57 protein-coding genes and 3 pseudogenes (1 of these 60 only partly in view) are annotated in these 56,055 nt (G+C 60.5%); 44 read left to right on the top strand and 16 right to left on the bottom strand.

Annotated features, from left to right (window positions below):
- The 3 genes in view from U0C82_RS17345 to U0C82_RS17335 are tightly spaced (at most 60 nt apart) and all read left to right on the top strand, a layout consistent with a single transcriptional unit that may run on beyond the window.
- Positions 1-170, top strand: the final stretch of a protein-coding gene (locus U0C82_RS17345; protein WP_322188923.1) for a nucleotide-binding protein. It extends 526 nt beyond the left edge of the window; 170 of the gene's 696 nt are visible here — the last part of the coding sequence; the start codon falls outside the window, past its left edge; it ends in the stop codon at positions 168-170.
- Positions 170-925: a hypothetical protein gene (locus tag U0C82_RS17340; RefSeq protein WP_322188921.1), complete on the top strand. Its 756-nt coding sequence runs from the start codon at positions 170-172 to the stop codon at positions 923-925. The genes U0C82_RS17345 and U0C82_RS17340 overlap by 1 nt, the downstream gene beginning before the upstream one ends.
- A gap of 60 nt (positions 926-985) precedes the next feature.
- Positions 986-1,189 carry a hypothetical protein gene (locus U0C82_RS17335; RefSeq protein WP_322188919.1) on the top strand — a complete coding sequence of 68 codons (204 nt, stop codon included), beginning with the start codon at positions 986-988 and terminating at the stop codon, positions 1,187-1,189.
- 70 nt (positions 1,190-1,259) lie between these two features.
- On the opposite strand, the gene U0C82_RS17330 is transcribed toward U0C82_RS17335, so the two are convergent.
- The gene (locus tag U0C82_RS17330) at positions 1,260-1,583 is read right to left on the bottom strand and encodes a single-stranded DNA-binding protein (RefSeq protein ID WP_322188917.1); all 324 of its coding nucleotides are present in this window, start codon (positions 1,581-1,583) and stop codon (positions 1,260-1,262) included.
- Between the two features lie 365 nt (positions 1,584-1,948).
- On the opposite strand from U0C82_RS17330, the gene U0C82_RS17325 reads away from it, so the two are divergent.
- Positions 1,949-2,299 (top strand): antitoxin, encoded by a 351-nt coding sequence (locus U0C82_RS17325; RefSeq protein WP_322188915.1) that lies wholly within the window; start codon positions 1,949-1,951, stop codon positions 2,297-2,299.
- 119 nt (positions 2,300-2,418) lie between these two features.
- Here the strand turns inward: U0C82_RS17325 and U0C82_RS17320 are convergent, their stop codons facing one another.
- The 4 genes from U0C82_RS17320 to U0C82_RS17305 form a co-directional block, all read right to left on the bottom strand.
- Positions 2,419-2,811, bottom strand: coding sequence for a hypothetical protein (locus U0C82_RS17320; protein WP_322188913.1), 393 nt, complete (start codon positions 2,809-2,811; stop codon positions 2,419-2,421).
- Positions 2,804-3,055, bottom strand: a complete 252-nt coding sequence (locus U0C82_RS17315; protein WP_322188911.1) for a type II toxin-antitoxin system Phd/YefM family antitoxin — start codon at positions 3,053-3,055, stop codon at positions 2,804-2,806. The genes U0C82_RS17320 and U0C82_RS17315 overlap by 8 nt, the downstream gene beginning before the upstream one ends.
- A gap of 157 nt (positions 3,056-3,212) precedes the next feature.
- On the bottom strand, positions 3,213-4,148 hold the full coding sequence (locus tag U0C82_RS17310; protein WP_322188909.1) for a DUF2493 domain-containing protein: 936 nt from the start codon (positions 4,146-4,148) through the stop codon (positions 3,213-3,215).
- 351 nt (positions 4,149-4,499) lie between these two features.
- On the bottom strand, positions 4,500-5,312 hold the full coding sequence (locus U0C82_RS17305) for a DUF7146 domain-containing protein (RefSeq protein WP_419095921.1): 813 nt from the start codon (positions 5,310-5,312) through the stop codon (positions 4,500-4,502).
- Positions 5,313-5,330: 18 nt separating this feature from the next.
- Here U0C82_RS17305 and U0C82_RS17300 point away from each other — a divergent pair, with 18 nt between their 5' ends.
- Positions 5,331-5,588 carry a hypothetical protein gene (locus U0C82_RS17300; protein WP_322188906.1) on the top strand — a complete coding sequence of 86 codons (258 nt, stop codon included), beginning with the start codon at positions 5,331-5,333 and terminating at the stop codon, positions 5,586-5,588.
- Positions 5,589-5,678: 90 nt separating this feature from the next.
- Here U0C82_RS17300 and U0C82_RS17295 read toward each other — a convergent pair whose 3' ends face one another.
- The gene (locus U0C82_RS17295; protein ID WP_322188904.1) at positions 5,679-10,220 is read right to left on the bottom strand and encodes a strawberry notch-like NTP hydrolase domain-containing protein; all 4,542 of its coding nucleotides are present in this window, start codon (positions 10,218-10,220) and stop codon (positions 5,679-5,681) included.
- A gap of 603 nt (positions 10,221-10,823) precedes the next feature.
- Positions 10,824-12,440, bottom strand: coding sequence for a hypothetical protein (locus tag U0C82_RS17290; RefSeq protein WP_322188902.1), 1,617 nt, complete (start codon positions 12,438-12,440; stop codon positions 10,824-10,826).
- A 102-nt stretch (positions 12,441-12,542) separates the two neighbouring features.
- Here U0C82_RS17290 and U0C82_RS17285 point away from each other — a divergent pair, with 102 nt between their 5' ends.
- Positions 12,543-12,917, top strand: coding sequence for a hypothetical protein (locus U0C82_RS17285; RefSeq protein ID WP_322188901.1), 375 nt, complete (start codon positions 12,543-12,545; stop codon positions 12,915-12,917).
- 63 nt (positions 12,918-12,980) lie between these two features.
- Here the strand turns inward: U0C82_RS17285 and U0C82_RS18970 are convergent.
- Positions 12,981-13,277: pseudogene (locus tag U0C82_RS18970) on the bottom strand (ParB/Srx family N-terminal domain-containing protein); the annotation flags it as partial.
- Positions 13,278-13,491: 214 nt separating this feature from the next.
- Positions 13,492-13,857 (bottom strand): transposase, encoded by a 366-nt coding sequence (locus tag U0C82_RS17280; protein ID WP_322188899.1) that lies wholly within the window; start codon positions 13,855-13,857, stop codon positions 13,492-13,494.
- Between the two features lie 26 nt (positions 13,858-13,883).
- Here U0C82_RS17280 and U0C82_RS17275 point away from each other — a divergent pair.
- The 3 genes and pseudogenes from U0C82_RS17275 to U0C82_RS17265 form a co-directional block, all read left to right on the top strand.
- A pseudogene (locus tag U0C82_RS17275) lies at positions 13,884-14,471 on the top strand (hypothetical protein); the annotation flags it as partial.
- A gap of 435 nt (positions 14,472-14,906) precedes the next feature.
- A complete protein-coding gene (locus tag U0C82_RS17270) occupies positions 14,907-15,740 on the top strand; it encodes an IS5 family transposase (protein WP_322189011.1) in 834 nt (277 codons plus the stop codon).
- A 75-nt stretch (positions 15,741-15,815) separates the two neighbouring features.
- A complete protein-coding gene (locus tag U0C82_RS17265) occupies positions 15,816-16,235 on the top strand; it encodes a hypothetical protein (protein WP_322188897.1) in 420 nt (139 codons plus the stop codon).
- 95 nt (positions 16,236-16,330) lie between these two features.
- Here U0C82_RS17265 and U0C82_RS17260 read toward each other — a convergent pair whose 3' ends face one another.
- Complete coding sequence (locus U0C82_RS17260) at positions 16,331-17,101, bottom strand: helix-turn-helix domain-containing protein (RefSeq protein WP_322188895.1); 771 nt, start codon at positions 17,099-17,101, stop codon at positions 16,331-16,333.
- A gap of 802 nt (positions 17,102-17,903) precedes the next feature.
- On the opposite strand from U0C82_RS17260, the gene U0C82_RS17255 reads away from it, so the two are divergent.
- The gene (locus U0C82_RS17255; RefSeq protein ID WP_322188893.1) at positions 17,904-18,584 is read left to right on the top strand and encodes a ParA family protein; all 681 of its coding nucleotides are present in this window, start codon (positions 17,904-17,906) and stop codon (positions 18,582-18,584) included.
- Entirely contained in the window at positions 18,584-18,901 is a 318-nt protein-coding gene (locus U0C82_RS17250; protein WP_322188891.1) for a hypothetical protein, read from the top strand. Before U0C82_RS17255 ends, U0C82_RS17250 begins: the two co-directional genes overlap by 1 nt.
- A 192-nt stretch (positions 18,902-19,093) precedes the next feature.
- Here U0C82_RS17250 and U0C82_RS17245 read toward each other — a convergent pair whose 3' ends face one another.
- Entirely contained in the window at positions 19,094-19,651 is a 558-nt protein-coding gene (locus U0C82_RS17245) for a hypothetical protein (RefSeq protein WP_322188889.1), read from the bottom strand.
- Positions 19,652-20,781: 1,130 nt separating this feature from the next.
- Between U0C82_RS17245 and U0C82_RS17240 the strand changes: the two genes are divergently transcribed.
- From U0C82_RS17240 to U0C82_RS17150, 19 genes are all read left to right on the top strand, one after another.
- Positions 20,782-22,236: a TolC family protein gene (locus U0C82_RS17240; protein WP_322188887.1), complete on the top strand. Its 1,455-nt coding sequence runs from the start codon at positions 20,782-20,784 to the stop codon at positions 22,234-22,236.
- A gap of 89 nt (positions 22,237-22,325) precedes the next feature.
- Entirely contained in the window at positions 22,326-23,714 is a 1,389-nt protein-coding gene (locus U0C82_RS17235) for a multicopper oxidase family protein (RefSeq protein ID WP_322188885.1), read from the top strand.
- A 48-nt stretch (positions 23,715-23,762) separates the two neighbouring features.
- A complete protein-coding gene (locus tag U0C82_RS17230) occupies positions 23,763-24,251 on the top strand; it encodes a cupredoxin domain-containing protein (RefSeq protein ID WP_322188883.1) in 489 nt (162 codons plus the stop codon).
- A 36-nt stretch (positions 24,252-24,287) separates the two neighbouring features.
- Positions 24,288-24,674, top strand: coding sequence for a hypothetical protein (locus U0C82_RS17225; RefSeq protein ID WP_322188881.1), 387 nt, complete (start codon positions 24,288-24,290; stop codon positions 24,672-24,674).
- A 34-nt stretch (positions 24,675-24,708) separates the two neighbouring features.
- Positions 24,709-24,993 carry a copper-binding protein gene (locus U0C82_RS17220; protein ID WP_322188879.1) on the top strand — a complete coding sequence of 95 codons (285 nt, stop codon included), beginning with the start codon at positions 24,709-24,711 and terminating at the stop codon, positions 24,991-24,993.
- 79 nt (positions 24,994-25,072) lie between these two features.
- Entirely contained in the window at positions 25,073-25,777 is a 705-nt protein-coding gene (locus tag U0C82_RS17215; RefSeq protein WP_322188878.1) for a L,D-transpeptidase, read from the top strand.
- Positions 25,774-27,180 (top strand): multicopper oxidase family protein, encoded by a 1,407-nt coding sequence (locus U0C82_RS17210; RefSeq protein ID WP_322188876.1) that lies wholly within the window; start codon positions 25,774-25,776, stop codon positions 27,178-27,180. The genes U0C82_RS17215 and U0C82_RS17210 overlap by 4 nt, the downstream gene beginning before the upstream one ends.
- Positions 27,181-27,191: 11 nt before the next feature.
- On the top strand, positions 27,192-27,605 hold the full coding sequence (locus U0C82_RS17205; protein WP_322188874.1) for a c-type cytochrome: 414 nt from the start codon (positions 27,192-27,194) through the stop codon (positions 27,603-27,605).
- Between the two features lie 24 nt (positions 27,606-27,629).
- Positions 27,630-28,283 (top strand): hypothetical protein, encoded by a 654-nt coding sequence (locus U0C82_RS17200; RefSeq protein WP_322188872.1) that lies wholly within the window; start codon positions 27,630-27,632, stop codon positions 28,281-28,283.
- Between the two features lie 186 nt (positions 28,284-28,469).
- Positions 28,470-28,808, top strand: coding sequence for an NADH-quinone oxidoreductase subunit A (locus U0C82_RS17195; protein WP_322188870.1), 339 nt, complete (start codon positions 28,470-28,472; stop codon positions 28,806-28,808).
- Positions 28,799-30,037 carry a hypothetical protein gene (locus U0C82_RS17190; protein WP_322188869.1) on the top strand — a complete coding sequence of 413 codons (1,239 nt, stop codon included), beginning with the start codon at positions 28,799-28,801 and terminating at the stop codon, positions 30,035-30,037. The genes U0C82_RS17195 and U0C82_RS17190 overlap by 10 nt, the downstream gene beginning before the upstream one ends.
- Positions 30,034-30,954, top strand: coding sequence for a complex I subunit 1 family protein (locus U0C82_RS17185; RefSeq protein ID WP_322188867.1), 921 nt, complete (start codon positions 30,034-30,036; stop codon positions 30,952-30,954). The genes U0C82_RS17190 and U0C82_RS17185 overlap by 4 nt, the downstream gene beginning before the upstream one ends.
- Positions 30,945-31,547, top strand: a complete 603-nt coding sequence (locus U0C82_RS17180; protein WP_322188865.1) for an NADH-quinone oxidoreductase subunit J family protein — start codon at positions 30,945-30,947, stop codon at positions 31,545-31,547. The genes U0C82_RS17185 and U0C82_RS17180 overlap by 10 nt, the downstream gene beginning before the upstream one ends.
- Before the next feature lie 12 nt (positions 31,548-31,559).
- Positions 31,560-31,865: an NADH-quinone oxidoreductase subunit NuoK gene (gene nuoK / locus U0C82_RS17175; RefSeq protein ID WP_007068914.1), complete on the top strand. Its 306-nt coding sequence runs from the start codon at positions 31,560-31,562 to the stop codon at positions 31,863-31,865.
- A 3-nt stretch (positions 31,866-31,868) separates the two neighbouring features.
- Entirely contained in the window at positions 31,869-33,824 is a 1,956-nt protein-coding gene (locus U0C82_RS17170) for an NADH-quinone oxidoreductase subunit 5 family protein (protein ID WP_322188861.1), read from the top strand.
- Positions 33,825-33,827: 3 nt separating this feature from the next.
- Entirely contained in the window at positions 33,828-35,327 is a 1,500-nt protein-coding gene (locus U0C82_RS17165; protein WP_322188859.1) for a complex I subunit 4 family protein, read from the top strand.
- A 2-nt stretch (positions 35,328-35,329) separates the two neighbouring features.
- Complete coding sequence (locus tag U0C82_RS17160) at positions 35,330-36,745, top strand: NADH-quinone oxidoreductase subunit N (RefSeq protein ID WP_322188857.1); 1,416 nt, start codon at positions 35,330-35,332, stop codon at positions 36,743-36,745.
- A gap of 185 nt (positions 36,746-36,930) precedes the next feature.
- Positions 36,931-37,800 (top strand): DUF305 domain-containing protein, encoded by an 870-nt coding sequence (locus U0C82_RS17155; protein ID WP_322188855.1) that lies wholly within the window; start codon positions 36,931-36,933, stop codon positions 37,798-37,800.
- A gap of 548 nt (positions 37,801-38,348) precedes the next feature.
- Entirely contained in the window at positions 38,349-38,780 is a 432-nt protein-coding gene (locus U0C82_RS17150) for an ion channel (RefSeq protein ID WP_322188853.1), read from the top strand.
- A 49-nt stretch (positions 38,781-38,829) separates the two neighbouring features.
- Here U0C82_RS17150 and U0C82_RS17145 read toward each other — a convergent pair whose 3' ends face one another.
- Together U0C82_RS17145 and U0C82_RS17140 are read right to left on the bottom strand one after the other, a co-directional pair.
- Entirely contained in the window at positions 38,830-39,312 is a 483-nt protein-coding gene (locus U0C82_RS17145; protein WP_322188851.1) for a hypothetical protein, read from the bottom strand.
- A 150-nt stretch (positions 39,313-39,462) separates the two neighbouring features.
- A complete protein-coding gene (locus tag U0C82_RS17140) occupies positions 39,463-41,001 on the bottom strand; it encodes a multicopper oxidase family protein (RefSeq protein WP_322188849.1) in 1,539 nt (512 codons plus the stop codon).
- Positions 41,002-41,823: 822 nt separating this feature from the next.
- Between U0C82_RS17140 and U0C82_RS17135 the strand changes: the two genes are divergently transcribed.
- The 6 genes and pseudogenes from U0C82_RS17135 (at position 41,824) to U0C82_RS17110 (ending at position 47,190) form a co-directional block, all read left to right on the top strand.
- Positions 41,824-42,426, top strand: coding sequence for a fused DSP-PTPase phosphatase/NAD kinase-like protein (locus tag U0C82_RS17135; RefSeq protein ID WP_322188848.1), 603 nt, complete (start codon positions 41,824-41,826; stop codon positions 42,424-42,426).
- The gene (locus U0C82_RS17130) at positions 42,423-43,100 is read left to right on the top strand and encodes a response regulator transcription factor (protein WP_322188846.1); all 678 of its coding nucleotides are present in this window, start codon (positions 42,423-42,425) and stop codon (positions 43,098-43,100) included. Before U0C82_RS17135 ends, U0C82_RS17130 begins: the two co-directional genes overlap by 4 nt.
- Positions 43,087-44,517: a sensor histidine kinase gene (locus U0C82_RS17125; protein ID WP_322188844.1), complete on the top strand. Its 1,431-nt coding sequence runs from the start codon at positions 43,087-43,089 to the stop codon at positions 44,515-44,517. Before U0C82_RS17130 ends, U0C82_RS17125 begins: the two co-directional genes overlap by 14 nt.
- An 83-nt stretch (positions 44,518-44,600) precedes the next feature.
- Positions 44,601-45,395 (top strand): COG4705 family protein, encoded by a 795-nt coding sequence (locus U0C82_RS17120; protein WP_322188842.1) that lies wholly within the window; start codon positions 44,601-44,603, stop codon positions 45,393-45,395.
- A gap of 93 nt (positions 45,396-45,488) precedes the next feature.
- The gene (locus U0C82_RS17115) at positions 45,489-46,730 is read left to right on the top strand and encodes an adenylate/guanylate cyclase domain-containing protein (protein ID WP_322188840.1); all 1,242 of its coding nucleotides are present in this window, start codon (positions 45,489-45,491) and stop codon (positions 46,728-46,730) included.
- Between the two features lie 25 nt (positions 46,731-46,755).
- Positions 46,756-47,190 (top strand): annotated as a pseudogene (locus U0C82_RS17110) (EamA family transporter).
- Here U0C82_RS17110 and U0C82_RS17105 read toward each other — a convergent pair.
- Positions 47,177-47,590, bottom strand: a complete 414-nt coding sequence (locus U0C82_RS17105; protein WP_322188838.1) for a YkvA family protein — start codon at positions 47,588-47,590, stop codon at positions 47,177-47,179. The pseudogene U0C82_RS17110 and the gene U0C82_RS17105 overlap by 14 nt on opposite strands.
- Positions 47,591-47,701: 111 nt before the next feature.
- Between U0C82_RS17105 and U0C82_RS17100 the strand changes: the two genes are divergently transcribed.
- The 5 genes from U0C82_RS17100 to U0C82_RS17080 all read left to right on the top strand — a co-directional run bounded on the left by U0C82_RS17100 (position 47,702) and on the right by U0C82_RS17080 (position 52,255).
- Complete coding sequence (locus tag U0C82_RS17100) at positions 47,702-48,001, top strand: hypothetical protein (RefSeq protein WP_322188836.1); 300 nt, start codon at positions 47,702-47,704, stop codon at positions 47,999-48,001.
- 185 nt (positions 48,002-48,186) lie between these two features.
- Positions 48,187-48,564 carry a PepSY domain-containing protein gene (locus U0C82_RS17095; RefSeq protein ID WP_322188834.1) on the top strand — a complete coding sequence of 126 codons (378 nt, stop codon included), beginning with the start codon at positions 48,187-48,189 and terminating at the stop codon, positions 48,562-48,564.
- A gap of 195 nt (positions 48,565-48,759) precedes the next feature.
- Positions 48,760-49,566, top strand: coding sequence for a COG4705 family protein (locus U0C82_RS17090; RefSeq protein WP_322188832.1), 807 nt, complete (start codon positions 48,760-48,762; stop codon positions 49,564-49,566).
- 182 nt (positions 49,567-49,748) lie between these two features.
- Complete coding sequence (locus U0C82_RS17085) at positions 49,749-51,719, top strand: bifunctional DedA family/phosphatase PAP2 family protein (RefSeq protein ID WP_322188830.1); 1,971 nt, start codon at positions 49,749-49,751, stop codon at positions 51,717-51,719.
- 134 nt (positions 51,720-51,853) lie between these two features.
- Positions 51,854-52,255 (top strand): cytochrome b, encoded by a 402-nt coding sequence (locus tag U0C82_RS17080; RefSeq protein WP_322188828.1) that lies wholly within the window; start codon positions 51,854-51,856, stop codon positions 52,253-52,255.
- A gap of 33 nt (positions 52,256-52,288) precedes the next feature.
- Here the strand turns inward: U0C82_RS17080 and U0C82_RS17075 are convergent, their stop codons facing one another.
- Positions 52,289-52,477: a hypothetical protein gene (locus tag U0C82_RS17075; RefSeq protein ID WP_322188826.1), complete on the bottom strand. Its 189-nt coding sequence runs from the start codon at positions 52,475-52,477 to the stop codon at positions 52,289-52,291.
- Here U0C82_RS17075 and U0C82_RS17070 point away from each other — a divergent pair.
- The 3 genes from U0C82_RS17070 to U0C82_RS17060 all read left to right on the top strand — a co-directional run bounded on the left by U0C82_RS17070 (position 52,476) and on the right by U0C82_RS17060 (position 55,119).
- A complete protein-coding gene (locus tag U0C82_RS17070; RefSeq protein ID WP_322188824.1) occupies positions 52,476-54,128 on the top strand; it encodes a phosphoethanolamine transferase in 1,653 nt (550 codons plus the stop codon). The genes U0C82_RS17075 and U0C82_RS17070 overlap by 2 nt on opposite strands.
- A 47-nt stretch (positions 54,129-54,175) precedes the next feature.
- Complete coding sequence (locus U0C82_RS17065; RefSeq protein ID WP_322188822.1) at positions 54,176-54,517, top strand: diacylglycerol kinase; 342 nt, start codon at positions 54,176-54,178, stop codon at positions 54,515-54,517.
- A 254-nt stretch (positions 54,518-54,771) separates the two neighbouring features.
- Positions 54,772-55,119: a hypothetical protein gene (locus U0C82_RS17060; protein ID WP_322188820.1), complete on the top strand. Its 348-nt coding sequence runs from the start codon at positions 54,772-54,774 to the stop codon at positions 55,117-55,119.
- Between the two features lie 50 nt (positions 55,120-55,169).
- Here U0C82_RS17060 and istB read toward each other — a convergent pair whose 3' ends face one another.
- Positions 55,170-55,964, bottom strand: a complete 795-nt coding sequence (istB, locus tag U0C82_RS17055) for an IS21-like element helper ATPase IstB (RefSeq protein WP_322189009.1) — start codon at positions 55,962-55,964, stop codon at positions 55,170-55,172.
- Positions 55,965-56,055 lie beyond the last annotated feature (91 nt).

Genomic DNA, 56,055 nt, shown 5'->3' with positions numbered 1-56,055 from the left:
TGTTCCTCGAGCGTTCGCAACACTGGGATGTCGATCGCGAAGGCCTACTGCATGACCTCGCTAAAACACGTGAGACAAGCCCAAATCCGCTGATGCGGCCCCATGCCCGTCTTTACCGCGACGCTCTTCACGAGGCGCAGACGATCCTGAAACAGCTGGAGGCCGCCTGATGACAGCCGAGCCGGAGAAGAGGGTTCACGCAAAGACCGGTGTCCGCTCGGACGAGAAACAGCAATCGGGACGCCGAAAGCGACCGCGGCTTGGCGCTCTGAAACCGGAGGGCGTCAGCTTCGGCGGCGGCTACGAACCGGTCCCGACCCACGTGCCTCGGTCGCACGCCGGTGACGGTTCGAAAAAGCACGCGGAAGGGGTTGATCAGCCTTCCGAACGATTGTTAGCACGCCCGGCATCGGACGACGGCTCGGCGGACGCAACGAGAGCGAATCGGGCAGTGGATGCACCGAAGGAGCCCGCGCTCTCTAACCCGAAATCCGCCGCGGCGAGCGAACCGTCGCCGATGCAGAATACGACAAGAGGAACGACTGCGAGTGACGACTCAAATGAGACCCGCTTCGTGTGGCTCCGAGCCGTTCCTCGCGTCGATCAGCTGCCGCAGCTTAAGGACCTCGATGAGCGAGGATTTGCGATGAAGGACATTCTAAAGCTCGCCGGCAAACGCGCCTCGGCCGCGTTCGAACCGGCAGAGGATTTCGCTGCAATGCCGGAGACGGAGCGCCTTCCGCTCGCCTACGCCTTCAGGACCTCGAAGCGGGTCTCGGTCGATCTGCTCGAAAGCCTGCACGATCAGGCCGATCGGCTCCGGGTCCGGTCCGACGACGCCATGCTGCGCGGCCAGTTCGAACCGATCTTCTGGCGCGAGATCGACCGGGTCGTCGGCGACCTGAAGAATTACGCTTCAGCCTGAACGACAGGCAATAGCGAGAGCGCCGCGCTCTTCAACGAAACGAAAGACAACGAGGACCCCATGGCTGACGACCTGGGAGATTTGCTGAACAGCAGCAAGAAGATGATCGGAACCGCCGTCGGGCGGATCGTCTCCAATGATAGCGGCCGCCATGTCGGCTTCGTCTACGAGTGGAACACTGGCGAGATCGAGAACGCCTGGTTCGACGAAACGGAGGACGATGTCGCCTACGAGATCTTCGCGGACGATCAGAACGCCGCCTGACCACTGGTCCCGCGCCGACGAGAGCCGGACGGCGATCCGAAGGTGGCCGCCCGGCTGATTGGTCGCTGGCTCAGGCGGCTTCCCGCCCGGCCATGACGTTGAAGGTCGTGGCGATGATGTCGATGGTGAACTTGCGGGTTTCGCCTTCGCCGTAGGATGTTTCTCCAACCCTCGCTTCGGCGTAGACGCGGTCGCCCTTCGATGCGTTCTCGGCGACCCATCTGGCCTGCGCTTCGTCGAGAATGGTGACCGGCACCCAGTCGCAGCGTTCCTGCTTCCTACCCTTCGCGTCGGTCCAGCTGCGGTTGGTGGCGACCGAGACCTTGGTGACCTTACCGAAGGTTTTGACGTTGCCGACGTGGCCGAGGATGGTGAGGCGGTTGATCGAGCGCATGAGGATCTCCTGTCGTTCGCGTTTCGATGCCCCCGACAGAGCTGCGAATGGGCGCGCGGTCACACCTCGATTGCGGAGGGTCCGGCGCAGCCGGAAACCGTCATCGTGGTTGACCGCAAAGCGTCCCGAGCGGCCAGGGACAGGCATCGTCAAGAAACGGGAAACGACAGGAGAGGCCTGATTTCGCATTGGAAGGCGAACCCGCGCTCGACGAAGAAAAGGCTCTTTTAACCCGACTGGCTGGTGTTCGAGACAGGGTCGATCAGTCGAATACCGCGACCGATTGGGGTGAAAGGTGTTGCGACCTGCGACCGAGTGCAGACACCGTCGAGACCTCGAACGGGTAGGGACGACACTGTCGCAAAATGGGCGTGACGGCAATGAGAAGCGCTTGCGAGGCAGGCGAAGCGTATATATCCGTGGAAAGACCCGGATCAGGACGGTTGGCGAGTATGAGCGAGATACGGCGCGCAAAACTGTTCAAGAATGGTGCCAGCCAAGCCGTTCGGCTGCCTGCGGAGTTTCGGTTCGATTCAGACGAGGTGTTCATTCGACGTGACGATGCGACCGGCGATGTCGTCCTGTCCTCGAAACCCGGTGCGCGAGCCTGGGCCGACTTCTTCGAACTGATGGCCACGATCGGCGTTCCGGACGACTTCATGGCGGAACGCCCTATGAACCGGACCCCAGAAGCCGTTCTTTGCCGATCTCGATAAATGGGTCCGCCCCTTTAAGATAGAGCGATTCCGGGCATGAATCGTTACGATTTGCCGATCTTGGTTGCCCATTTTCGAGCTTATGGATTCGACGTCCCAAAGGGGTCCGGTCAGTTTCGTCAGCGATTGATTGCGCTCAGACGTCGCACCGCAGCCGCTTCCTTCACAGTCCGCGCAATCGCCTGGAGAAACGCCGGGCTGAAACGACCGATCGGATGCGGACTTTCGAAATCGAAGGCCTGGTCATCCACTGTCCGGTTGTATTCATCGAGGATAATCCAGGACGGATGTGCGAGCGCCGCTCGCCTGCATTCCATCTGAGGGATCGCAAGGCTCAGGCGGTTTCCGTCGGGCTTCTGAGACGTGATAGCGAAGAGATACAAGGCGGACGGGCTTGTCGGCGTTCGCACGACAACACAGGACGGTCGAGACTTCCGCCCACTTTCCTCGCCTTTGTCCGCCTGCCATTTCCAGAGGTAGTTGAACCGAACGACGTCGCCCGGCTCAAACATCGTCAGATCTCCTGGTTAGAAGCTCGTCGAGGCCGGCCATCAGTTCATCGTGGACAGGTTGCGGCGCATCGCTCAAGCCGTAAGCAGTGGTCTGCGATTGGCCAATCAGTTGGCCGTATTTCTCCGCCGTCATGATCACGAGCTTTTCCTTGCCGCGCTTCGTCAGCGAGACTGGCTCGATCAATGCCGCCTCGAGGATTTCGCCCGAAACCCGGTTCATGTCGGAAAAGGTGAACTGCTTCATCGCTCATATCCGTACTAGCCCATACCTAAAATAGGTAGTTCATGTAGTCTGCCTAAGCAAGAAGGAGGTCGGAACAGCAGCGGGAAATGGAGCGCGATCGATCGCTATCTGCGCCCTCGTGTTCCCAATCTTTTGCGACCTCGAAGGAAAGGCGCCCTCAGGCGCCGATCCTCATGACGGCGATGCCGAGCGTCTTCGCCTTGTCGACGAGGTTCTCGGTAATACCGTTCCCGGGGGCGGCGATGACGCCCTGTGGCATGATTTCGAGCATCTGATCGTTGCGCTTGAACGGTGCGGCCTTGCCGTGGCGGTTCCAGTCCGGCTTGAAGGCGACGGCTGTCACGCCGCGCGTCGCGGCCCACTTGGCGGCGATCAACTCGGCGCCCTTGGCGGTTCCACCATGGACGAGAACCATATCCGGGTACTTCGCGCGGGCCTTGTCGAGAGCCGACCAGATCGGGCCGACCTCTGTCACGTCGTGCCCGCCGGCAAAGGCGATCTTCGTGCCTTCCGGACAGTTGGCCTCGGTCTCCTTGCGGCGCTTGGCGGACAAATAGTCCCGGCTGTCGATGACCGCAGCAGTCACTGCCTTGTGCGATGTCTTCGACCCCGTGCGCGGCAGCCAGGGCGAGCCGGTCTGGACGTGGTAGCTTTCGGCGGCCCACTCGCGCATCGCCTCGAAGGCGTCGCGGGTCTGGGAGAGGCTACGGCCCTCGTCGACGAGGCGCTCCAGCTCGACACTGCGGATTTCCGAACCGTCCTGTTCACGCTGCGACTGGCGCTGCTTCAGTTCGACGTCGTCGAGGCGCTTTTCGATATGGACGATCCGGCGGTGGAAGGTGTTGACGAGACTCCAGAGAAGTTCGTCGGTCTCGTCCTCGAGGCGCGTATCGGCCACGATCGAGGCCATCGTCTCCATGAGGGCGGTAATGCTGGCTTCCGTCAGATCGGCGTCGGGGAGTTCGCGGGTGTCGCGCTCGTCCGAGCCTGGCGTCACGCCGTAGAGCGCGTAGTCGTCGAGAAGCCGGGCGGTGGGACTGGACGAGATGAAGCTCGCCTCGAAGGCGGCGGCTTGGGTTTGGCGATGAGACATGGTGCTGTTCCTCTTTCTCGTGAGGCCGTTTGATCGGCCGGGACACCGCGGCCAGGAGCCCGGGCGGCATCGCGGCGCACCCGAAGGGCGGAGCAGCATGCGACGAGGCCGGACCCAGGATCGAAGATGCACCTGTTTTGAGGCGCGAGGAGCGAAGCGGGGAAAACAGGCCTGGGGATCGGCCTTGCGACCGACGATGAGGGCGGCTTTCCGCCCGACCCGTCCCGAGGCTATCGGTCCGTCGTCCCAGGTCCGTTCAACGCATCTCGAGAGCCGAAAAGAAACAGCGCTTCTATCGCCCGGTCCAAACCGCTGCCGCCTTCTAGGACGACCCCGATCGCAGCCTTTCTCTCAGCCTGCCAGCTCGTCGATCCGATTGCCGAAATCGTAACGCAGGCGCGCGCGAAGCGCGTCCGGCCCCCAGGCCGTCAGATCATCGTTGAAGTCGCCAAGCACCGGCTCTACCTCATGGATGACGATGCCGCGACCCTCCAGCCGCTCGCGAAGGGTTCGAACCGCACGGGCTCCGGCCTCGTCGGCGTCCTTCAGGATCCAGAGCTCGCGCACCGCCTTGGGGACGTGGAACAGGCCGAGATGGGTCGCGGAAAGGCAGGCGGTGAGGCCAAGCTTCGGCAGGACAGAGCCGATCGATAGAACCGTCTCGACCCCCTCCCCGACGGCAAGGATGGGCGATGCGGGATCACTGAAGCGAACGCCGGACCTCACGAGCTCGCCCATGACGCGCTTCGGATCAGTCATGTCCGCGATGGTCCTGCGCTCCGGAGCGAGCCAGGTCCGCGACACGCCGGTGATCTCGCCGGACTGATCGGTGATCTTTGCCAACAATGCCGGCGCGGCCGCCAATTCTCCGGTCCCGGCGTCCCGGTAGCGAACGGCGGGATGATAGCGCAGCGCGGGTCCAAACCGGGTAATGCCGCGGGACCTGAGATAGCCTTCTGCCGGCATGCCCGCGATCGGTTGTCCCAGCGACCAGAGCCTTCGGGCGCGTTTCCTGGCACTGGTTCGGGTCCCGCAAGCATCCTCCGAAGCCTGATCTCGCGATTTTGGACGAGCCCGCTTACGCGCTGCCGACGAACTGGCTGAAGGTTTTCCATATCGCGGCCAACCCAGGAAGCACCGCGCTTCATCAAGCAACTCCGGCACCGTTGTTGCCGAGGTCAGATGCCGAATGAGATCGAGAAGATCTCCATGTTCGGCCGTCGCATAGTCGGTCCATTTGCCCGGCGGTCGATCAACCGAGCCGGTCAGCCGGATCGCAAGGCTGCGTCCGGGCTCGCCGGTCACATCGCCCACCATCCAGTAGCTGCCCGAACGCCGTCCGTTCGGCAGATAGGCCCGGCAGAAGCTGTCCGCATTTGCGGCGAGCGCAGCCGTAATATCAGCGATCGTGTCGATGACGAAGATCTCCTTGAAGTCTGATGAGTGGAAAGACGGCGGCGGCGCTGCCGATTGACTAAAACCAGACCCCACAGATTGCCGAGCCCATCGATCTAGCAGCGCCGACAAGCGTCAGGCGGCGTGTGCGAGACCGTCCAACGAGGTCTGCACGCCTTTCTGCGGAAACCGCTCCAGCACACGTTCCAGCGGGGCGCGGTCACCAACCGGCACAAACACGCGCGTCTTCCATTGGATGATCTCCGTCATGCAGCCGAGGCTCTTGAGGAGCGGCAGATGCGCCGGATCGAAGCCCGTCACCTCCATGCGGTTGACGTTCATCACCCGCGACCGGCGAAGCGCCATCTCCCCTAATAAGGGGATGCTCGTTCCGCGCTGCATGACCGCCTTTTCGATCTCCTCCGGCGTCAGTGCGACCTTGGCGCTGTCCGAAAGCCCGAGATTGTCGAACACGGTCCCGAGCTGATCGGTGGTCACCATGCGACCGATAACGCGCTCGCCGGTGTCGGTCTGAAGTCGGTAGACCCGACAATTCTCGTCGGGTAGCCGGTCCCAGATCGGCAGGAGCAGACCGGAGATGATCGTGAGGGTCGATGTCGAGAACTCTGGGATCGCTATGGTCTCAGCTTCCCATGCCGCTCGAAACGCTTCGCGGGCGACCGGCGTCCAGTGCGAGGCCTCCATCTCGATCTGGGTCATCGACTCCGAGCCCATCGGCCTGACAAGCCGGACCCGCTTGACGATCCCGCCATCGTCATCCATCAACGCCGAGGCAGGAACCTCGACCGCAGCGCGCCCCGACTGCTCGTTGACGAGATATCGAGAACGGCTCTCGCTTAGGCTCAGCTTCATCGCCTCGTCGACGCGCATCGGTGTGTTGCGGTGAACCGCCTCGATCGTCAGCGCCGTCGTCATTGCGCCGGACGCATCCTCGTAGATCACTTGGCGGTCCGTGACCGTGAAGCGCTCGGCTTTCAGCGTTTCAAGGCCGATGTCGTAGGTTCCCCCAGCGATCGCCGCCTCGACGATATCGGACAGAATGCCGGTGAACGCCTCGAAGACCGCGTTCTGCATCTCAATGGTAAGAGCAAGACACCGGTTCAGAAAACGCTGGATCGGCGGCAGATCCTCCCGCAGCGTGCCGTCCTCACCAGTGAGTTCCAGACCCGTCATCGTCTCGAAACGCTCCAACGAGCACGCCTCGATCCGTCCGGCATGGATCGCGGCGAAGAACCGGCGGAGCGCTGCCCGCGCATAGGGGCTCTCGAGATTGTCCTCGGCCCTGAACATCCCCTGCCCGCCGGTCTGGCGCTGGCCTCTTGTGATCGCACCGAGCGTGTCGAGCCGCCGCGCAATGGTCGACAGGAAGCGCTTCTCGCCCTTCACGTTCGTCGCCACAGGCCGGAACAGCGGCGGCTGGGCCTGGTTCGTCCGATGCGTGCGGCCGAGCCCCTGGATCGCATTGTCGGCACGCCAGCCTGGCTCCAGCAGATAGTGAACCCGAAGCCGCTGGTTCTTCGCGCCGCAATCGGCGTGGTAGGATCGGCCCGTCCCGCCGGCATCGGAGAAGATCAGGATGCGCTTGTCGTCGTCCATGAAGCTTTGCGTTTCAGCAATGTTCGACGAGGCCGGACGCTTCTCGACCTTGAGCTTGCCGTCCTTCGTCCGCACGACACGCCGCGAGCGGCCCGTGACCTCCGCGACCGCATCCGTTCCGAAGCGCCAGATCAGCTGATCGAGTGCGCCCTGGACAGGAGCGAGGCTTCCGAGCTTTTCGATCATGGCGTCGCGCCGCGCGACCGCCTCCCGGCAGAGAACCGGATTGCCTGCCTCGTCCATCGCCGGGCGGGAATGAAGATTGCCGTCCTCGTCCGTGAACGGCTCGAACAATTGGACAGGAAAGGAATGCTGGAGATAGTCGAGGACGTATTCGCGCGGCGTCACGTCGAGCTGGATATCGTGCCATTCCGACGCTGGGATCTCGGCGAGCCGGCGTTCGAGCAGCGCCTCCGAAGTCGAAACGATCTGGACGACGGCGGAATGACCAGCCTCGAGGTCCGCTTCGATCGCCGGAATGAGGGACGGGCACTTCATGGCTGAGATGAGATGCTGGAAGAAGCGTTGCTTGTTCGATTCAAAAGCGGACCGCGCCGCCGACTTCGCCTGTGGGTTCAGCGTTCCCTCGTCCGAGGTGACGCCGGAGGCAAGAAGCGCCGCGTCAAGATGGTTGTGAATGACCTGGAAAGCTTCTGCATAGCTGTCGTAGATCGCGATCTGGCTTTGAGAGAGGTCGTGAACGAGCATGTCGTATTCGACGCCGGCGTAGGAAACCGAGCGCGCAATATAGAGGCCGAGCGCTTTGAGATCGCGGCTGATCACCTCCATGGCGGCGATCCCGCCTGCTTCCATCGCCGAAACGAAGGACGCTCTCGTCACGAACGGAAAGTCTCCGGTTCCCCAGAGACCCAGCCGGCTGGCATAGGCGAGGTTGCTGACCTCAGTCGCGCCTGTCGCCGAGACGTAGACCACCCGCGCTCCGGGGACCGTGTTCTGGAGATCGAGGCCGGCCTTGCCCTGTTGCGAAGGCTTTTTGTCTCCGCGCTCGGACTTGCCGCCGCTAGCATTCGCCATGGCGTGCGCCTCGTCAAAGGCGATGACGCCGTCGAAGTCCTCGCCGAGCCATTCGATCAGCTGAGCGAGCCGGCTTTTCTTGATTACGCTGCCAATCGTCCTTTCCGCCGTCCGCAGGGTGGCATAGGTCACGAACAGGATGCCGGACGTCATGGCGATCTCCGCGCCCTGCTTGAACTTCGACAACGCGACGATGTCGGACGCCGATCCGCCGAGAGCCGTCCAGTCGCGTCTCGCATCCTCGATCAGCTTGTCGGACTTCGAGAGCCAGACCGCCTTGTGACGGCCTTTGAGCCAATTATCCATGATGATGCCGGCGACCTGTCGGCCCTTGCCGCAGCCCGTGCCGTCGCCGAGGAACCAGCCGCGGCGGATTTTGGCACCCTCACCTTCGCCAGCTGCGACAAGCTCGCCGGTCTCGGCGTCGCGCTTCCAGGAGCCGGAGAGAAAGCCCGAATGCGCTTCGCCGGCATAGACGACGCTCTCGATCTGGGCGTCGGACAGAAGCCCGTCGCGGACGAGATGAGCAGGCAGCTTCGGACGATAGGACGGCAGGGGCGGCGCGACGGAGGCCATCGCCGCCGACTGGACCAGCGTCGTTGGATGCGGCTTGGCGCTCTCGATCGTGATCGACTGGACCTCGTAGGCCTCGTAGAGGGACGCGGTCAGCTGATCCGCGGTCGGGCTCCAGTCGCGCCGGTGATAGGCGATGTCGATGATGTCGCGATCGTCGAGGGCGATGGCGGTTTTGGACTGGCTCGGCGATCGGGTCGCTTTATTCCGCGCGGTCGCAGGCTGAGACGGCGCGCCGCTTGAACTATGAGTTGTCGACCAACGCGGGGGTTGTCCGGAGGCATCTGGTTCAAAACGACCCTGGTCAGCAGACGGCGAAGGCGAAGCCGGACGCGCTGCGCAGCTACCACCCACATCGAGGAGGCGCGGCGGACAGAACGCCTGCACCATCGCCAGAAGGTCAGACGCGCTATCTGCTTGTTGCTGTAGGCCGTCGAACTGCGCTGGGTCCTCGGCGCGGCGCTTGTCGATGACGGTGAGGCGCGTCTCGATCGTCGTCCCGTGCGGTGCGAACACTTTTCCCGCGATGCCGGCGGAAAAGACAACGCGGCCAATCGACTGGAGATCGCGGAACGCCTCGCGCCAGGCCGGATGGTCCGGCCTGAAGCACTCGCCGGTGATCGCGACGAGCCGACCGTTGGGCTGAAGCCTCTGCAGCGCCGAGCGGACGTGCCGCGCAGTCGTTCCCTTCATCCGCTTCGCGACGCCGGGTGCGGACGAGAAGGGCGGGTTCATCAGGACAAGCGAGGGCGTCAGATTATCATTTAGACGGTCGTGGATCGCCGCGGCGTCGAACCGCGTGATCCGATCGACGCCGAACGTCGCCTTCAAAAGCTTTGCGCGAAGCTCGGAATATTCGTTGAGGATGAGCGACGCACCGGCGGTCCTCGCGAACACAGCCATCATGCCGGTTCCCGCAGAGGGTTCGAGAACGGTATCGTTGCCCGTGATTCCGGCGGCCTGAGCGGCGACGAAGGCCAACGGCAGCGGCGTCGAGAACTGCTGGCACGTCTCGCTTTCCTCGCTGCGCCGGGTCTGTGTCGGGCAGAGGTTTGCTACCGCCTCCAGCATCTGAAGAAAGATGCGGGCGGTCTCCTGGGCGTCGTCCTTCGCGCGGTAGCGCGCCTGACGCTGCATGACGGCACCATACTTCAGGACGAACAGCACCTGCGCCGTTTCGACCGCCTCGTAGGCGTCCTTCCAGACCCAGGACCCTTCCGCGTCCGAGCCGCCGAAGGCTGCCTGCATCGCGGCCCTCAGCACGCGCCCGTCGATCGTCTCGCCGGCTTCGAGAGACGCCAGAAGCGATTGCGCGGCTTCGACGATCGCCAGATGCTTCGACGGTCGCGTGACCGCCCTCGCCTCTTCTCCTCCGTTCAGCTTGGTGGACGTCTCTGCGAAGGCGAACAGGGACGGTGTCTGAAAGAGGTCGGTAGAGGATGTGAGGCTCATCGAAAGGCTCCAGTCGGGTCAAGGTTTCCGCCCTCTCCCCGGATCTCTCTCGACCCCTCGGAAGGCTCGCCTTCCCGGCCCTCTCTCTTCCTCTTCGACGATGATGCTGGTGCTCGCTCCTGCCGCTCGACGATGTCGCCACGTTCGATGACGGTGACAACGCAGCCTTCTGTTTCGCGATTGCGGACATAGCAAACGACTGCCGTGACTATCGGCTCTGTGAGCCGTCGCTCCCTATCCGACGATAACCGTCGCCACCTCTGATCCCGGTTCCATGACGATAGGCGATGGCTTTCGCCACGGCCTCCGAATGCTACGAACCGTAGCGAGCTGTTCGATTTCGATCAAGTTGGGCGTGAGCGGTCGTCCGCCGCAGTGTCGATGCGTCTTCGAAGTGATCTGAAGAAAGCCGTCCGCATCTGTGGACCCGCCTGTCTCGCCTCTCCTCCGGCTAGAAGGAGCGTCCGTGGCAAGACAGGTTCCGGTGGTCAGGCGGTGCCGCTCGTCTCGCCTGACTTGGCGGGACGCCGATCGACCATCGTTCGAGGTCAGAATCGCGTCCGGCTCCGATGTTTCGAGCGATGACGAGAACTGCAGCTGCGGTCAGGCCGCTCGGCCGATGTCGCGCAGAAACGCGGGCAGGGCGGTCTCCTCGTCCACCCCATCGTCAGGACTGTCGTCACAGACTTCGAGATCGGCATGTGTTTCAACCGCACCAGGATTATCGCCATTCCGCTGATGCGGCTTGGTTGGATGCTCACCAACCAGGACATCGTTATCGACGTCGATCCGAGCTCTGCCGTCGACCGACGCGCCAGCGTCGATCGTGGGCCCATGGTCGCATCGCACCAACGTGAACGGCATGGCTGGACTGGGCGCCGCGTCTTGCAGACACGGTTCACACATCCGAGCTCCGTCCTCTTCGTTGGGCGAAGGAGCATCCTGATCGGCTTGCGATGGAACAGGCTCTAGGCCTGTCCCGTCGGTCTCGATCGCAAACGCCATGCCCGTAGGAAGCCAACGTGCGGTCTTCGCTGCGATGTCCGGCGACAGGCCTGCTCGCGTCGCGCCTTCATTCGAGAAAGCGCCTTCCATCACCTCAGCGAGGAACGCCTTCTTGTCGCCGGTGTGCCGGTCGGCGAAAGGCTCACCGATCATGGCGCGGATCGTCTCGAGTGAGACGTCCTTCTTCATCCGCCCGAAATAGTTGGAGGCCGTCGGCCTCCAGAAGGCAGCGACATCCACCTTCATCCGCTGGCCCGCTGCCTCCACGACCGGATCGGCGCTGTGATCGAGGCCAAGCTGCTGGACGAGACCATGGGCCGACGCAAAGGCGAATAGCGTCTGCTTCTCGTCAGCTGACAAGGCGCAGAGCGCCGCGAAATCGTCCGGCTTGGGAAGGGTCATCCAGTCCAGCTTGAGTTCGGATTTCTGCTTCTTCAGCATTCGCTCCGCCTTCGTCCCCGACAGATGATCGCGGGAGCCCTGCGTCATCGCCGGTCGCAGCGAGACATCGATGGGCCTCGCTCGATAGCCGATCCCAAAGACGTCGAGGCACATCGAGTAGAGCAGCAGATCGAACGCGGTTTCGAAGTCGGCGGCAAGATGGGCCTGCAGGACCTGATGGCGGGTTGCCCGAAGATCGTCGGCGAGCGCTGCCGAATAGCCGGCCTCCTTCAGCTTCGCGGCGCCGGGCGAGGGTTCGAACGTCGGAGCGACGGGTGATCTTCCGACGAAACTGCGTGGTGGTTCGATACGCAGTTCGGTCCGCGTCGGCCGTTTGGATGGTTCACCATCAAGATCGCTTTCCACGTCATCGAGCTCGTCAGTCTGGACGTCGCTCGCCGCCTCGGACGCGCTATTCTGCGCTGACAGCTTGGCTTCGGTATTCTCATTCGGTATGTCCTCAGGCCGCACGAGACCCGCCTCGAACCGGAGTTCTCCGGCCCAGTCGAGGGTGACGATCCCGCCGGCGATCGCCTTGGCTTCGTCGGAATAAACGTCTTCGATCGAGGCGATCTCATCCGCGGTCTCGTCGAGCCTCTCCGTGAACTGGTCCTGCTCCGCGAGGTCGTCCTCGGACGGCTCCTCGAGGTCGGACAACTCTTTCAGACGTGCCTCGATTGCATCGCGCTCCGCAGCCAGCGCCTTGTCGATCTCCTTCGGTTTGGGGTAGACCCGCCCATAGCCTTGAAGCACCTGCCACGGGATGTCGAGCATGACGTCCACCCATTTCCAGTCGGAACGCAGCGTCTCGGCATGGCGCTTTAGTGTCTCGATCGCCAGCGCCTGCAGCCGGACGGGATCGTCGAACCAGACGGCATGGCCCCTTTCGTCGTCGCTGAAGAGATCGCGCGTCACGGAACCGCCGTCTGCTTCATAGGCTTCGACACCGACGAAGCGGGCAAGCCGCGAATGGCCCGGCACATGGGTTTCGGTCAGATGCCGCCGCACCGGATAGAATGCCGAGCCATTGTGGCGCAGCGTGGGTTCGATCATAGCGAACACCTCCCGCTGACGCTCGTGGCAGTTGGTCAGAGTGAAGGCCATCAGCGTATCGAGCGTGATCGTTCCGGACCGATAGTGATCGACGAGCTCCGGCGCGATCGCCGCCAGCTTCATGCGTTTGCGAACGTGTGTCACGGTTACTCCGAACCGACGGGCGACATCCTCCTCACCGGAGCCCCCGTCGATTAAACCCGCGAATGCTTCAAATTCGTCAGCCGGATGCATCGCCGCGCGCACGACGTTTTCGGCAAGCGAGGCCTCGAAGGCGGCTTCCTGGTCATCGACGAGGCAAGGCACCAACACATTCGGCGAAACCGCTCCCTTCGAAGCAAGCGTCTGCAGCGCCTTGAGCCGGCGACCGCCGGAATGAACGAGAAACCGATCGTCATCGACACCGCGCGCGACACCAAGGTTCTGTTTGAGACCATGAGCCAGGATCGAGGCTTCGAGTTCAGCGTCCTCGGTGGCACTCGGTTTCGTCTTGCGGACATTCTGCGGGGAGAGCGACAGTTGGAACAGCGGGATGTTGCGGATTTCGGTGGGGATCATGGAGACAAACCTCCTTGCGACGGACCGGACAAGCCTCTCTCGTCCTTCGAGTCACGTCACATCCGAACCCCTGACTTTTCCTCTCTCTAATCGACGAAGCGGCCGCCGCGATGATGCTCACGAAAACCGACAGATGCGTGACGCTACAGATCCACTCAAATATAAATTCTATTTTTGTCTTTCAGTACAGACCGATACTAGGGCCTGTTGAGATTCATCTCCAGTTCACGACGGCCATGCAGAGGTTGAGCATGGCTGCGAAGTTGCGGTCCGTCTTCTCCGCTCGCATGGCGATGCCCTTGAATTCCTTAATCTTGGCGAAGGCGTTTTCGACGAGGTGCCGCCATTTGTACATTTCCTCGTCGATTTCTCGCGGCTGCTTTCGCTTCGGTCTCTGGGAGATGACGACCTTCGTGCCGCGATCGTCCATTTCCTCTACGATCCAGTTGGCGTCGAAAGCCTTGTCGGCCAGAAGAGCTTTGAACGTCACCCCTTTGATCAAAGGGGCCACGCCGATCGTGTCGTAACGATTGCCGGGCAGGAGTTCGAACCGGACGAAATTGCCCAAAGCGTCGGTCAATGCCAGGATCTTGGTGGTCCAGCCGCCCTCAGGGTCGAACCCCGACATCCGAGCGAGCGCTCGAGGATCGCCGGCGCGGCGAGTTACGCTGGAGCACGAGGGAAAACGGCTGGGAGGTCCTGATCCCGTCCATTGCCTTCAAGAACCACAACTCGTCCTTCTTCGGCTCGAAACCGTTCCGTCTCGTCCTGCCGGATCTCGGCGGCCTCTACGCTGCGATCGACGCCTGGATCGATCGCCATCGCGCCCGCTGTCTTGGGCCCGCGCAGGACCCAGGCACTCTCTTTGTCAAATCGGTGAAATGGACCAGCACAAATGCCGCCTACGACCAGAATACATTCTTCGAAGCCTGGCGAACGACGATCCAGCGCTATGGCATCTACAATCCATGGACGGGACGAGGCGCGATCGAAGGCCTTCTGCCGCATGGGCCGCACAACATCCGCGATGTCCTGGCGACGCACATCCTGAAGCAGACCGGATCCTACGAACAGGCAAGCTACGCGATCCAGGATACACCGGACATGGTCGCCCAGCATTACGGGCGGTTCCTGCCGCAGGATAAAGCCGAGATCGCGGCGCGCATTCTGAACGAGGTCTGGAAAGCCGCCTGACGACCCCTGTCAGCCGCAGAATAGAAGCACATCCCCGCATCTTGATACCGGTTCGCGGATCTCGCAGACAATTGGAGCCCGGACCGTTTGACGGTCCGCGCTCGCCCTTAAGTTTGGTGATATTGCTTGTTCAGCAGTTCTGCAGTCTTTCCCGACATCATGGAAAGCGAACGAGCTGATCCCGCATCCCTTTTCCTTCCTTACGATCCGACGGACCTTTCATGCCTCGTGTACGCAAGCCCTTCACTGTCGAAATCCGGAAGAGCCGTCGATCGGGACCGGCTGACGATAAGCGATCGGCGCTCGAGCCGAAGCCAGCCAGGACGTCGAAGCCAAGCGCGGCTCAGAAGCGGTATCAGAGCCTAGCCCGAAATGAGTTGAGCGATTTCAGCAGGTTGTGATTCCGTCTTGTCGCCAAACGAGATGGAGCCAGAGATGCCTTGGACTGAAATCGCTCGCCGCGACTATGCTCGCAGGAACGCCCGTTATTCAAGCGACCTGACCGATCGCGAGTGGACCGTGATTGAACCGCTTCTTCCAGCGGTCAAACGGATCGGCCGTCCGCGAACGACCGATTTGCGGGAGGTGATGAACGCGATCCTGTATCTCGCTTCGGGCGGCTGCGCCTGGAGCCTTTTACCATCAGATTTTCCACCGCGCTCGACGGTCCAGCGCTATTTCTATGGCTTTCGTGACAGCGGCTTACTTCGAGCGATCAATGCCGTCCTTGTCACCGCTGCCCGTGAACTGGAGGGACGAGAGGCGAGCCCGAGCGCCGGGGTTATCGACAGCCAGACCGTGAAGACGACCGAGAGCGGCGGTCCCCGTGGCTATGACGCCGGCAAGAAGATCAACGGTCGCAAGCGCCACATCCTAACCGACACGCTCGGTTTGATGGTCGGGCTCGTCGTGCATCCGGCCAACATTCAGGATCGCGACGGTGCGCCGGACGTCCTTCGACAGGTCCGGACCCGATATCCCTGGCTTCGCCATGTTTTCGCCGATGGCGGCTACGCCGGCAAAAAGCTCAGAAGCAGGCTGCAAAAGCATGGAACGTGGACGATCGAAATCGTCAAGCGGACTGAGGACATGACCGGCTTCGTCGTTCTACCACGTCGATGGGTGGTGGAGCGCACGTTCGCCTGGCTCGGACGCTGCCGTAGGCTGGCAAAGGACTTCGAGAAGACGGTCACGAGCGCTGAAGCCTGGATCCACGTCGCCCAGATCCGGCTCCTCACGAGGCGGCTCGCAAGGTACTGTTATGTTTGACCGAGTTTCGAGTCGGGTACTCAGGCAATCGAACAGTCCGAAGAGACGACCGAACAGAGAGAGCTGAAGGAGAAAGTGGAGGCAGCGGCGCGATCCGGCCGGATCCTCGCCGAGCGTTCGACCCCCGACGAGACGACGCGCGAGCAGGACGTCCAGTTGGACCCCGTCGAGCCTAATGACAAGCCGGTGCGCCACCCGTCACGTCGGTATCGCAAGAAGCAACCGGTTCGTTTCATTGATCCGGCTGAATACGAAGATCGAACGGAAATACCGACATCGGTCCCGACGCCACGAATGCCTGAGCTGATGGCTGAGAAGGAAAAGGCTGCGCGACCGGAACCGACGCCAACGAACCAGCCGGATAACGACGCAAGTCCCATCGGTTACCGGATCCGACGGATCTGGCGAACGGGCGGGGTTGCTCTTGGCGATCGCTGGAAGGTCCGATCCGGCGTCTTTCGGCATACGAACCGACGCCGAAAGACGGACGACTGAGCGTCATTCCGAATATTGACGCCGAAAACCGCGCGGCATCGTCAAAATGCCTGCTGATAGCCTTCCTCATGATCTGACGGAGCCGCGATTGGTCGTCAGTCGGGCGGTCTGAACCTCGCTCCTTTTACATCTCCTTGGTTATTTAAAACCGGAAGAAAATGATTTTTTGAGATTTGGTTTCTGGATGACAGAAGTGTCACCCCTTGTTTTCCAGAAGCCAGCACGCCCTTGAACGGCTCGAACAAAGCTGCGGGCGTTTCGGCAAGCCACCGGGCAAGCCCCCTCGCCTCCTCGAAGAACGGCATGACCTTCTCGGTGAGCTTCACCAGGAGCCCGAGATGCAGACCGCGAGGATTACGCGAGATCGAGAGTTCGATGTAGCCGAAGCGAACGAGATCGATCAGGTAGCGCCGGATCGTGCGCGTCGAGCGGGCCATGATGTTCCCGGCCGTGCCCTTCGTGATCGTGGTCTCCCTGCCCTTACCGCAGCGCGCGCGCAGAACCTGGAGGAATGCCTTGGCGTTCGGCGTCAGGCGATCGTCGCGGGCTGCTGCCGTTGCCATCGGCTGGGCATACTGACGGCTGTCGTTCGGGACCGGCCGTTGATGGCGAGGCCGCGCGACAGGCGGGCGCGCAACGCCCTTCCCGCTCTTGCTATCATCGAGTGATCGCGTCGGCGCATTGCCGACCGCTGCCGATCGGCGCTGTGCCTCGGCAAACGAGATCAGTCCGGCTTGCTGATCGCGCCAGATCGCCGCTCTTGCTTCGAAAGAGGGAGCGGGCACAGATCCGCCCTCGCCCGATCCAAAGAGATCAGCCGTCGTCGTTCGCGCAACCATAAGCGCGCGCCATTGTTCGTCCGTCATCGGGTCTTCCTTGCGCGAGGCAAAGCAGGTCCGTGGCGGGAAACCGCGTTTTCAGTTGACGATGTCAGCGGAGGAGGCTAAGTCTGAGGGTAACCACACCTTTTCAGACGAAGGCTCCGGCGGCTCCCGCTTCGGGGCCTTTTTCTTTGCCTATGGCTTCTCCGTATTCTCGAAAATCATCGGCGTTAGCGAGCACCTTCTTTCAGGACTTCAACGTCAGCCGGAGTGAAGCTATCGAGATCTGCCTTAGCAAGGACGAGGCGTACCGCATCCGATCTTGAAGACAGACCAAGTCGTATCTTCAGTCTGTCTAGGAGTTCGATCTCTGTTTTATGGAGCATGGTCTCCGTTGTCCGCATACCGAGGGCACGCCGACGAACGCGATGCTGTGTCGAAGAGACCTGAGACATTCAATTACCCGATTCTGCGATGCTCCTAGGAAGAGAGTACGCGAGTCTTTCCTAGGAAGCCATGCCTGGCAACGGACGCAATGGTCAGGTTGACGCAAGGATTTCAGGTCGGCGTCATCAGCTACGCTGGGATACTCCGACGGATCGCCCCAACCGATCGATAACTTGATCCCTTTTGTAAAAACGCCTGATCGCGGCTCACCGACCCGAGATTCAGGGATAGCATGCAACGATATTTCTGATCGCTATGTGCAAGCAATATGATTGCATGATATATGATTGCTATCATATGGCTTGCCGCAGGATATTTGCGAGCATGCTATCTAAACGCTCTCATCAAGCTTTCCTCAAGCTTTCAAGTTTATCGGTGAGACGAACACGAGGAGATTGAGATGCCGATCGTATGCGCTGCAAACCCGAAAGGTGGGGCAGGGAAGTCCACGACAATCCTTACGTTGGCCTCAACCATCGCTGACCAGGGCGGAGATGTTACGATCATCGATGCAGATCCCAACAAACCGATAACCGATTGGCGAACCGGCACTTCAAAGGCCTCGATCAGCGTCTATGCAGACGTCAGCGAGAGCAATATTGGAACCTTAATAAAGAGAGCCTCCAACGAGTCCCAGTTCGTATTTATCGATCTCGAAGGGACCGCCAGCCGCATGACGTCACGCGCCATCATGCGAGCTGATCTCACGATAATACCTCTTGGAGGCAGTGCACTCGAGGCAAAGCAGGCTGCTAGAGCAGTCGCCCTCGTTCACGAAAGTGGAGAAGATGCTGGCAGGGACTTGCCATTCGTCCTCAGTTTCAATCGGACAAGCCCACCGCCTTTCACGACGAAAATCGAGAGAGAGATTGCCAACCAAATGCGGGCAAATGGGATGCCTCTGCTTTCGAGTCATCTTCACCAGCGTCAGGCATTTAATGCCATGTTCATGGAGAAACTGAGCCTCTTCGAGCTCGATGCCGCCAAAGTCAGTAATCTGCAAGGAGCGATAGACAACGCCGTCGCCTACACTGGAGAGGTTCTCGCGGCACTTCGAAAGATCACGCAGGAGGCTGCATAATGGCAAACGATCTTGGGTTTGGGCAAAAGACGCGATCGAAGCTCGATATCACGACCGGCTTCGAGAAGTCGCGGAAGGTTGTCACCGACGATCAGGATCTCGACGAAGCTGCTGACCGAGCATCTCAAAAAAGTGGGTTTGAAAGTCGCGAACCGACAGAGCGTGTAAAGCGAATTCGGAAATCAAAAGAGCCGAGTGATCACGTGTATGTCCGAGCCCCGATCAGCGCCATAAATCGCTTTAAAGCTATGTGTAACGAGACTGGTGAATCTTATGGCGAAGCCCTAACCCGTCTCATGAAATCTTCCGGATATTGAGGCGGCATAAGGCCCATTATGGAACGGCTAAGAGTTGAAACAGATCCGCCGTCGGGCCTGGTGACCTGTATTCAAGAAAAGCGGCGGAACATCAAATTTCTAGAAAGCGCTTGAGGAAGCAGAAACGACGGCGACAGGTGGCAGCCTTGCCATATTGGATTGATCCGGACGGCAAGCTGAAACTCCTCCTCGTTACCTCGCTCGATACAGGATGTTGATTTCCACGCGGAACTGAGCCGCGAAAGCCCCAACTTGGCGGAGATTTTCAGGCTTTGTTAACTTTTTGAAGCCGGTGGATTCCAGCGTGAAGTGCAACCGTTTCATGAGAAGCGGATCTGGACGTCTTTGCCAAGCTCTTTGAGGAGAGCCTGAAGCGGTGTGGTGAAGCCAAGACATTTCCTCGGCGTGGTGTTGAGCGAGACGATGACATTCTGAAGATCGTGTTCGGACAGGGTGTCGAGATCGAGCGAGCGTGGCAGCCATCGTCGCAATCGACCATTCGCGTTTTCGACGCCGCCATTTTTGCCAGGATGCATAGGCGTCGCAGAACCATGTCGTCATGCCGAAGAGGTTCTTGAGCAAGGCATGGCGGGCAAAGGTCGTGTCATTGTCGAACGTGACGGACGATCTGAGGCCGGGATCAACCCGCCGGAAGATCGCAGTCATGGCCGAGATCGTTTCTGCGGCGGTCTTTCCGGTGAGCCGGGTGACGATCGTCATCCTCGTCTTTCGCTCATGCAGGACGAGCACTGGCCGCGCCTTCCTGCAAATGATGAGGTCACCCTCCCAGTGCCCGGCCTCGTCAGCGCTACCTCGAGTGGCTTAAACAAACCGAGACGATGGAAAAAACGATGATGGACGACGGAATGCAGGATATGGACGGCATGGGATGGATGATGGGTGGCATGGGGCTTGTCGGGCTCATCGTTGTCGTCGTTCTACTCCTAACGGTTGTAGCGCTAATCAAATATCTTCGGCGCTAGCTGGCCAATTTCGAGTAACCCAAATGCAACGTTCGCTGAGCGTCTTTCTGCTAATCCCATTTTGGGGTGGACGAGGATATTTCAATTCGATACAAGGACCACATGGTAGCCTTAAATCCAAGAATTGGCATTTGCTGGCGGCTTTTCGCAGTCGTCTTTCTATGCCTGTCTATCTTGGGAGCGCAGTTTGCTCATGCAGGCTCCAGTTACATGGTTTCCGACCGGGCACACGCTGAAGCAACACATGACTGCGGCACTGCGGATCGGTGTGAGGTTGCGAAAAGCGGTCATGCTGGCGAGCATCAGCACACATCAAAATCCATGAACGGAAAGTGTGCTACGGATTGCCCTTCGAGCTTCCTCGCATTATCAGGCCCTGAAACCGATCGAATGCGCTGGTCTTTCCAGAAATATGTTTCCGTCAATGATGCTCACATTGATGGGGCGACGTCATACCTCGATCGCCCGCCTCGATCCTAAGGCAGCACAGTTTCAATGAAACTGTAAGCGTTGCTTGTGGTGTAAGCCACGGGGACGCCGGTACGGACCCTCGCGCACTTCGCGAGCCTTGATTCCTTGTATCGCTATGTGATCGCACTCCGGATTTCCATATCCGAGTGGCCAGATCCTGCTGTCAGGCTGGACAATGAAAACCCTTTTACTTGCTGGAGCTCTGCCCAGCCTGCTTCTGGCAGGTTGCGCGGAGGCCCCTCGGGGCTTGCCCGAAATTGCCATCTTTCCGCAAGCCGATGATCCATCCGTTCATGTATCATCGTCTGTTGGGTCAGTTGTTGGACAATATACCCATCGCGGCCCTCGCGATCCAAGGCCATTTCGGAATTCTGGGGTCGAGATCGAACCAGTCTCTGAAGCGGTTCAAGGTGGTGAGGCTGCCCGATGAGATTTCTTCCAAAGGCAACTCTTGTGCTTTTCTTGCCCGCTTTTATCTCGGGCTGCGTTGGGGTCGGCGAGAACTTTGAGACCGATCTCGGATTCTCGCTTGTTGCCGGCCAGACCGCCCAGCGCCTTGGCAAGGAAACGGTCTGGGTCCAGGATCGGCAACAGGCTGCTGGCGCCAAGAACCGTGTCGATCAGCTCCTCAAGGCGAAATATGTTGGTGTCGATGCCGCCATTCAGGTCGCGATCCTCAACAACAAGGGTTTGCAAGCCGCCTATGCCGATATCGGCATGTCGGTCGCAGACCTCTGGCAGGAGGGGATGGCCGTCAATCCGACGCTTTCTGCCTCGCTGACCCGTATTGGAGTCGGCCCGAGCATTGAAGGGGTAATCGCTGCGAACATCATCCGGCTGATGACACGCGAGCGTCGACTTGATGTGGCCGAAGTGAAGGTCATGCAGGCCCAACTTCGCGCCGTCGACGCAACACTTTCTCTGGCTGCAGAAACGCGGGCTGCCTGGATCGAGGCAGTTGGCGCATGGGAAGAGGTTGGTGCTCTTACCAAGGCCAAGATCGCAGCTGATGCAGCGGCTGAGCTTGGCGATGAACTGGCTGCGAGCGGAGCCCTTCCGAAAGTCGAGCAGATCCGGGAGCAAGCGTTCTATGCTGAGATTACGGGGCAAAAGGCGAAGTCACGTCTTGCGGCCCAGCTTGCAAAGGAAAAGCTCTACCGTGTGATGGGCGTATGGGGAAAGAATCTTGATTTCGAGGTTCCGAACGCCCTTCCGCCGCTTCCCGGTACCCTCAAGAATTATCGGACAGTCGAGGCTGAGGCGCTGAAGAACCGCGTCGATCTTCAGGTCGCACGTCTGGAACTCGAAAGCCTTGCCCGCTCGTATGGCCTCACGCAGGCGACGCGCTATGCCTCCGATCTGGAAATCGCGGGCGGACTTGAAGTCGAACGAGAAGTCGAAGAGGAGGAAGACGGCAGCGAGTCTGCCTCCAACACCTTGTCCGGCATTGCGGAGGTCTCGCTGGAAATTCCGATTTTCGACAGCGGTCAGGCGCGCCTGCGAAAGGCGGAGTTTGCCTATCTGAAAGCGGCTAACCAAGTCGCCGCAAAGGCGGTTGATATCCGCAGCCAGGCGCGGGCGGCGTACAAGGCCTACAAGGGCCGTAGCGAGATTGCCCGCTTTTATCGAGGGCGCGTTGTGCCGTTGCGGACCAGCGTCGAGAAGGAATCCCTTCTCACCTACAACGGCATGATCACCAGCACCTTTGATCTTCTCGCCGACACGCGGGCCAAGATCGGCGCGATCCTTGCCTCGATCGAGGCAAAGCGCGATTTCCATTTGGCCGACGCGGCGCTCGCCGCGGCCGTCTATGGCGGCTCTGACGATTTGCCGGCTTCTGGCGGCGACGAAGTCGCCGATGCAGGCGGTGGCGATGACTAGATGTCACACATTCCTTGACCTTCCAGTTACTGGAATCTCCACAACAAGGCAGATCGCCAAGGCGATGCGTAGATTTGAAAGGCATTACAATGGTTTCCAGACGTAGTTTCCTCGGTGCCAGCGTCGCTCTGGCGAGTGCCGCCACTTGGTCGAAGACTTCCGCGATGGGCCTGCCCGAAGCCCCGATCATGGAAAGCGCTGAAACACAGCCACCGCTGCTTCCAGTAGCGGGACCCGACTACAGACCGGTGGTGACACTTAACGGATGGTCGTTACCCTTCCGCATGAACAATGGTGTGAAGGAATTCCATCTCGTTGCCGAACCCGTCGAGCGCGAGATGGGCGAAGGGATGACGGCCTATCTGTGGGGCTATAACGGTCAAGCCCCAGGGCCGACGATCGAATGCGTCGAGGGAGACCGGGTGCGCATTTTCGTGTCGAACAAGCTGCGCGAGCATACCACCGTCCATTGGCACGGCATCATCCTGCCTTGCGGAATGGACGGGGTCGCCGGCCTGACACAGCCGGGCATCCCCTCCGGCAAAACCTTCGTCTACGAGTTTGACGCCGTCAAAAGCGGCACCTTCATGTATCACCCGCACGGCGACGAGATGGTGCAAATGGCGATGGGCATGATGGGGATGTTCATCATCCATCCGAAGGACCCGACCTTCATGCCGGTCGATCGGGACTACGTCTTCATGCTGTCGTCCTACGACATCGATCCAGGTGCTTACATGCCGAAGGTCATGGAGATGACTGACTTCAATCTTTGGGCGATCAATGCGCGGGTGTTCCCCGATGTCGCGCCGATGGTTGCGGCGACGAACGACCGGGTGCGGGTGCGGGTCGGCAACCTGACCATGACCAATCATCCGATCCACATGCACGGCTATGATTTTGAGGTGACCTGCACCGATGGTGGCTGGGTTCGTCCGGAGGCCCGCTGGCCGGAGGTGACGATCGATATTCCCGTCGGCGCGATGCGAGCCTACGAGTTCGATGCGGTTCATCCCGGCGACTGGGCGCTGCATTGCCACAAGGCGCATCACACGATGAATGCCATGGGCCATGACATTCCGACGCCCATGGGCGCCAACAAGGCGAAGGTCTCGGCGATGATCCGCAAGGTCCAGCCGGACTACATGCCGATGGGCGAGACCGGCATGGCGGAAATGGCCGAGATGGCCATGCCGCTCCCAGAAAACACGATCCCGATGATGGGAGGTTGGGGTCAGTTCGGCTCGCTTGAGATGGGCGGCATGTTCTCGGTTATGAAAGTTCGCGACGGGCTCGCGGCCGACGATTACGCCGATCCGGGCGATTACGAGTTCCCTAATGGAACAGTCGCCTACGAATGGACCGGGGCACTAGCTGCCGCTCCATCTGCCCCTGCTGGAAGCGCGGATGGATCAGCTTTTAGAAAATCGGATGTCCGCCAAATCAAGATGTCGGGCAGCGATCATTCTGGCCACTAGAAGCCGGAACTTGACAGGTACTCATCATCAAACCGAGGAAAAATATAAATGAGAGCATATCTTACCGCCCTTTCTGTCGGAGCCTTCAGCCTCCTTGCCCTTCCAGCCTATGCGGCAGGAAGCCATTCCGGAGGACATGACGACGAAATGGCCATTGGCAAGGCAGGCAAGGTGGCTGATGTGGCACGGACGATCGAGGTCGTCATGTCAGAAAACGACGATGGCGCGATGCTGTTCGAGCCTGCGGCCATTAAGGTCAGGGCAGGCGAAACGGTTCGCTTCAAGATCGTGAACGAAGGCGAAACCGACCATGAATTCGTTATGGATTCCGAGGACGAAATCCAAGAGCACAAGGCGTTGATGGAAAAATTCCCGGAGATGGAACATGCGGATGCAAACGCGATCCGTCTTGAACCGGCTAATTCGGGAGAAATTATCTGGAGCTTCACCAAGCCGGGAAGCTTCGAGTTCGCCTGCCTTATTCCCGGACACTACGAGTCCGGCATGCACGGGCCGCTGACCGTCGCTTCGAAATAACACATCCTAACACCAATTCTGAAAAGGAAGTAAATAATGCGCGTCCTCGTCGTCGCTACCGTAGCAGCTGTTATTGCATCAACCGCGAGCAACGCTGGAGGTCTGGTGCCCGGATCGGAAACTGGAATCGAGGCTCATGAGGTCGCAGAGCGGAATGCGATTGCTGAAGGAGCCCATTTGGCCCCAGGCACTGCGAACCACACAACGCTGCAGCATACGCCTCAGACGTTTGGTTATTCGACCTCCTCGTCGGTCCTTTCCGATCACAACCTCATGCCTGGCTCAGAATACGGCATCGAGCGTGCGGAGGAACAATCCCGCACAAACGTCAAGGTCGACAAGTACCACAACCAGGGACCAGTCGCGACATCGCCGCTTGGTTGGAATTTTATCGTTCCTGGTTCCGACTACGGCTTGCTTTGAGCCCTATAAACAACGCTACTAAGGGAATCCCAAAATGAAGACGATCATCAAGCTTGGCCTGGCAGCAGCGCTTTCCGTTTCGGTAGCGATGCCGGTGTTGGCTGCTGAATTTACCAAGGGCACGATTCAGAAGGTCGACGCCAAGGCGAAGAAGATCACGATCAAGCATGGTCCTCTGACGAACCTCGACATGCCAGGGATGACGATGGTGTTTTCAGTCGCCGATCCGGCAATGCTCGAAAAGGCCAAAGAGGGCAGCAATGTTCAATTCATCGCCGACCGGGTTCGCGGCAAGTTGACTGTTGTCGAAATGAAATGACGAAAAGGCGCTCCGCTCTCCGTAGCGGAGCGCCCTTCGAACGGAGAGTAAAATCTTGCCTTTTACGCGCAGGACTGCCTTGACGGGTTTGGGATTACTGGCACTCGGAGGATGTACGTCTGCAAATAGAATTGCCGCCTCTGTCCCGCCCCACATCCAACCGCGACTTCAGAAGGCCACATCGGGCTCTTGGACCTATCCGACCTATTACGGCCCGATCTATTCAGAGCCGTTCACCATTCCTGCCGTTCCCCCAGGGGTCGTCGCCCCGCAATATTGGAGGCAGCTTGTCGACGATCCGACTGGAGAGCAGCCGGGCACACTCGTGGTCGATCCGGACGAGAAATATCTTTATCTGGTCCAGGAAGGAGGTCAGGCTCTGCGCTATGGCATCGGTGTCGGCCGACAAGGTTTTTCATGGTCGGGCTCTGCGCGCGTCCATTACAAGAAGCAATGGCCCACCTGGACGCCCCCACGGGAAATGATTGAGCGGCAGCCTGAATTGGAGCCGTATTCTGCGGCAAACGGCGGGATGCCGCCAGGTCTCTCGAACCCGCTTGGCGCCAGAGCACTTTATCTTTTCCAGGATGGAGTCGACACGCTTTATCGAATTCATGGTTCGCCAGAGGCCAATTCGATCGGTCGAGCCGTTTCATCGGGATGCATCAGGCTTCTCAATCACGAAATCATCGATCTCTACAGCCGCGTCCCGGATGGAACACTGGTCAAGGTCAGACCATCCAGGCGTCAGATCGAGACGAGTTCTAAGATGGCCGCCCTATGAAATTATCTCGAAGGGCCTTCTTGGCAGGGGCTGGAGCCGTTATCAGCCAGAATGCCTTCGGTCGCGTCATTGACCTATCGAAAGAGAACGGGACGGCCCGTGTCTTGACGGCGCGCCGAGCTTCAGCGTCGATACTTCCATCCGATCTCGCCTCGCCGACGGCGATTTGGGGCTTCGACGGTACCGCGCCCGGGCCTGTCCTCAGGGCAAAGGCCGGGGAGCGCGTGAAGGTCGTCGTCGAGAACGATCTCAACCAGTCAACGAGCGTCCACTGGCACGGCATCCGCATCGACAACGCGATGGACGGCGTGCCCGGCCTCACGCAGAAGGCGATCGACCCCGGCGAACAGTTCACCTACGACTTCACGGCGCCCGATCCCGGAACCTACTGGTATCATTCGCACGATCGCTCCTGGGAGCAGAACGCCCGCGGCCTGCACGGCGCGCTGATCGTCGAGGAAGCCGAGCCCTGGGAGGGCGCCGATCGCGACCTCGTTCTCCTCGTCGACGACTGGCGGCTTACCGAGGACGGCTCGATCGACGACAGCTTCGGCCAGATGATGGACTGGAGCCATGGCGGGCGGCTCGGCAACTTCGTCACGGTCAACGGCCGCTCCAAGCCACGGATCGAGGTTCGGCCGAACGAGCGCATCCGCGTGCGGCTCATCAACGCCGCCAATGCGCGGATCATGGAGCTGGGCCTGCCGGGAACGCGCACCTTCCGCCTCGCCCTCGACGGCATGCCCGTGCCGCTAGTCGAGGAGAATGAGCCGGTCTGGCTGGCGCCTGCCCAGCGCACCGATCTTCTCGTCGACATCCTCGACGACGAAACGCCGAAATCGTTGGTCGTTCACACCGATAGCGGCCCTTTGGAGATCGCGGAATTCGCGGTTGCGGGCGAGCCGGTGCGCGCCTCCTTCCCCGAAGCCACCGGCCTGCCACGCTCGGGTCCCTCCCTGCCGGACGACCTTTCCGACGCAGTCCGGACCGAACTGCTAATGGAGGGCGGTGCGATGGGTGGGATGGCCGGAGCCATGCACAAGGGCCGTATGATGGACATCCGCTCTCTCGTCGGCGAGGGCTATGTCTGGGCCTTCAATGGCGTCGCCGACGACATGGGCAAACCGCTCGCCCGGTTCGCAAAAGGCCAGGCCGCCGTCGTCAGGATCCGCAATGAGACCGGCTGGCCCCATGCGATGCATGTGCATGGCCATCATTTCCGTGTCCTGACGCGCAACGGGGAACCGACTGGCGACGAGGCCATGCGCGACACCACTCTGACCGTTCCCGACGAGACGATCGAAATCGCCTTCGTCGCCGACAATCCGGGCAAATGGCTGCTCCACTGCCACATGCTGGAGCATTCGGCCTCCGGGATGATGACATGGTTCGAAGTGGCCTGAGGAGAGGAAAGATGAACATCAGCAAAACAACACTCGCCGCAGCCATCGGCGCCGTTGCCGTCGGCGCGTTCCTGATCTGGCGGGCGACGTCACCCGGCGATGCGGCCGCCGACCACATCGTCGACGTGACCGTCCCTGAACTGTCGGCGCAAGCTGCTTATGGCGAAAATCTTTTCAAAGAGAATTGCGCCACGTGCCATGGCGAGAATGCCGGGGGTACGAAACAGGGTCCGCCGCTGATCCACCGGATCTACGAGCCGAACCATCACGGCGATCAGGCCTTCCTCATCGCTGCGACGCAAGGAGCGCGTGCCCATCATTGGCAGTTCGGAAACATGCCGCCGGTCGCTGGGATCACGCCTCGCCAAGTTCGAGACATTGTCGCCTATGTGCGAGAAGTCCAAAAAGCCAACGGCGTCTTTTGATCGCCTTTACCCTAAGGGCTTGCAATGAATTATAGATTATTCGTTCTGATGCTAAGTGCTGTTGCCATTTCAGCATGCTCTGCCACACAACCGGCAAGCTACGACAATTCTCTTGCACTCTCAAGTGCTGCTGAAGGCGTTGCGGACGCAGTTCGATTTACTCCATATTCTGGCAAGAGTGCAGTCGGTCTTTTAGAAAAGCCCTATTTTATTTCATTCCGAGCAAGAAATGCAGAAAGCTACGGGCATTCCTTTGTCGCGTTTGGTGAACGCGATTCCGCCGGCAACATTCCGTACGATCGATCTGGTGTTCTGATCCCCTCGATGACAGAGATCGCTGGGCTTCATCCCGCCTCGACGAGCGACGTTCCGTACTCTATCGGCCATGTGGTGCCAGTGCCGTCCGAGACAGGTCCTTCGGATGGTGATACCGAGATTGCTTACCTTCAAAACGAGCTGACGATTGCCCTTTCCCTAGGTGAATACAGAAAACTATACTCGTTCATAAATGAACTTCAGTCATCCCGCCCACTTTGGCACGCCGTTGCCTACAATTGCTCTTCTTTTACAAACGAGATTGTGTCCTATATGGGACTGAATACCGCAAATCATATTCTTTTTCCAAATAAGTACATCGAATCGTTAAAAGGTCGAAACCCAGACATCAAGAATATATAGAATACATTTTATTGTGAATTTCTGCTCGAACTGCAAGTAAAAGCCAAAGAGGCCATAGATGGTATGCAGCTAAATAATTAAGTTTTTTATTCGTCTAACTGCATAGTGCCTCGCTCGCATTGCCGCTCTAGATGCGTGTTGGCTGAACGAGAAGTCTAACTGCTGAACTCGATTGAGGTGTTGGGCATGGAGATCGTCCCTTGGATCATTATTATCGGAGTTCTGTCGGTGTTGTGGATTCGAGGAGTCCATAGCGTCCAGCGCTCGGCAACAGCACCTCAACAGATACCTTTTCTTGGAGGCGGCACGCCGGATACCCATGCCTGGCAGCGCTATCACATTCGCTACTATTCGATGACGCTCCTCTTCATCGCCTTCGAGATGGAGATGATGTTCATGTATCCTTGGGCCGTCGTCTTCGTCGAAGAGGGCGGCAAGGCGATGATGGAAATGGGGATGTTCCTCGCGATCCTTTCCATCGGCATCGTCTATGCCTGGCGTGAGGGCTTGTTCCGGTGGCAGTGAGCGCCCTTTCGAGATGGGCGCGCGAGGCGCCGGTGCCGGTTTTCGTCGCGATTGGGGATGGGATGCGCGAGCGCGTGGAGCGCCTTTTCTGCGATCCGGGGATCGAGCGTGCGGCGACGCCCCGGCATGCCGCAATCCTGCTGATCGCCGGGCGCATGCGGCTGGAAGACCGCGAGGATCTGCGCCGCCTGCACGACCAGATGCCGCATCCGCGCGCGACGCTGCTATGGGATGCGAAGGTTGGCGAGGCGCTGGGGGATGCGGAGATTTTCAGCGGCGGCACGCTGGAAAGCGACAAAGATGCGGGCGAGGCGGTGCGCGACCATCTCGAACGGCTTTGGCAGGATCTGGCCAGCGGCGAGCGGCCGAGCGAACCGGACCTCTTGCACGACGAGCCGCCCAACCCCTGGGAAGGCATCGGCCCCCATGGCCAGGGCGGCAAGGGCATGATGGGTGGCACGCCTTATGGGCGACCGATGGCGATGACCTCTGACGATTTGAGGGACGGCCTCGCGCTGGACACCTACACGGCGCGCTTCGGTCCCTTTCTGCCGATGTTTCCGCCGGGATTGTTGTTGGAAATGACACTGCAGGGCGACGTGATCCAGGCCGCCAAGGTGCTGCGTCCGCCGCTTTCGCAAAAGGCGGAGGAAAATGCTCCGGCCGCGCTCTCGCGGCTTGCTCGGCTTCTCGATCTCCTTGGCCTGCCCGCGCTCGGCCAGCGCACCCGGCTCGCGGTGGCGGGCGATCGGTCGTCGTCGACGCTCGAAAAGCTCGGCCGCGCGATCCGCTGGTCGGGGGCGATGCTCGCCATCCCACCCGGTCTCGGTGCGGTCGAAGGGCAGGGCGACCTAAGCGCCCGTCTCAATGACCTCTTGGCCGTCGCCGGCGGTTCCTCACCAGCGACGCGGCCGGAACTGCCGGAATCGGCGCATCTCTCCTCACTTCTGCCCGGCCTCGAATGGTCCGAGGCAATGCTCGTCCTCAACAGCTTCGATGACAAGACGCTATCGATGCTGGCCATGGTGATGGACGAGCCGGACGAGGAGCGCGACGGCCACGATCATGATGGCGATCACATGCGCCATGACCACGGCGGTCATCACGATCACGGTGGCAGCCATCACGAACATGGCAGGCACCAGGGTGAGGGGGGCCAAGGAGGTCACGGCGATTACGGTTCCCATCAGGGTCATGACCCTCACGGTAGCCATGGAGGCCACACATGATGGAGCTCATCGCCGTCCTGCTTCTCCTCGTTTTTCTGTCGATGGGCTTCGCCGGAGCGGCGCTCGCCGACGGCATGCTGCCCGCTCTCATCGCCGGGCAGGCCCGCTCGTCTTGGCGTCGGCCCATTGCCGAGGCCGCGCGCCTGCTGACCACCCAGCGCATCCGCACCGAAGCGCCGGATGCTCTACTCTGGTTTCTCGCGCCCACCCTTTATCTGGCGCTCGCGATCGTCGGCCTTGCCGTCATTCCCTTTGGGCCGGGTCTCGTCACCATTCCGAGCGAGGTCGGCATCGTCGTCTGGGGCAGTTGCGAGGCGCTGACCATCGTCGCGGTCTTTATGTTCGGCTGGTCGGCTAACGCGCCACTGCCGCTGATCGGGGCCTATCGCTATGTGGCGATCGCCCTGCCGGCGATGCTCCTTTCGATGTTCGTCTTAATCGGCGCCGCGCTGCCGGCGGAGTCCCTCGCTTTCACCGAGATCGTCGAGGCGCAGCGCACGGTCTGGAACGTCGTCCGCCAACCGGCGGGGCTGATCCTCTTCCTGATGCTCGGTCTCGCGATCAGCCTGCGCGGCCCCTTCGACTATGCGGGTCCGGAAGACCTTGCCGGCGGCACCACGGCGGATGTTTCCGGCCCGTCGCTTCTCGCCTGGAAAGTCGCCCGGCTCGCCATGCTCGTCTCGGTCTCGGCGGTGACGGCGACGGCCTTTCTCGGCGGTTATCTGGGCCCGCTTTTGCCGGGCTTCGTCTGGCTCGCCCTCAAGACGGCACTAGTCCTGATTGCCCTCGTTGCCGCCGGCAATTTCTTCGCCCGCATGCCCCCCGCCCGCATGATGGGCGTCATCTGGACGATGCTTCTGCCGCTATCCTTCCTCATGCTTCTCGCCGTTGGAACGGAGTTGCTGCTATGGGGCTGACCGATCTTCTCTTCCTCGCCCTTTCGGCTATCGCGATCGTCTCAGGCTGGCGCGTCTTCGCCACCGATTCCATGGTGCGGGCCTCCTTCCTGCTGCTTCTCTCCTTCGTCGCGGTCGGCCTCATCATCGTCATGCTCGCCGCCCCCTATATCGGCGTTGCGACCATCTTCATGATGGCGGTCGAGATGATGGTCATGGCCCTCTTCATGGTCATGTTCATGATGAACCCGGCCGGGCTCAACCCGATGATGATGGTGCATCAGCACCGCTTCTCGATCGCAGCCGGCGTCCTCGCCTTCGCCGGGCTCACCGCCACGATCCTTTTCACGAGCTTTCCCGAAATTCCCGTCGATCCGGCCGCGCCGATCGTCCATGATCTTGGCATCGAGCTTCTCGGACCTTCCATGCTGATCTTCGAGACCGCGGGAGTGACGCTGCTCGCCACCATGATCGGCTCGGTGATCCTTTCCTCGCGCTCGGGCCGCTTCGGCATGGCAGATCAGGGATCCCGCCCGCCCGGCCTCGAGCTGGACGGCGAACCCGCCGGACGCCAGCCCGAAGCGGGCGGCGGCCATCATCATCACCATCATTAGGAGCCCGATCCGTTGACGCTTGCCACCGTCCTCATCGTCGCCGCGGCCCTGATCGGCATCGGGCTTTACGGTGCCCTGTCGCAGCAGAGCTTTGTCATGCTGATGATGGGGCTCGAATTGATGCTGAATGGCGGGCTTCTCGCCGTGATCGGCCTTTGGGCGAACACGATGGGCGGCGCGCCGGAGGGCCAGCTACTGGCGATCATCATCATGGCGGTGATGGCCGTCGACATGGCCATCGGCTTCGCGCTGGTCACGGCCGTCTACCGCAAGCGGCAGGCCGACGTGACCGAAAGCCTGACCACGATGAAGCACTGATCGATGGCCTTCGTCCTCCCCCTCCTGCCGATCCTCTTCGCCATCGCGGCGGCATTTGCGCCGCGCGACGAACACGGGCGCCAACGCTTCTGGCTGACGGGTCTCACCGTTGCGGCCATGGCGCTGACGGCATTCGCCGCCGCCCTGGGCGCGGCGGGCGGCTGGACCGGCCATATCGCCTGGCACGAGCCGCTCGGCCTGACGGCCGCGCTGCCGCCGCTCGCAGGCGCGATGGCGATCCTCGTGCCGCTGATCGCGCTACCCGTCCTCGCCTACGCCGCTTTCCACGAAGAGGGCCGGGGACTGCGCCGGCTTGTCGCCATCCTCCTCATCTTCGTCGGCGGCATGGAGCTTCTTGTCGTCGCGGCGGATTTCCTGACGCTGCTGATCGGCTGGGAGCTGGTCGGCGTCTGCTCCTATCTGCTGATCGCCCATGAATGGCGCGAGCGAGAGAACACCGCCTCCGGCCTTTACGCCTTCCTGATGACGCGCTTCGGCGATCTCGGCCTTTTCGCCGCCGCCATGGCGGTCTTTTCGGCGACCGGCTCCTTTTCCTATGACGGCCTTACCGCGATGGAGGGAACACCGGCGGTGGTCGCGGGCTTCGGCCTGCTCCTGGCCGCCGCCTCGAAATCCGGTCAGCTCCCCTTCGCGCCCTGGCTGTTCCGGGCCATGGCCGGGCCGACCTCGGTCTCGGCGCTGCTTCACGCCGCGACCATGGTCGCCGCCGGGGCCTTCATCCTGCTGCGCCTTGAGCCCTTCCTCGCCTCGGTGCCGGGTCTGCCGGGCGCGATCATCGCCGTTGGTGCTACGACCGCGCTCTCGGGCGGAATCGTCGCGCTGCTTCAGGCTCATGCGAAGCGCCTGCTCGCCGCCTCCACCTCGGCCCATTACGGGCTGATGTTCGTGGCCGTCGGCGCGGGCTATCCGGGCGTCGCGTTCCTTCACCTCGTCGCCCACGCAGCCTTCAAGGCGCTGCTCTTCCTCGCCGCCGGCCTCGCCCATGAGAAGACCGGCAGCTACGACCTCTCAACCATGCGCCTCGGCCGCACTCTGCCGCTGGCGGGCCTCCTAACCCTCGCCGGCGCTCTTTCGCTTGCCGGCATTCCGCCGCTTGGCGGGGGCTGGACCAAGGAAGCGGTGGTGACGGCTGCCGAGCATTTCAGCCTCTGGGCCGCCGGCGCGGTGATCCTCGCCGGCGCGCTGAGCGCCGCCTATGCCGCTCGTTTTCAGCTTTCCGCCTTCGGCCTGCCCGAGGAAAAGGACGAGGACGATGAAGACGCGGGCGAAACCGCGCCGCTCTGGCCGCAGACCCGCGCCCGACAGGTCGAGATAGTCGCGATGGCGCTCCTCGCCCTCTTCGTTCTCCTCACCTCGCTGCTCTGGCTTCCGCCTGTCCGCACGAGCGCCGAAGCGGCACTGCAAGCAGTCCTTCCGGAAGCAAGCGTCGCAACCCTCGTCCTGTCGCTGATTGGCGTGGGTCTCGGCCTTCTCATAGGCACGCTGATCGCGCGGCAACACCTCACTTTCGGCAATGATGGCCCCGCCGCCGAGGCGGCCCATTGGCTCGGCCTGCCGGCGCTGATCGATGCGGCGATCACCAGGCCCGTTCTATGGCTCTCCCGTGCGGCCGCGAAGCTCGATGATAGCCTCATCGACGGTGGCGTGCGGGTTGTCGCGCTCGGTGGCCGGGGGGCCTCCTGGATTCTGCGCCTCAAGGGCGAGGCGGGCGCCGAAGGCCTTGCCGCGCAGGCGACCGGCCTTGTCGGGCTCGTGTCGCTCGCCACGAGCCGCTTCGGCGAATGGCTGACCGATGGCCTCGTAGAAGGCCTCGCGCTCACCGTTGGCCAGAGCGGGCGCGATGCGCGTCGCCTGCAAACCGGTCTCTCCCACCATTATTATGCGATCGCCACGCTCGGCACCGGCGCGGCCATTCTCTTGCTTCTGGGCCTGTCCTGATCCATGCTGACGCTCTCGATCCTCATCCCGCTCCTCGCCTCGCTCGGCCTGTTCGTCTGGTCGGACGGGACCAAGGAGAAAGCCCGCCTCGTCGCCCTCAGCGCGTCGGCTCTCTCGCTTCTCTGCCTGATCGTCGTCTGGATCGGCTTCAACACCGGGCCGGAGGCACCGGCTTTCCAGTCGGTCGCCGAAGTCGGCTGGATCGACGCTCTGGGTGTCGCTTGGCGGGTGGGCGTCGACGGCATGTCGCTCGCCATCTCGCTGATGAGCGGCCTTCTCTTCCTCTGCGCCATCGCATGGCCGGCGGAGACCAAGGGCCGGGCCCGGCAATATTACGGCTGGTTCCTGTTCCTGCAGGGCGTCTCGCTCGGCCTGTTCCTGACGCTCGATCTCCTCGTCTTTTACGTCTTCTTCGACCTGACGCTGGTCGGCATGTATTTCCTAATCTGCCGCTGGGGCCATGACCAGGCCGAATACGCGGCACTCAAATTCTTCGTCTATACGCTCGCCGGCTCGCTCGCGATCCTGCTCGCCATTCTCGGCCTCGTCCTCGCCAACGGCACGCTGTCCTTCGACATGCGCGAACTGATCGCCACCCAGCCGCTCGGCGGAACGGATCTGCGCTCCAGCTTCGTCCTTTTTGGCTTCCTCGTCGGCTTTGCCATCAAGACGCCGCTGGTGCCGTTCCACACCTGGCTGCCGCTCGCCCATGTGGAGGCGCCGGGGCCGGCCTCGGCCGTGCTTGCGGGAGTGCTCCTGAAGATGGGCACCTATGGCTTGGTGCGCATACCCTTCCAGATGATGCGCGAGACCTTCGCGGCTTACGCCTTTCCGCTGGCGATCGTCGCGCTCGTCGCGATCCTGTGGGGCGCGCTCGTGGCGCTGGGCCAGACAAACCTCAAACGCCGCATCGCCTACACCTCGGTCAATCACATGGGCTACACCGTCCTCGGCATCGCTGCCGCTGGCGCGATGATCGGCAGCGAGAGCGTCCAGACCCTTGCCCTCTCCGGCGCGGTGACGGAAATGGTCGCTCATGGCTTCATCACCGGCGCGCTCTTCCTGATCGCCGGCAGCTTCTACAGCCGCACCGGCACCTACGACCTCGCCCGCTATGGCGGCCTCGCCCGCGTGACGCCCCTCCTGATGGCGGCGTATTTTCTCGGGGCCTTTGCGAGCTTCGGTCTGCCAGGCCTTGCCGGCTTCGTCGCCGAATTCCAGGTCTTTGCCGGCACTTTCGGCGTCTATCCGGTGCTGGCGGCGATCGGCCTCATCGGCCTCGTCGTCACTGCCGCACTCTTCCTGATGATGGGCCAGCAGATCTTCTTCGGCGAGACCAGGCCGGAGATTGCGATGGTCAAGGACCTGAAACCTGCCGAGATCTGGCCGCTCTCGGTACTCCTCGCCTTCGTCGTCCTCATCGGTTTTGTGCCGGGGGGGCTTCTTGACATGATCCAGACAGGCTCCGCTTTTGCGTCCTTCCACTCCTCTGTGGGGCAGTAAAGATGATGCCGCTCGCAGATATTTTACCGGAGATCGCCGTCCTCCTGACAGCGGTTATCATCGTGCTTCTCGCAAGCTTCTTGCCGCGCCACTTGCAATGGACGAACGCACCGGTGGCGCTGATCGGTCTCGCAATTGCCGCCCTGCTGCTCTTTTCCCAGGCAAATGGCGAAGCGCGCGCAACCTTCTCGGGCACCTACGCCCTCGACATGGCGAGCATCGAGGGCCGGCTTCTCATCCTCTTCGCCACTGCCGTCACCGTACTCCTTTCCCCGCGCTGGTTCGAGAGCGACGCGCGGCATGGCGAATATTACGCGATGCTCCTCTTCTCGACCCTCGGCGCGATGGTCCTCGCCGGGGCGCTCGACCTGCTCCTCGTTCTGATCGGCGTGCTTCTGTCCTCGGCGACCGGCTATGTGTTGGCCGCCTATCACCGCGACTGGGCGCTTTCCGTCGAAGCGGGTATGAAGTACTTTCTCGTCGGCGCGCTGGCGAACACCGCGCTGGTTCTTGGCGCGACCTTCATGATGGGCATGCTTGGCGGCCCCGGTTTTAGCGAAATGGCAGCGGCACTGGCTGCGGGCGAGGCCTCGCCGCTGCTCCTCGTCGGCCTCGGTCTTGTCACTATGGGCATGGCCTACAAGCTCGGCGCAGTCCCAGCCCATGCCTGGCTGCCGGACGTCGCCGAAGGCGCGCCGGCACCCTCCGCCGCCTTCCTCACCGTCGTCCCGAAGATCGGGGCGGCCATCGCGCTCGCCCGGCTCGTTTCCCTGTTTCCGGAAACGGACTTCGCCATCCGCGCTCTGGTCGCTGCACTCGCCGTTATCACCATGACCCTCGGCAATCTCGCAGCTCTTTGGCAGGAGGATATGAGACGGATGCTTGGTTGGTCCTCGGTGAGCCAGGCCGGTTATCTCCTAATGGCAGTCACTGTTACTAGTCTGACCGATAACGCCATTCCTGCTCTTGTCGCGTTTCTGTTTGGCTACGCAACCGCCAATCTTACCGCCTTTGCTGCCATCACCCATTTGCGTGGCCGAACCGACCGAAGTGACTATGCGGGGCTCTTGAAGACCGCGCCGCTGCCCGCAATTGCCATCATCGTCGCTTTCCTCTCCCTTGTGGGCATCCCGCCTCTCGGCGGGTTCGTCGGCAAGCTGGAGCTCTTCCTGGCGACGATCGATGGCGGCTATGTCTGGCTTGCGATTGCAGCTCTGGTGAACACCGTTGTTTCACTCGTTTATTATCTTCGCTTCGTAACGCCGATGGTTTTGCGAGCACCATCAGAAAGTGTCCTTCAGCTCGGATCATGGTCTTGCGTGGCCACAACAATCGCGTTGATCTCAGTGGCTGCTGTTGGGATTCTTGCACAGTTTTTAATTGGACCGATAGGCGTTAGCGCATTTCTACCGAACTAAACAGAAAACATAGCAGGGGCCTGTGGATCGTTGATATTAATATACAAATATAATTATTTCTGTATCCGTTGATGTTTTGAGGAGAATCAAAATTTTTATGTAGTGGTAACATTTTAATTTTCTATAGTTCGTTTTAAAGGTTTTAGATTTCCACGACTGTCGACCGAATGAGAAGGGAAAATCAGGTGTCATACTGGCGCTTCGCAGCAATGATCGCAACATCAACTGTCGTTATGCTCGGCTTGATGTATCTAAATACGTATCTGTTTGAGCACGTCTTCTACAGCGAGACACGAGTCTACATGGCGCTCATGATGGGCGGCGTCATGGCGTTCATCATGCTCGGCTTCATGCTTTCGATGTACTCTAGCAGAACTATCAACGTCCTGATCTTCGTCGGATCGGTGATGGTCGCCGGTTTTGCCCTTTGGCTCGTTAGGAGTCAGGTGACGGTCGGAGATCGCTCGTACATGAAGGCGATGATCCCGCATCACTCCATCGCCATCATGACGTCGTCGCGCGCCAACATCGAGGATTCGCGCGTGCGCAAGCTCGCCGACGAGATCATCTACGCGCAGGACAAGGAGATCGCCGAGATGCGGTATCTCATCGCCGACATCGATCGGTCCGGTAAAAACGAAGGTGAGAACGGGAAGGAGCCGGCCCGACTGACGAGCATTAGCGAAGCCCTCGCGACGCCGGAAATCGCGACGCTCGATGCTGAATTCTTGACTGACGCCGATATCGAAGGAGCGTTCTCGGACGGTGGCACCTGCAGTTTCCGTTATACCTCGCAAAGCGATCCATCCTATGCGGTTTCGGCCGCGGACGATCAGGCCGCAGGTCTCTTGAAGATCAGCGGCGACCTCGTACGCCTCGAGGGCGACGATACGGCGTCGATGTCATCAGATGACCTCGTCGTCGGTCTGACCCCGGTCGAAGAAGGCGTGAGTCTGACAGAGGCGGGCGGAGCGATGATCGAAGCGGACATGATTCTGCAGATTGGCGAAGATCTCGAGGTTGGATACCGCGGGTATTTCGAATGCTCGCTCTGAAACCCTCTGGACTGAAGCCGGCACGGTGATCTTCGACATATCCTCGGTCGGTAACCAGCAGAATGCCAATGATCCAGATCTCGGCGCGTACCGACACTTGAAGGGTATACGTCCGAACATCAAAGCGCTCCCGCGCATCATGGCGACACACCTTGAGTTCCTAGACTAGGAATCGTCACTCTCTTCAGGTCTTAAGTCTTGGATCGAGGGCTAGCCGACATATGCCGTTCCTGTCGTGTTGCGCGGGTAAGGCTCGCCCGCACAGTCGAGCCAGAGAGCGTATGAACTAGCGATCCACGCCGCGCTTGCAGCTGCAATATCCCACCATAGCAAGGAAATCCAAATCGCCTCGCCATTCAAAGCCGAGGGAGGTCAATCTGTTCTCCCTCTATCGCAACACCTTACGAAGCTTCTTGCTGGATGGTCAGTACGAGGTGCGGTTGGCGGGCGATCCACTACCAATTTGCTACAGGAGAGGTTCTCGCCATCATAAATTGTGTTCGCAAGATCTTTCGCCAGACTGGAACGCTGTACAATAGGGGACTGACATGACCTTGGTAGCTTTTGCCACGGGACTTTTTATCGTGCTCATTCTCGGGATGATTCATCATGTCGGGGTCTTAACAATCGTCCGAGTAGCACCTAAATCCAGGACCTCAGGGCACGCACCGATCATGGTCGCGTTCGCATGCCTTTTGATACTTCATTCGTTCGAAATTGTCCTATTCGCGCTTGTGCTGGCCGCGCTGTTGAGTATCGATGGTTTTGGAAATTTCGGGGGTACCTATTCCGGTACATGGGAAGGACTAATCTATTTTTCTGGAATGAGCTTCGTGACCCTCGGCTTTTCAGATATAAAAGCTTTCGGTCCAATCCGCCTCGTTGCGATGTTTCTCTCCCTTGGCGGATTCATGGTCCTGACCTGGTCGGCGACCCTACTCTATTCGATCTGTAGCAAGATTTGGCAACAAGACAGTTAGCGTCGGCTGGACGGCACTGCGCGAACTCATTGAATAAAAAAGACGACAGTCAGTGTCCGTCCAAGGCTACAACGCGACGCGACAGTGATAGAACAAGAAGTGGAATGACAATCCACTGCAACAAAGGGCTTAAACCGGTTCCAAACGGCGGGACGAGCGGCATGAGATCGGAGTAATTCCAACGTTCGGAAACTTCTGTGTAGTAGTATTCAAAACCAACTGTAAGACCAATTCCGATTGCAATAAACATTGCAACCTGCCAAATTCTCGGCGTCAATATCCAGTACCGCGAGCGCGCCGCTGCGGCTGTCGTCCAGAATGCAGTGAGTGCAAACCCTACATCACCAAACGTTGCACTGGTACAGAGCTTCACGCCTTCCCAATGAGGCATTACAGCCATTTCCGCATAGGTTGGGACTTGGATAAATTCCCAAACGAAATGCAGCGTAAAGGACAGAAATGCGACGGTAATCTCCGGAACGGGCCATAGGGAAAATGGCGAAGTGGAGGAATGATCCAGTTTTAAACTCATGCTGTAGCTACCACAAAATTAAAGTCCGCTGAGTTTCGGTGACGACGACTGCCGAGATCGGTCATGAGTTCGTTATCCCTGCAAACTTAAACGGCGCAACAGGCCGAAACGATCTTTGAGTTGATTAGAAAATGGGGTGTGAAGCAGCGCTTACTTGGTGATGAATTGACCCATCATGCCAGCATCCTCATGCTCCAGGATATGACAATGGTACATGAAAGGTATGTCACCTCGTGATTCTGCTTCGACAGAAACCCAGAGATCCCGCGTGCCGGACACCGTCACCACGTCCTTCCAACCCATTTCCTCCGGTCCAGTCGGCTCGGGCACCCGGAATTTTACCCCATGTGCATGGAAAGGATGAGCCATGCCCTCCGCGGAGATCGTCCACCGCTCAACCGTCCCACGCTTAACCGTAAAATTCATTCGTTCCGGATTGTAAGGTTCGCCATTGATCGCCATCACCGGCCCGGAACCAATTGCGCTGCGCAGATGCTGCATCGGACCCATATTCTCTTGAAGGGCGAAGCGACGGGTCGTGACTGGCGTCGGCGGATCAGGAAGCGGGTCCACCAAGCGATCGGGGATCCGGCCGCGCACAGGTAGCGACGCATCTGGAGCGAGCGTCAGAAGGGGGTGGGGCGTGTTTCTCTCCGCCATCATGCCACCACCCATCATGCTAGCATCACCGCCCTCTGAGCTGCCCACGGTCGCTGCCGTGACTGACGGCATACATATTTCGCCATCACTCAGATCTACGATCACCTCGACCCGTGCGCCAGGCGAGACAGTCACGCTTTCCACAGCAATCGGTTCGGGCAGAAGCCCCTGATCGACTCCGACCACAACGGTTGGATGAGCGAAGGTTACATGATGTTCGGCGGAGGTAGCAGCGTTGATCAATCGCAAACGAACAGGTCCCGCAGGCACTGAAGCCCGTGGCGCAAACTGGCCGTTCACAAGCACGATCTGGCCTACCACTCCGTGCATGATGCCCATCATGCCTGGATCGTAGTTTGCACGCCCCTCGGCATCGAAGCTCTTGTCTTGCATGATTATCGTGAAATCATCGATACCGTCTGTGGACGGCAAACCTAATGCATCCGACACCTCATCCTCGAGGATCATCGCACCAGCGAGGCCGGCCCAAACGTCGGGCGCCGTGTGGCCATGAACATGAGTGTGATACCAGAGCGTCGCCGCAGGCTGTTCGATGGGCAGCGTGGCTTTCCAACTGTCACCCGCAGCGATGGCGGATTGCGGAGCTCCCCCATCAGCATCGGAAGTCACGTGTAGTCCGTGCCAATGCACAGAAATCGGCCGTTCGGTTGCGTTCGCGACTTGTGCCTCGACCGTTTCCCCACGCCTAAGACGTATTGTCGGTCCCAAGTAGGCTTGACTGAACCCCTTTGTCTTTGTCGGAGCACCGCCTTCAAAATGCGTTTGTCCAGCCATTGCGCGCAGATCGAGTTTGCCGTTTGTGACATTGAGTGTGGGCAAGGATCTGAACGGGGCGCCACCGGCGGGAGTGGCGGCCGTTGAATTTCTGCCGCTCTCCATCATGCCTCCATGCTCCATCATGCCCTGAGCGCGTAGCAAGCCCGGCGCAGCGAGAGCAAAGGTACCGCCAAGCAACACTGCACGGCGGGTCGTCTTGAAGCCCGCATTGTTAGCCCTTTGGCTGATCATTGCATTACCTCCATTTCGTCGTGACGCTGTCTGACATCATCCGGCCAGGTACTCTTAATGTAGGAGAGGACTGCGAGAATTTCCTCATCCTCCAGAACACCGTCATAGGCAGGCATATTCGTTTCGTACGACGAACCAGGATCGAGCAGTGCGGTTGGGCCGAATTTCACTAGGCGGAACAATGTTCGGCCATCATGATGCCAAGTATGACCGGTTTCGTCGTGCGGCGGTGCGGGCATACGTCCATCGGGACCCGGCTGCTTCCAATTCGTCTAGCCCTGAAGGTCGCCGCCATGACAAGAGGCGCAATTCTGCGCGTATATCCGAGAGCCCTGCACGACGGCGTCGTCGTCGCCCGGTCGCAACTCGCCCACCGATCCTGTCGATATCCATGACCAGATCGTGACCACGACGGCAATCGTGATGAGTGCCGATCCGGCGGTTAGAATGGAAACGTTTCTCATCGGCGTGATCCACTGAAGAAACCGGCCATCAAGCAAATAGGCGGCGAATAAGCGAGCTGCCGGAAATTTTTCGGTTTTTCGCCATCGGCCACAAACTAACGAATACAAGCATATTTGAAAGTCTACATTTCAGTGATTTGTTATTTTCTTAATCTATTTTTGTATCATAAGTTTGTGCGCATATTGTGATAGTTCTCTTTGTCGGCAAGAAAGGGATAAAATGAGTTTGAAATTATATTAATGGCAATATTTGGAAATCAATTGCTGCGTTGGTATACAAATCGGTATAGTTGGGGACATTCGCCGGCAAATTCCGCGCCTTACGAAGACGAGACACTCAATTTGGAGGATCTCGTTCGTGTCCGGCATCAGACGTCCAATCGGCGGTTTCCTTATTGCGGTCGCCGTCCTTGTTGCCCCTCCCGCGGGGTATGCCGGCTTCCTGCATTTCTCCGGGAACGTCCACGCCGTCGAATTGGGTGCCGTCTATCGCTCCGGGCAACTCGACCGAGACGATCTCGAAGCACTCATCGCGCAGAAGGGGATAAAATCAATCCTGAACCTGCGTGGCGAGCACCCGGACGTCGGCTGGTATTCCAACGAAGCGGATGTCGTGCGCCGCTCGAAGATCGTGCACATCTCGATCGGGCTCTCGGCTCGCGAGGAACCGGACCTTGCTACGATGCGGCGGCTCGCGACCGTGATAGAGTCTGCCCCGAAACCTTTGCTGATTCACTGCATGGGAGGCGCGGATCGGACAGGACTGGCGTCGGCGATCTACGAATATAGTATAGCAGGCAAGTCCGCCGACGAAGCAGACGATCAGCTATCCGTCGCTTACGGTCACTTTCCATGGCTTTGGAGTCGCACAGGGGCCATGGACAAGGCTTTCGAGGCCTTCGTCGCCGCGGGCGCGGCATATACGCAAATGGCGGAAGCCAGAGAAGGAAACGCACAATGAAAGTGCTCGTCATCGAAGACGACCGCTCGACCGCCGATTACGTCACCGGCGGGCTGAAGGAGGAGGGCCACGATCCGGATCATGCGGCGTCCGGCCCGATAGGTTTGGAGCTTGCCTGCACGCGGGACTACGACGCGATGGTCGTCGACCGTATGCTGCCCGGTATCGACGGGCTGTCCATCGTCAGGGCGCTGCGCTCCTCCGGACGAGACACGCCGGTGATCTTCCTGACCTCCGTGTCCGGTCTCGACGACCGCGTCGAGGGGCTGGAAGCTGGGGCCGACGACTATCTCGTCAAGCCCTTCGCCTTTTCCGAATTAATGGCGCGGCTTAATGCGCTGGCGCGCCGCTCACCCATGCGCAAGGAGGAGACGGTCCTGACGGTGGGCGCTCTTGAGATGAATCTGATCGCCCGGACGGTGAAGCGCGAGAGCCGGGAAATCGATCTGCAACCTCGCGAATTCCGGCTTCTGGAATACATGATGCGCAATCGCGGACGGGTTCTGACGCGAACCATGTTGCTCGAGCGCGTCTGGGATTTTCACTTCGACCCGAAGACCAACGTAGTGGAAACCCATGTCAGCCGGCTACGTGGCAAGGTGGATCGACCATACGTGACCGAAATGATCAAGACGATCAGAGGCGCTGGATACGTCCTCAATGTTCCGTCCTGAGCCGTTCCGTTCGACCTCCTTCCGGGTCGCGCTTCTTTACACCGTCTTCTTTCTAGGATCGGTCCTCGCGATCCTCGGCATAACCTATATCGCCGCCTCCTCAGAGATGGCTGGGATCCTGCGCTCGGCGGTCTCCGATGACATGCGCATCTTGCGGCAGGCCTTTCGTGCCGGAGGCGAAGGTGCACTTCTTGAACGTATGGACGATCTCGCGGAATCCGCATCGGAAGATCGCTTCTTCATGATGCGCCAATCGTCCGACGGAGCAGCGATCGCGGGCAATATGCCTCCCGATCTCTGGCGCGACGGCTGGACGGACGAGAAACTGTCACAGAACACATTCGACAACTCCGAGGATCTGAAGAGAGCTGCCTCCCGCAACAGCGATGGAGAGGTTTTGCTGCTCGGCCTCGGCGAACGGATCGGTCCGTTCGACGTCATGATCGGGCGGAACTCACACGTCCTCGACGAGACACAGGAAATCATCCTGTCGGCCATGCTCTGGGGCGCGCTTGTCACGACGCTTCTCGCCCTTGTCGGCGGCTTCATCGTTTCCGTGGGGCCGACGCGCCGGGTAGACGAAATCGCCGCCACGACACGGCGGATCGTCGAGGGACGTCTTGACCTTCGCCTCCCCGTTTCCAAGCGGCGGGACGAACTGGATCGTCTTGCGACCGACATTAACACTATGCTTGCCCGGATCGAGACGTTGCTTTCGAGTTTGAAGCAGGTCTCGGCCGACATCGCCCATGATCTTAGAACACCGCTCGCGAGGCTCAGGCAGAAGCTCGAAGTCGTGAGGCGACAACCTCGTTCGCCGGATGAATACGAGACGGCCATCGACGCAGCGATCGAGGAGAGCGACGCGGCGATCGAGACTTTCAACGCACTTCTTCGGATTGCCCAGATCGAAGCCGGAACAAGGAAATCCCGGTTCCGCCGCCTGGATCTTGCTAACGTTGTGCGGAAAACCTGTGACATATACGGGGAGGTTGCGGCCGACGAAGAACACGAACTGATCTGGAAGCATCTCGAACTCGGTGAAATCGAAGGCGACGAGGAACTCCTCACACAGGCCGTCGCAAACCTCTTGGAGAATGCGATCCGCCATGTTCCCGCGCCCGGTCGGATCGAGGTTGCGGTCTCGATACAGAACGGCCGGGTTCGGCTCGATATAGCAGACGATGGACCGGGCGTTTCCGAGAACGAGCGCGAACGCATCTTTGAACGCCTTTATCGACTCGATCGCAGTCGCACCACACCCGGAAGCGGACTTGGTCTGTCTCTCGTTGCGGCAATCGTGGAACTACACTCAGGCACTGTCGAGGCGCTAGACAACGCCCCCGGCCTGCGGATCCGGATCGAACTTCCGACCGCTCACGCCGCGCTAAGCACGCAGAATTACGAAATGGTATAGCCGGAGAGAAGCGACCGCAATTCGGGTCACCTAAGCCATCGGATATGCCGCAGGAAGCGGCGATTTTCCCTTGGAGCCCCGGAATGAACTCGAACCAATCGGCCCTGACCGAAACCCTCCTGTGCAAGGTCCCCCAGATCACGCTCGCCTTTTGGGTCATCAAGATCATGGCGACGACGGTCGGCGAGACAGCCGCCGATTTTCTCATCTTCAATGTCGGCCTCGGCCTCGTCGTCACCTCGCTCATCATGAGCGCTCTTCTCGTCGCGGTTCTCGCCTACCAATTGAAGCTCCGCGAATATGTCGCGACCAGCTACTGGCTCGTCGTCGTCTTCGGGTCGGTCGTCGGAACGCTGATCTCCGACTACATGGTCGACGATCTCGGCATCAGCCTCGTTACCACCACGATCGCCTTCTCGATCGGCCTCGCTGTCACGTTCCTCGCTTGGTACGCCAGCGAGCGGACGCTTTCGATCCATTCGATCTTCACGCGCAAGCGCGAACTCTTCTACTGGGCCGCGATCCTCTTCACCTTCGCGCTCGGCACATCCGCCGGCGATCTGATCGCGGAGCGCCTCGGCCTCGGCTACGGCATCTCGGCACTGATCTTCGGCGCGCTTATCGCATGCGTCTACGCCGCCTATCGGTTCGGAGCCGGCGCGGTCCTGACATTCTGGGTCGCCTACATCCTGACCCGGCCGTTCGGGGCCTCAATGGGCGATCTCCTCTCGCAGCCGACGAACCATGGGGGTCTCGGCCTCGGCACCACGGGCACCAGTGCTCTCTTCCTCCTCACCATCGCCGGTCTCGTCACCTACCTGACCGTGACGAAGAAGGACAAGATCGAGGAAGGCGCCACGCCGAGCCTTTCGGCCTGAGGGCAACTGGATCTTCCCCGACTGGCCCACCACGGGACGTGCGAGCATCGTGCGTCCAGTTCCCTTTCCTGGAGGGATCCCCTGACATTCAGTTTGACGCCCGACACCTCCGAGTCCGCCGCGAAAATCGGCACGTCCTTTCCGCTTCTCGGAACTTTCGTGTTCGTCCTCCTGCCGTTGCTGGTCATCGGCGGTTTCGGACTCGGTGTGACTATGATCGCCGGTGTGTCGGCGAGGTCCGGGTCCCTCTTTGCTCAATCGGACGTGCGCCTTGTCAGCACGATCGTTCCACGATCGTCGAACGATACAATCGAGCCAGAGCCGACACCGCGGATGCTGGCCGAACTGGAGCGCGAAGCCGTCGAATTGGGGTTCACATGCCTCTCGGTCGTCACCCCCGCGCGCTCATACACGGTCCGCGCCGACGAGCAGGCGGGTTGCAGCGATCCGGATCTGACGGGTTTTCGGCACGAGATCGAGGAAGCGGGGCCGCTCCTCGTCGAAGATTTGATAACTCCCAACACATGGACTTCCATCGGGACGGCTGAACCGCAAACCGGCGAACTTGCCACGCTGATTGCCGCGACACGTCCGGCGACATCGCTCGAGGCCTCGATCCTCCGCTCGGCGGGCACCTGGGCGATGGTCTTCGCATCCGTAATCGTGCTCTTCGTCGTGACGATGGCGTTCGTCGTCGTTCGTGCGCAGAAACGGATTGATGCCCAAGCGCGATATGTCGGTCGCATTCACGATCGCCTGCGAAGTTTTCTTCCGGTCGCGGCGGTTCGGGACGCTCTTGGTGCATCCACCAAAACGGAACGGCTCGATGCCGTCATCCTGTTTGCCGACCTCCGAGACTTCTCCGGCTTTGCGGACACGAACGACACGCAAGACGTCGCCAAATTGATCGATGCATTCATGACGCGGACCGCGGCGGTCGTTTCCGGGAACTGCGGAGAAATCGACAAGATCATCGGCGACGGGGTGCTTGCGGTCTTCAGGCAGCCAGACGCCGTCGCACACGCCTTCGATGCCGCCCTCGCATGCATTCGCGCATGTCGCGATCTGGAAAGACGTCCCGGTGTCGGACTCTACCGGGGGGAGGTCGTCGCAACGGCAGTCGGCACGAGCGAAAGAGCCGACTTCACGGTTCTCGGTCGCACGGTGAACCTCGCGTCCCGCCTCTGTTCACTGGCTAGTGAGGCTGAGATCGTCGCACCCGCAGGATTTGCAGACCCGCTTCCCGAGGACGTAGAGGAGGTCTCGCGAGAGACCGTGACACCTCGGAATCATCTCCTTGCGGAAGAAGTCGTGCGATACAGGCTTCGCGATTGACATCTTGCAGCAGGAACCGATCACGATGAGCGCATTCTCGACGGCTTGGCAATTCTGGGCGCTCATGGCGGCGGTGTTCGCAGCCGCGACCGCGATCCTGGCGAAGGTCGGGGTGTCCGACATCCCGTCGGATCTCGCAACGCTTATCCGCACGCTTGTCGTCGTAGCCCTTCTGTCATGCATCGTCGCGGTCACGAAACAGTGGCGCCCGCTGACCTCGCTTCCAGGTCGCTCTCTGGTTTTCCTCATCCTTTCGGGGTTCGCGACAGGAGCTTCATGGCTCTGCTAATTCCGCGCTCTGAAGCTCGGCGATGCGGCGCGCGTCGCACCGCTCGACAAACTCTCCGTCGTCCTCGTCGCCGTCTTCGGCGTTCTCTTCCTCGGCGAGCGGCTCGCTCCCGTCAATTGGCTCGGCGTCGCACTCATCGCCATCGGCGCATGGTTCGTCACATGGCGGTAAACAATCGGCTCCGGGTTGCGTAGAGGACCAGCGCGATCCCTGACATCCAGATGGCGACGACCAGAACGAGCCCGAGCCGGCTCTTCGGCCGACGTCCGATGGCTTCCGCCTGCCGTCGCAGCCTCGAGATCTGTGCCTTCGGGATCAGCCGGAGAGCGAGCCAGATCCCAGCCGGGACGAGAACCAGATCATCGAGGAGCCCGAGGACCGGAATGAAGTCCGGGATCAGATCGACGGGCGACAGGGCATAGGCCGCCGTCAAGAATGCGACCAACCGGGCGGCCATGGGCGTTTCGGGATCACGAGCCGCCAGCCACAGGACGACGACGTCCCGCTTCAGCCGCTTCGCCGCAGCCTTCAGCCGATTGGCGAGGATCGAGAGGCTCTTCCGCAAGATCACAAAACCACAATCTTCCGTCCCGGATACGGCAATCTTCCGCTCCCATCTTGATCTCATGAGCTTGAGGGACGGCTCGTCAAAAACGAAAACCCGATCCCTCGGAGAAAAACAATGAACGCCTTCAAGAAGACTGCCTTCGCCGCTCTGGCCTTCGCCTCGATCATGGGCGGCCTCGCAGGCACCGGCGCCGCGAATGCGGCCCAGCGCACGGCCGACGACAATTTCGTGATGGTGCCGGGTTCGGACGCGAGCGCGAAGCAGGTCGCTGAGGATACCCGGATGGACATCGCGGAACACGGCTCCTGGTTCACGCATGCGACGCCTGTCCGTCACCGTACCCTGGTGCCCGGCGACCAGTCGCTTCGCGATCATCAGGCACAGGCAGTCCGCAGGAGCATCGCTCGCGGATGATGGCGACGACATCGTCGGTTAGGCAACGGCCGTCCGGTTCGCCCGGGCGGCCGTATTTTTCGACACGACGGGGCGGACGAGCGCGCTATACTCAACCGTATAGTCTTGGAGCTTTGGACGTCATCTACGCCCCTCATCTTCCTTTCGAGCCAGACAAGAAGGCTCCGTCAACGAAAGGAAACCCCATGAAGAACCGCATCACCGCCGCCGCCCTCGGAATGGCCGCGATCCTCGCAGCCGGGAGCACGGCCTTCGCGGCAGACAACGGCAAGGGCGAGGCCGATCAGGCCGAGACGCAGAAGGCGATGTCCGCAACCGTCACGCTGACCGACGCTGTCGGAAAGGCCGAGGCCGCCGTCGGCGGCAAGGCCTTCGACGCGACGATTTCCGACGAGAAGGCCGACAATTCCTGGGAAATCGAACTCGCGCAGTCCGACGGATCGGTGAAGATCGTCATGGTCGACATCAAGTCCGGCAAGGTCGACCAGAACGCCTCCGACGAGAACGAGACCGAGGCAAACGATCAGGGCGAAGAAGCCGAAGACGGCGAGATGGCCGACTGATCGGAAAAGACGACCTCCAGGCCTCTCCGATCGGAAGGACGCCCTCGCGAACTCTCGCGAGGGCGTTTTCGTGACCGATCACTCACATTACCGAAGCGTATTCTCCGCTCCATCGCACCGCGAAAGACGGGTCCTAGAGAAGACGACGAACCGACCTTCGAGCCGGAATCGTCAACCTCTGGAAAGCTTCTCTCGATGACGGACAAACTCACTTCGACCGCGAGCAAGGTCGCTCAGGTCACGCTGGCATTCTGGATCATGAAGATCCTCGCGACCACGCTCGGCGAGACCGCCGGCGACTTCATCTCGATGACGCTTAATCTCGGCTACTATGTCGGTTTCGGTGTCACCTTTGCGATCTTGATCGCGCTCCTCGTCGCGCAGATCCGCTTCGATCGCTACCACCCGGCTCTCTTCTGGGCGGCGATCATCGCGACGACGACCGCCGGCACCGAGGTGTCGGACATGATGGACCGATCCTTTGGCCTCGGCTACGCGGCCGGATCGCTGATCCTCGTCGCGGGCCTCGCTGCCACCCTCGCCATCTGGTACTGGCGGGACCGTGATCTCTCGGTCTATCCGATCCGCCGCAAGGATGCCGAGACCTTCTACTGGATCGCCATCGTCTTCTCGAACAGCCTCGGCACCGCCTTCGGCGACTGGCTCACCGACAATGCCGGCCTTTCCTACGTTCAGGGCGCGCTCGTCACGGCCGCCGTCATCGGCGTCGTCGTCGCACTGCACTACGGAACCCGCATCAGCCACGTCCTCCTGTTCTGGATCGCCTTCATCTTCACGCGCCCGTTCGGCGCGACCTTCGGCGATCTTCTGACGAAGCCCATCGATCACGGCGGTTTCAACCTGCCGAGGGGTACCGCCTCGCTGATCACGCTCGCGCTTCTTGCCGGCGTCCTCGTCGCTTCGGAATATCTTTCCCGCAGGAAAGACAACCGGAACGACCCGGGTACGCTCGAGCGCCTGGAAGTTCGGGCAGGAGAGTAAACGAACGGCAGATTCCGCGGCCGTAGCGGTCGCGGCGGGAAAAGTGGGACTCGGGACAGGCTCGTCCCGGGTCCTTTTGCATGATCCGGCTTCCTATACCGAAGCGTATAGTTCGAGACATCCGGCACGAAGCTTCGGCCCGTAGGGCATGGCAATCATATTTCCCGCTTCGAGCCCTCCCGATGACCCAGACGCTTCTGAACCTCATCGATCAGCACTTCGTGCTGGCCTACGTTTTCCTGTTCCTCGTCTGTATGGGCGAGGCGCTCTTCGTCGTCGGTCTCTTCGTGCCGAGCACCGTCGTCCTCGTCGCCGTCGGCGCGATGATCGGCGCGGGCAAGCTGCCATTCCTGCCCGTTCTCGGCGTTGCGGCCGCCGGCGCCGTCGCCGGCGACGCGCTGTCCTACTGGATCGGCCATCACTACAGGGATCGCCTTCGCGGCCTCGGGCCCTTCAAGCGCTACGGTGCGTTGATCGACAAGGGTGAGGCCTTCTTTCACCGCCACGGCGGCAAGAGCGTCTTCCTCGGCCGCTTCGTGCCTGGCGTAAAGGCCATCGTCCCCGGGATTGCCGGGATGGCAGGCATGAGCATTCCGCGCTTTGCCACCGTCAACGTCGTTTCGGCCTTTGCATGGGCGGCCGCACACCTGATACCGGCCGCCGGGGTCGGCCTCGGGCTATCCCGCATCCATTCCCTCGATCCGCGCCTCGCGATTCTTGCGGCCGGTGGTGTGCTTCTCCTGCTGATTGTTTGGTATCTTGGAAAGATCCTGATCGGCTTCGTCGTACCGCTCGCCTCCGGCTGGCGCCAGGACCGGATCGAACGGCGCTCCAGCGTCGAAACATGGCTCGCTCGACTGGAAGTGCGCTTCCTGTCGAACGAGGCGAATATCGTCGGCCGCACGGCCGTGCTCGTTCTGGCGGCGCTCGCCGGAGGCGTCTTCCTACTGCTCCTCGGCAATCTCCTTCTCGATCCCGAACTGAAACTTGCTGACAAGGCCGTCTACAACCTGCTTCAGGGGCTTCGGACGAAGGCGGGCACCGACATCGTCACTGCGATCACCATGGCGGCGGACGGGTTCGTCCTCACGGCATTGACGGTCGCTCTCGTCGCATGGCTCGCCTTCCGGCGACATTTCCGGGTCGCGATCACGGCGGCCCTGACGATGATCGGCTCGGAGACCTTCGTCCATTTCGTGAAGGGTATCATCCAGCGGCCGCGGCCGACGGATCTCTATACCGGCGTTTCGTCCTTTTCCTTCCCGAGCGGCCACGCGACGCTATCGATGACCTTCTTCGGCATTCTCGCCGTCATCATTGCTTCACGGCTTCGTCCCACAGGCCAGGTCATTACGTTCGGGGCTGCGATCCTTGCGGGCCTAACGATCGCCTTCAGCCGCATGTATCTCGGCGCACACTGGCTGAGCGATGTGTCCGCGGGCCTCAGCTTCGGCGTCCTGATGACCGCGATCTTCGCCTTGACGACCCATCGCCGGGATCGGTCGATTCGCATCGCTCCGCTTGCCGGCGTGCTCGCGATCGTCTTCACAGGCTTCTACGGCTTTCACCTCTGGCGCGACTATGGGACCTGGACCGGAAACTACGCGCCGGTGCTCGTCTCGAAGGAAATGACCGAGGCCGACTGGCGAAACGGCGGATGGCGCGATCTGCCTCGGCATCGGCTGACGATCGGAGGAGACGAGGCGACACCGATCGTCTTCCAGACCGATCTGGACCCGCATGCGTTGACGCCATTGCTGAAGACTCTTGGCTGGTCGCGGGTGACAACGGGAGGGCTCCTCACGGCTCTGCTTCCTTCGGGTGTCGCACTTAATTCGCGGCCAGCGCTCCCCGTCCTCAATGAAGGGCGGCTTCCGATCGCGACGTTCGATTGGCCAACGGCGGGAGGCCGGAACGTCCTCTCCCTCTGGCCGTCTTCCTTCCGGATCGGACCGGATTCAGGCAGCAGGACGATCCTCCTCGCCGGATGCTCGCGTGAAACTGCCGAGCCGTTCGGCTTCGGCATGGCCTTTTCCGATCGAGGCGAATGTTCCGACGTCGCGGCGATCCAGTCCGGCCTTGAAAAACTGGCGAAGACGAAGCCGGCGGACATCCTTCTCGTGCCCGCTTCGAAAGGCATGGCCGCCGATTGATCCTGCAACGCCCGGCGCATCCAAGAAAAAGGGGCGAGGATTACGAAACCGTATAGATCCGGCAAGGCAGATGACGATGGCAGAGGCTCAGAGGGGATGCGGACCCATCCCTTTCAAACGGAGTGCCTTCGCCCATGTCCACCACCGTCAGCCGCGCCCACTGGACCGGCCTCAACGTCTTCCTTCACTGGACCATCGTCGTTCTGATCATTGGCCAATGGATCGAAGGCGAATACATGACCGCCCTCTGGGACGGGACGCTGGACGGCAAGGTGCTCGACCAGACGACCGTCCTCCTCGGCTACTCCCATATCGTGCTGGGAACCTTCGTCCTCGCCGCGGCGGCCGTTCGTCTTCTCGACCGTTTCGTCAACGGCCGCCCGCCCCATCCCGAAGGCGAGCCGACATGGGCCGCGACACTCGCGAAGGTCACGCATGTCCTGCTCTATGCCGCGCTTCTCGTCATGCCGGCCCTCGGCCTTGCTGCATGGTTCACCGGCAACGACGCTATCGCCGGCTATCACACCTTTCTCTAGAACCCGTTGCTGGCCTTGATCGGCTTCCACATCCTAGGCGCGCTCGCCCAGCACTTCTGGTTCAAGACCGGCGTGATGAAGCGCATGCTGCCCGGCGTCCGCCACGCATCCTGATTTCACGTTCTCGACATCTCCTGAAGGTTCGGCTCGCCCCTTCGTGCCAGCAAGCGCCGGGCAGGCGAGCCGAACCATCGAATCCTCATTAAAGAGCCAAATCTTCATGAAACGTCCCAGCCTGACGAGCATCCAGTTGAGCATGCTCGTGACGCTCTTCGTCCTCGCCACCGCCAACGCCACGTTCTGGATGAAGGCCTGGACCTATTTCGAGGAATTTCCCGGCACACTGGTCGGCTTCGCGATCGCGCTGTTTCTCCTCGGCTCGTCACTCCTGACGATGTTCTCGATGAAATATGTGATCAAGCCCGTGTTCATCGTCTTCGTCCTGATCGCAGCCGTCTCCTCCTATTATGTCGACACGTTCGGGATCGTCGTCGATCGCGACATGATCCGAAACGCGTTGGAGACGACGGCACCGGAAGCCGGCGCATTCGTCACGCCGAACTTCATCGTTCACATAGTCATTTACGGGTTTCTTCCGGCAGTCTGCATCGCGTGGGTCCGCATCCGGCACCGTGCCGTTCTGGCGAAGGCCAGATGGAACACGGCATTCATCCTGCCGTCGGTCCTCGTCGTACTCGGCATCGTCTTTCTGAATTTCTCGGTATTCGCCGCAACGTTCCGCAACCATCACGATCTTATGGCGAGCCTTAACCCGGCAAGCGCTATCGTCGGCGTCGGGAAGGTCATCGACCGGCACTTTCAGAACCGGAACCAGATTCTGACAAAGCTTGGCGAGGATGCGCGTTCGACCTCCCGAGGCAACGGCACGCGACCGAAAGTCCTCGTCCTCGTTGCCGGTGAAACCGCTCGTGCGCACAATTTCGGCCTTCTCGGTTACGAGCGCGACACCAATCCCGAATTGTCGAAACGGGACGTCGTCGCATTCTCGAACGTCTCAAGTTGCGGAACGGCGACCGCGGTTTCACTGCCTTGCATGTTCTCCGTCTATCCCCGAGACGATTATACCGAAACCAAGGGGAAGTGGACCGAGAACCTTCTTGATGTCCTCGGCCATGCCGGGATCAAAACGCTTTGGCTTGACAACAACACCGGATCCAAGGGCGTCGCAGACCGGACCGCTTATGAGTTTCTCCCCGATACCGCGGATCCATCATTCTGCGAGGACGGGGAATGTCGTGACGATGTTCTCGCGAACCGTCTGAAGGAGGTGCTCGTCGGAGTGAAGAACGATACCGTCATCGTTCTTCATCAGATCGGCAGCCACGGGCCGGCCTATTTCCGCCGATACGGCGAGGAAGCACGGCGCTTCGAGCCCGATTGCCGGACACCCCAGTTGGCGGATTGTACCAGCCAGGAACTCGTCAACGCCTACGACAACACGATCGTCCAGACGGACCGGAATCTCGGTCAGATCATCGATAGTCTTCGGGAACAGTCGGACCGTATCGACGCCGCCATGATCTATGTTTCCGACCACGGCGAGTCACTGGGTGAGAGCGGACTCTATCTGCATGCCGCTCCGTATTTCATGGCGCCGAAGGGACAGACGCATGTCCCGATGATCGCATGGTTCTCGGATGCGTTCGCGAAGGATGATGGTCTCGACCAGTCCTGCATCGAGGCCCGAAGGGCAGAACCTCTCAGCCACGATAGTCTCTTCCACTCCGTTCTGGGTCTGATGTCCGTCATGACCAAGGTCTATGATCCGGCTCTCGATTTCTCGGTTTCCTGTCGCGAAACCGGCCCGGGCACCAGCAGCCCCCAACCTCAAGACGAGGAGCCGGGCGCTTGAACGAAAACGAGCCGGACATTCCGCCCAAACTGACCGGACCTGCCCACGTGCTTGCCGCTGCGAGCTATTCGCTGGGCGGTATCCGCGTCCTCTGGCGCGAGCAGGCGTTCCGCCACGAGATTCTCGGCGCTGCGATCATCTTTGCGCTCCATATCAGCCTTGGTGTTCGAGTGTGGTGGATTGTCTTGCAGATCGTGCTCGTCGCAATGCTTTTCACCGCCGAAGCCCTGAACACGGCGATTGAGAAGGTCGTCGATCATCTCTCCCAAGACTGGAGCCTCTTTGCGAAAGAGGCGAAGGACCTCGGTTCGGCCTCCGTCTTTTTCCTGCTCATCGCGAACGGCGCTGTCGTTCTCATGAGCTGGTCGAAAGCATTCGAGCTGATCTGACGAAAGCGCTCTGCAAGGACGACGGCAGGTCCACGTCATCCGTATAGTTCCGGCAATCTCGGGGCCATAGCAGAAGCATAGACAGGCGGCACGACGACGACGTCGTCAGGCGGACGGACTTAACCCCGTCCCGAGTCGCCACGATCATCGTCGATGCCGGTCCCCTGGTCGGAGCGTCGGGAAATCGGCTATGCATCAGTATGCCCCGAGAAGTGATGCTGTTGCGAAAGCTGGCGATCATCGCGGCATCGAGCATGATGTCGACCTCGATCGGCGCATCCGCCGCCGATCTCGTCATACCCGAGCGGTCTCCGTCAGAACCTATCGCTATCGTCAAGCCGAAGGGCACGTGGTCAGGCCTGTATATCGGTGGCCAGGGCGGAGCGGTGTTCGGCCGGGATGGTCCGGACGTTCTCTTCGGCCCAACGCCGTTGTCCGCCACGACCGTCTACGGCACCGGCAACCCGAAGGCAGCTTTCGGCGGCGGTGCGCGTATCGGCTACGACTACCGGATCGGCGATGTCGTCCTCGGAGCGCTGACCGACATCAGCCTGATGAGCGGATCGACGGATCGAGGGTTGTTGATTTCCACCCGGAACTGACCCGGGGTTTCCATCGAGAATTGACCCGGCTCACAGATATGCTGGGCGGGTCACGATCGGGTCAAGGCATGTGCGCTTTCCTTCCTTTTTCGGGTGGTGGCGGCGGTGCTGGCCCTGAAGCGGAAGCTGTCATTTCCGGTCTCCAGGATGTGGCAGCGATGGGTGAGGCGATCGAGCAGCGCGGTGGTCATCTTGGCATCGCCGAAGACGGTGGCCCATTCGCTGAAGCTCAGATTGGTCGTGATGACGACGCTGGTGCGCTCGTAGAGCTTGCTCAGCAGGTGGAAGAGCAGCGCGCCGCCTGAGGCACTGAACGGCAGGTATCCAAGTTCGTCCAGGATCACCAGATCAAGACGGGTCAGGGTCTCGGCGAGTTGGCCGGCCTTGCCTTTGGTCTTCTCCTGCTCGAGCGCGTTGACGAGTTCGATGGTGGAGAAGAACCGAACTTTCCGCCGATGCTGCTCGACCGCCTGGACGCCGAGGGCGGTCGCGACATGGGTCTTTCCGGTGCCTGGCCCGCCGATCAGCACGACATTCTGCATTCCCTCGATGAACTCGCAGCGATAGAGCTGGCGCACCGTGGCCTCGTTTATCTCGCTGGCCGAGAAGTCGAAGCTCGTCAGATCCTTGTACGCCGGAAAGCGTGCAGCCTTCATGTGATAAGCGATTGAACGCACCTCACGTTCGGCCATCTCGGCCTTCAGGAGCTGCGTCAGGATCGGCACGGCGGCCTCGAAGGCAGGCGCGCCCTGCTCGATCAGGTCGGTGACGGCCTGGGCCATCCCATACATCTTGAGACTGCGCAGCATGATGACGACAGCGCCGCTGGCGGGATCATGACGCATGGCGGTCTCCACGACTACGGGCGCGCAGATCATCGTAGCGCTCGACGTTGGCCTTAGGCTCCCGGCGGAGCAGCAACGCTTGCGGCGTGTC

The sequence above is a fragment of the Fulvimarina uroteuthidis genome (genome assembly GCF_034321785.1).
Lineage (GTDB): Bacteria > Pseudomonadota > Alphaproteobacteria > Rhizobiales > Rhizobiaceae > Fulvimarina > Fulvimarina uroteuthidis.
Note: the sequence above shows the minus strand (reverse complement) of the source record. Positions and strands in the feature narration are given on the sequence as shown.

What these genes read in the sequence shown, in the direction of transcription:
- U0C82_RS17340 (WP_322188921.1), top strand. Translation starts at nt 170, where the DNA reads ATGACAGCCGAGCCGGAGAAGAGGGTTCACGCAAAGACCGGTGTCCGC.
- U0C82_RS17335 (WP_322188919.1), top strand. Translation starts at nt 986, where the DNA reads ATGGCTGACGACCTGGGAGATTTGCTGAACAGCAGCAAGAAGATGATC.
- U0C82_RS17330 (WP_322188917.1), bottom strand. Translation starts at nt 1,583, where the DNA reads ATGCGCTCGATCAACCGCCTCACCATCCTCGGCCACGTCGGCAACGTC.
- U0C82_RS17325 (WP_322188915.1), top strand. Translation starts at nt 1,949, where the DNA reads ATGGGCGTGACGGCAATGAGAAGCGCTTGCGAGGCAGGCGAAGCGTAT.
- U0C82_RS17320 (WP_322188913.1), bottom strand. Translation starts at nt 2,811, where the DNA reads ATGTTTGAGCCGGGCGACGTCGTTCGGTTCAACTACCTCTGGAAATGG.
- U0C82_RS17315 (WP_322188911.1), bottom strand. Translation starts at nt 3,055, where the DNA reads ATGAAGCAGTTCACCTTTTCCGACATGAACCGGGTTTCGGGCGAAATC.
- U0C82_RS17310 (WP_322188909.1), bottom strand. Translation starts at nt 4,148, where the DNA reads ATGTCTCATCGCCAAACCCAAGCCGCCGCCTTCGAGGCGAGCTTCATC.
- U0C82_RS17300 (WP_322188906.1), top strand. Translation starts at nt 5,331, where the DNA reads ATGCCGAATGAGATCGAGAAGATCTCCATGTTCGGCCGTCGCATAGTC.
- U0C82_RS17295 (WP_322188904.1), bottom strand. Translation starts at nt 10,220, where the DNA reads ATGAGCCTCACATCCTCTACCGACCTCTTTCAGACACCGTCCCTGTTC.
- U0C82_RS17290 (WP_322188902.1), bottom strand. Translation starts at nt 12,440, where the DNA reads ATGCTCGACATCCCGTGGCAGGTGCTTCAAGGCTATGGGCGGGTCTAC.
- U0C82_RS17285 (WP_322188901.1), top strand. Translation starts at nt 12,543, where the DNA reads ATGGCCCCTTTCGTCGTCGCTGAAGAGATCGCGCGTCACGGAACCGCC.
- U0C82_RS17270 (WP_322189011.1), top strand. Translation starts at nt 14,907, where the DNA reads ATGCCTTGGACTGAAATCGCTCGCCGCGACTATGCTCGCAGGAACGCC.
- U0C82_RS17260 (WP_322188895.1), bottom strand. Translation starts at nt 17,101, where the DNA reads ATGACGGACGAACAATGGCGCGCGCTTATGGTTGCGCGAACGACGACG.
- U0C82_RS17255 (WP_322188893.1), top strand. Translation starts at nt 17,904, where the DNA reads ATGCCGATCGTATGCGCTGCAAACCCGAAAGGTGGGGCAGGGAAGTCC.
- U0C82_RS17250 (WP_322188891.1), top strand. Translation starts at nt 18,584, where the DNA reads ATGGCAAACGATCTTGGGTTTGGGCAAAAGACGCGATCGAAGCTCGAT.
- U0C82_RS17240 (WP_322188887.1), top strand. Translation starts at nt 20,782, where the DNA reads ATGAGATTTCTTCCAAAGGCAACTCTTGTGCTTTTCTTGCCCGCTTTT.
- U0C82_RS17235 (WP_322188885.1), top strand. Translation starts at nt 22,326, where the DNA reads ATGGTTTCCAGACGTAGTTTCCTCGGTGCCAGCGTCGCTCTGGCGAGT.
- U0C82_RS17230 (WP_322188883.1), top strand. Translation starts at nt 23,763, where the DNA reads ATGAGAGCATATCTTACCGCCCTTTCTGTCGGAGCCTTCAGCCTCCTT.
- U0C82_RS17225 (WP_322188881.1), top strand. Translation starts at nt 24,288, where the DNA reads ATGCGCGTCCTCGTCGTCGCTACCGTAGCAGCTGTTATTGCATCAACC.
- U0C82_RS17220 (WP_322188879.1), top strand. Translation starts at nt 24,709, where the DNA reads ATGAAGACGATCATCAAGCTTGGCCTGGCAGCAGCGCTTTCCGTTTCG.
- U0C82_RS17210 (WP_322188876.1), top strand. Translation starts at nt 25,774, where the DNA reads ATGAAATTATCTCGAAGGGCCTTCTTGGCAGGGGCTGGAGCCGTTATC.
- U0C82_RS17205 (WP_322188874.1), top strand. Translation starts at nt 27,192, where the DNA reads ATGAACATCAGCAAAACAACACTCGCCGCAGCCATCGGCGCCGTTGCC.
- U0C82_RS17200 (WP_322188872.1), top strand. Translation starts at nt 27,630, where the DNA reads ATGAATTATAGATTATTCGTTCTGATGCTAAGTGCTGTTGCCATTTCA.
- U0C82_RS17195 (WP_322188870.1), top strand. Translation starts at nt 28,470, where the DNA reads ATGGAGATCGTCCCTTGGATCATTATTATCGGAGTTCTGTCGGTGTTG.
- U0C82_RS17185 (WP_322188867.1), top strand. Translation starts at nt 30,034, where the DNA reads ATGATGGAGCTCATCGCCGTCCTGCTTCTCCTCGTTTTTCTGTCGATG.
- U0C82_RS17180 (WP_322188865.1), top strand. Translation starts at nt 30,945, where the DNA reads ATGGGGCTGACCGATCTTCTCTTCCTCGCCCTTTCGGCTATCGCGATC.
- U0C82_RS17170 (WP_322188861.1), top strand. Translation starts at nt 31,869, where the DNA reads ATGGCCTTCGTCCTCCCCCTCCTGCCGATCCTCTTCGCCATCGCGGCG.
- U0C82_RS17165 (WP_322188859.1), top strand. Translation starts at nt 33,828, where the DNA reads ATGCTGACGCTCTCGATCCTCATCCCGCTCCTCGCCTCGCTCGGCCTG.
- U0C82_RS17160 (WP_322188857.1), top strand. Translation starts at nt 35,330, where the DNA reads ATGATGCCGCTCGCAGATATTTTACCGGAGATCGCCGTCCTCCTGACA.
- U0C82_RS17150 (WP_322188853.1), top strand. Translation starts at nt 38,349, where the DNA reads ATGACCTTGGTAGCTTTTGCCACGGGACTTTTTATCGTGCTCATTCTC.
- U0C82_RS17145 (WP_322188851.1), bottom strand. Translation starts at nt 39,312, where the DNA reads ATGAGTTTAAAACTGGATCATTCCTCCACTTCGCCATTTTCCCTATGG.
- U0C82_RS17140 (WP_322188849.1), bottom strand. Translation starts at nt 41,001, where the DNA reads ATGATCAGCCAAAGGGCTAACAATGCGGGCTTCAAGACGACCCGCCGT.
- U0C82_RS17130 (WP_322188846.1), top strand. Translation starts at nt 42,423, where the DNA reads ATGAAAGTGCTCGTCATCGAAGACGACCGCTCGACCGCCGATTACGTC.
- U0C82_RS17125 (WP_322188844.1), top strand. Translation starts at nt 43,087, where the DNA reads ATGTTCCGTCCTGAGCCGTTCCGTTCGACCTCCTTCCGGGTCGCGCTT.
- U0C82_RS17120 (WP_322188842.1), top strand. Translation starts at nt 44,601, where the DNA reads ATGAACTCGAACCAATCGGCCCTGACCGAAACCCTCCTGTGCAAGGTC.
- U0C82_RS17100 (WP_322188836.1), top strand. Translation starts at nt 47,702, where the DNA reads ATGAACGCCTTCAAGAAGACTGCCTTCGCCGCTCTGGCCTTCGCCTCG.
- U0C82_RS17095 (WP_322188834.1), top strand. Translation starts at nt 48,187, where the DNA reads ATGAAGAACCGCATCACCGCCGCCGCCCTCGGAATGGCCGCGATCCTC.
- U0C82_RS17090 (WP_322188832.1), top strand. Translation starts at nt 48,760, where the DNA reads ATGACGGACAAACTCACTTCGACCGCGAGCAAGGTCGCTCAGGTCACG.
- U0C82_RS17085 (WP_322188830.1), top strand. Translation starts at nt 49,749, where the DNA reads ATGACCCAGACGCTTCTGAACCTCATCGATCAGCACTTCGTGCTGGCC.
- U0C82_RS17080 (WP_322188828.1), top strand. Translation starts at nt 51,854, where the DNA reads ATGTCCACCACCGTCAGCCGCGCCCACTGGACCGGCCTCAACGTCTTC.
- U0C82_RS17070 (WP_322188824.1), top strand. Translation starts at nt 52,476, where the DNA reads ATGAAACGTCCCAGCCTGACGAGCATCCAGTTGAGCATGCTCGTGACG.
- U0C82_RS17075 (WP_322188826.1), bottom strand. Translation starts at nt 52,477, where the DNA reads ATGAAGATTTGGCTCTTTAATGAGGATTCGATGGTTCGGCTCGCCTGC.
- U0C82_RS17060 (WP_322188820.1), top strand. Translation starts at nt 54,772, where the DNA reads ATGATGTCGACCTCGATCGGCGCATCCGCCGCCGATCTCGTCATACCC.
- istB (WP_322189009.1), bottom strand. Translation starts at nt 55,964, where the DNA reads ATGCGTCATGATCCCGCCAGCGGCGCTGTCGTCATCATGCTGCGCAGT.